52 protein-coding genes and 2 pseudogenes (2 of these 54 running past the window's edge) are annotated in these 57,241 nt (G+C 72.5%); 22 read left to right on the top strand and 32 right to left on the bottom strand.

The features are described from left to right. The 8 genes from ACRAKJ_RS23230 to ACRAKJ_RS23265 all read right to left on the bottom strand — a co-directional run. On the bottom strand, window positions 1-966 hold the 5' portion of the coding sequence (locus tag ACRAKJ_RS23230; protein WP_438925783.1) for a SpoIIE family protein phosphatase. It extends 261 nt beyond the left edge of the window; the window shows 966 of its 1,227 coding nt (coding positions 1-966); it begins with the start codon at window positions 964-966; its stop codon lies off the left edge, out of view. After that, window positions 947-1,393 carry an ATP-binding protein gene (locus ACRAKJ_RS23235; RefSeq protein ID WP_438925784.1) on the bottom strand — a complete coding sequence of 149 codons (447 nt, stop codon included), beginning with the start codon at window positions 1,391-1,393 and terminating at the stop codon, window positions 947-949. The genes ACRAKJ_RS23230 and ACRAKJ_RS23235 overlap by 20 nt, the downstream gene beginning before the upstream one ends. After that, window positions 1,390-1,710: an anti-sigma factor antagonist gene (locus tag ACRAKJ_RS23240; RefSeq protein WP_438925785.1), complete on the bottom strand. Its 321-nt coding sequence runs from the start codon at window positions 1,708-1,710 to the stop codon at window positions 1,390-1,392. Before ACRAKJ_RS23240 ends, ACRAKJ_RS23235 begins: the two co-directional genes overlap by 4 nt. Window positions 1,711-1,716: 6 nt before the next feature. Further along, window positions 1,717-3,768, bottom strand: a complete 2,052-nt coding sequence (gene glgX / locus ACRAKJ_RS23245; RefSeq protein WP_438925786.1) for a glycogen debranching protein GlgX — start codon at window positions 3,766-3,768, stop codon at window positions 1,717-1,719. Window positions 3,769-3,772: 4 nt separating this feature from the next. Beyond that, window positions 3,773-5,599: an AGE family epimerase/isomerase gene (locus tag ACRAKJ_RS23250; protein ID WP_438925787.1), complete on the bottom strand. Its 1,827-nt coding sequence runs from the start codon at window positions 5,597-5,599 to the stop codon at window positions 3,773-3,775. 227 nt (window positions 5,600-5,826) lie between these two features. After that, complete coding sequence (locus ACRAKJ_RS23255; protein ID WP_438925788.1) at window positions 5,827-6,519, bottom strand: DJ-1/PfpI family protein; 693 nt, start codon at window positions 6,517-6,519, stop codon at window positions 5,827-5,829. Between the two features lie 11 nt (window positions 6,520-6,530). Continuing rightward, a complete protein-coding gene (locus ACRAKJ_RS23260; protein ID WP_438925789.1) occupies window positions 6,531-8,141 on the bottom strand; it encodes a thiamine pyrophosphate-dependent enzyme in 1,611 nt (536 codons plus the stop codon). Window positions 8,142-8,177: 36 nt separating this feature from the next. Further along, window positions 8,178-9,002: a type 1 glutamine amidotransferase domain-containing protein gene (locus ACRAKJ_RS23265; protein WP_438925790.1), complete on the bottom strand. Its 825-nt coding sequence runs from the start codon at window positions 9,000-9,002 to the stop codon at window positions 8,178-8,180. Between the two features lie 295 nt (window positions 9,003-9,297). On the opposite strand from ACRAKJ_RS23265, the gene ACRAKJ_RS23270 reads away from it, so the two are divergent. The 6 genes from ACRAKJ_RS23270 to ACRAKJ_RS23295 all read left to right on the top strand — a co-directional run bounded on the left by ACRAKJ_RS23270 (window position 9,298) and on the right by ACRAKJ_RS23295 (window position 17,364). Further along, window positions 9,298-11,298: a maltotransferase domain-containing protein gene (locus ACRAKJ_RS23270; RefSeq protein ID WP_438925791.1), complete on the top strand. Its 2,001-nt coding sequence runs from the start codon at window positions 9,298-9,300 to the stop codon at window positions 11,296-11,298. Further along, a complete protein-coding gene (gene treS / locus ACRAKJ_RS23275) occupies window positions 11,295-12,971 on the top strand; it encodes a maltose alpha-D-glucosyltransferase (protein WP_447008661.1) in 1,677 nt (558 codons plus the stop codon). The genes ACRAKJ_RS23270 and treS overlap by 4 nt, the downstream gene beginning before the upstream one ends. Continuing rightward, entirely contained in the window at window positions 12,968-14,242 is a 1,275-nt protein-coding gene (locus ACRAKJ_RS23280) for a maltokinase N-terminal cap-like domain-containing protein (RefSeq protein WP_438920993.1), read from the top strand. Before treS ends, ACRAKJ_RS23280 begins: the two co-directional genes overlap by 4 nt. Next, window positions 14,239-16,389, top strand: a complete 2,151-nt coding sequence (gene glgB / locus ACRAKJ_RS23285; RefSeq protein ID WP_438920992.1) for a 1,4-alpha-glucan branching protein GlgB — start codon at window positions 14,239-14,241, stop codon at window positions 16,387-16,389. The genes ACRAKJ_RS23280 and glgB overlap by 4 nt, the downstream gene beginning before the upstream one ends. A gap of 149 nt (window positions 16,390-16,538) precedes the next feature. Further along, the gene (locus ACRAKJ_RS23290) at window positions 16,539-16,697 is read left to right on the top strand and encodes a hypothetical protein (RefSeq protein WP_438920991.1); all 159 of its coding nucleotides are present in this window, start codon (window positions 16,539-16,541) and stop codon (window positions 16,695-16,697) included. A 49-nt stretch (window positions 16,698-16,746) separates the two neighbouring features. Beyond that, a complete protein-coding gene (locus ACRAKJ_RS23295; protein ID WP_438920990.1) occupies window positions 16,747-17,364 on the top strand; it encodes an alpha-ketoglutarate-dependent dioxygenase AlkB in 618 nt (205 codons plus the stop codon). Window positions 17,365-17,398: 34 nt separating this feature from the next. Here the strand turns inward: ACRAKJ_RS23295 and ACRAKJ_RS23300 are convergent, their stop codons facing one another. Beyond that, entirely contained in the window at window positions 17,399-18,223 is an 825-nt protein-coding gene (locus ACRAKJ_RS23300) for an ATP-grasp domain-containing protein (RefSeq protein WP_438920989.1), read from the bottom strand. A 129-nt stretch (window positions 18,224-18,352) separates the two neighbouring features. Between ACRAKJ_RS23300 and ACRAKJ_RS23305 the strand changes: the two genes are divergently transcribed. Beyond that, on the top strand, window positions 18,353-19,585 hold the full coding sequence (locus tag ACRAKJ_RS23305; RefSeq protein WP_438920988.1) for an MFS transporter: 1,233 nt from the start codon (window positions 18,353-18,355) through the stop codon (window positions 19,583-19,585). A 38-nt stretch (window positions 19,586-19,623) separates the two neighbouring features. After that, complete coding sequence (locus tag ACRAKJ_RS23310) at window positions 19,624-21,246, top strand: protein kinase domain-containing protein (protein WP_438920987.1); 1,623 nt, start codon at window positions 19,624-19,626, stop codon at window positions 21,244-21,246. Window positions 21,247-21,307: 61 nt separating this feature from the next. Here ACRAKJ_RS23310 and ACRAKJ_RS23315 read toward each other — a convergent pair whose 3' ends face one another. The 5 genes from ACRAKJ_RS23315 to ACRAKJ_RS23335 all read right to left on the bottom strand — a co-directional run bounded on the left by ACRAKJ_RS23315 (window position 21,308) and on the right by ACRAKJ_RS23335 (window position 28,428). Then, entirely contained in the window at window positions 21,308-23,353 is a 2,046-nt protein-coding gene (locus ACRAKJ_RS23315) for a transglutaminase-like domain-containing protein (protein ID WP_438920986.1), read from the bottom strand. A gap of 73 nt (window positions 23,354-23,426) precedes the next feature. Then, entirely contained in the window at window positions 23,427-24,566 is a 1,140-nt protein-coding gene (locus tag ACRAKJ_RS23320) for a DUF58 domain-containing protein (protein WP_438920985.1), read from the bottom strand. Between the two features lie 5 nt (window positions 24,567-24,571). Next, a complete protein-coding gene (locus ACRAKJ_RS23325) occupies window positions 24,572-25,558 on the bottom strand; it encodes an AAA family ATPase (RefSeq protein ID WP_438920984.1) in 987 nt (328 codons plus the stop codon). A gap of 107 nt (window positions 25,559-25,665) precedes the next feature. Next, the gene (locus ACRAKJ_RS23330) at window positions 25,666-27,810 is read right to left on the bottom strand and encodes a hypothetical protein (protein ID WP_438920983.1); all 2,145 of its coding nucleotides are present in this window, start codon (window positions 27,808-27,810) and stop codon (window positions 25,666-25,668) included. 126 nt (window positions 27,811-27,936) lie between these two features. Continuing rightward, a complete protein-coding gene (locus ACRAKJ_RS23335; RefSeq protein WP_438920982.1) occupies window positions 27,937-28,428 on the bottom strand; it encodes a MarR family transcriptional regulator in 492 nt (163 codons plus the stop codon). Between the two features lie 92 nt (window positions 28,429-28,520). Between ACRAKJ_RS23335 and ACRAKJ_RS23340 the strand changes: the two genes are divergently transcribed. Beyond that, window positions 28,521-29,066 (top strand): YceI family protein, encoded by a 546-nt coding sequence (locus tag ACRAKJ_RS23340; protein WP_438920981.1) that lies wholly within the window; start codon window positions 28,521-28,523, stop codon window positions 29,064-29,066. Window positions 29,067-29,320: 254 nt separating this feature from the next. Next, a complete protein-coding gene (locus ACRAKJ_RS23345) occupies window positions 29,321-29,821 on the top strand; it encodes an ATP-binding protein (RefSeq protein ID WP_438920980.1) in 501 nt (166 codons plus the stop codon). 25 nt (window positions 29,822-29,846) lie between these two features. On the opposite strand, the gene ACRAKJ_RS23350 is transcribed toward ACRAKJ_RS23345, so the two are convergent. The 8 genes and pseudogenes from ACRAKJ_RS23350 to ACRAKJ_RS23385 form a co-directional block, all read right to left on the bottom strand. Next, complete coding sequence (locus ACRAKJ_RS23350; protein WP_447009107.1) at window positions 29,847-30,470, bottom strand: cysteine hydrolase family protein; 624 nt, start codon at window positions 30,468-30,470, stop codon at window positions 29,847-29,849. Window positions 30,471-30,611: 141 nt separating this feature from the next. Then, window positions 30,612-30,797 (bottom strand): annotated as a pseudogene (locus tag ACRAKJ_RS23355) (transposase); the annotation flags it as partial. Between the two features lie 107 nt (window positions 30,798-30,904). After that, window positions 30,905-31,360, bottom strand: a complete 456-nt coding sequence (locus ACRAKJ_RS23360; protein WP_438920978.1) for a hypothetical protein — start codon at window positions 31,358-31,360, stop codon at window positions 30,905-30,907. Between the two features lie 178 nt (window positions 31,361-31,538). Then, on the bottom strand, window positions 31,539-31,955 hold the full coding sequence (locus ACRAKJ_RS23365; RefSeq protein ID WP_438920977.1) for a LuxR C-terminal-related transcriptional regulator: 417 nt from the start codon (window positions 31,953-31,955) through the stop codon (window positions 31,539-31,541). Further along, the gene (locus tag ACRAKJ_RS23370) at window positions 31,940-32,110 is read right to left on the bottom strand and encodes a hypothetical protein (RefSeq protein WP_438920976.1); all 171 of its coding nucleotides are present in this window, start codon (window positions 32,108-32,110) and stop codon (window positions 31,940-31,942) included. Before ACRAKJ_RS23370 ends, ACRAKJ_RS23365 begins: the two co-directional genes overlap by 16 nt. Before the next feature lie 40 nt (window positions 32,111-32,150). Continuing rightward, on the bottom strand, window positions 32,151-32,996 hold the full coding sequence (locus tag ACRAKJ_RS23375; protein WP_438920975.1) for a hypothetical protein: 846 nt from the start codon (window positions 32,994-32,996) through the stop codon (window positions 32,151-32,153). A gap of 3 nt (window positions 32,997-32,999) precedes the next feature. Next, entirely contained in the window at window positions 33,000-34,229 is a 1,230-nt protein-coding gene (locus ACRAKJ_RS23380) for an ATP-binding protein (protein ID WP_438920974.1), read from the bottom strand. Window positions 34,230-34,374: 145 nt separating this feature from the next. Further along, entirely contained in the window at window positions 34,375-34,593 is a 219-nt protein-coding gene (locus ACRAKJ_RS23385) for a hypothetical protein (RefSeq protein ID WP_438920973.1), read from the bottom strand. 257 nt (window positions 34,594-34,850) lie between these two features. Between ACRAKJ_RS23385 and ACRAKJ_RS23390 the strand changes: the two genes are divergently transcribed. Both ACRAKJ_RS23390 and ACRAKJ_RS23395 read left to right on the top strand, forming a co-directional pair. Then, entirely contained in the window at window positions 34,851-35,027 is a 177-nt protein-coding gene (locus ACRAKJ_RS23390; RefSeq protein ID WP_438920972.1) for a hypothetical protein, read from the top strand. Window positions 35,028-35,275: 248 nt separating this feature from the next. Then, window positions 35,276-35,857 (top strand): hypothetical protein, encoded by a 582-nt coding sequence (locus ACRAKJ_RS23395; protein WP_438920971.1) that lies wholly within the window; start codon window positions 35,276-35,278, stop codon window positions 35,855-35,857. A gap of 237 nt (window positions 35,858-36,094) precedes the next feature. On the opposite strand, the gene ACRAKJ_RS23400 is transcribed toward ACRAKJ_RS23395, so the two are convergent. The 3 genes from ACRAKJ_RS23400 to ACRAKJ_RS23410 all read right to left on the bottom strand — a co-directional run bounded on the left by ACRAKJ_RS23400 (window position 36,095) and on the right by ACRAKJ_RS23410 (window position 37,312). Then, window positions 36,095-36,931, bottom strand: a complete 837-nt coding sequence (locus tag ACRAKJ_RS23400) for a hypothetical protein (RefSeq protein WP_438920970.1) — start codon at window positions 36,929-36,931, stop codon at window positions 36,095-36,097. Then, window positions 36,928-37,077, bottom strand: coding sequence for a hypothetical protein (locus ACRAKJ_RS23405; protein ID WP_438920969.1), 150 nt, complete (start codon window positions 37,075-37,077; stop codon window positions 36,928-36,930). Before ACRAKJ_RS23405 ends, ACRAKJ_RS23400 begins: the two co-directional genes overlap by 4 nt. A 97-nt stretch (window positions 37,078-37,174) precedes the next feature. Continuing rightward, window positions 37,175-37,312 carry a hypothetical protein gene (locus ACRAKJ_RS23410; RefSeq protein ID WP_438920968.1) on the bottom strand — a complete coding sequence of 46 codons (138 nt, stop codon included), beginning with the start codon at window positions 37,310-37,312 and terminating at the stop codon, window positions 37,175-37,177. 126 nt (window positions 37,313-37,438) lie between these two features. On the opposite strand from ACRAKJ_RS23410, the gene ACRAKJ_RS23415 reads away from it, so the two are divergent. The 3 genes from ACRAKJ_RS23415 (at window position 37,439) to ACRAKJ_RS23425 (ending at window position 39,516) form a co-directional block, all read left to right on the top strand. Continuing rightward, a complete protein-coding gene (locus tag ACRAKJ_RS23415) occupies window positions 37,439-37,765 on the top strand; it encodes a hypothetical protein (protein ID WP_438920967.1) in 327 nt (108 codons plus the stop codon). A 1-nt stretch (window position 37,766) separates the two neighbouring features. Continuing rightward, window positions 37,767-37,967, top strand: a complete 201-nt coding sequence (locus ACRAKJ_RS23420) for a hypothetical protein (protein ID WP_438920966.1) — start codon at window positions 37,767-37,769, stop codon at window positions 37,965-37,967. A gap of 292 nt (window positions 37,968-38,259) precedes the next feature. Next, entirely contained in the window at window positions 38,260-39,516 is a 1,257-nt protein-coding gene (locus ACRAKJ_RS23425; RefSeq protein WP_438920965.1) for an MFS transporter, read from the top strand. An 89-nt stretch (window positions 39,517-39,605) separates the two neighbouring features. On the opposite strand, the gene ACRAKJ_RS23430 is transcribed toward ACRAKJ_RS23425, so the two are convergent. Continuing rightward, window positions 39,606-40,313, bottom strand: coding sequence for an integrase core domain-containing protein (locus tag ACRAKJ_RS23430; RefSeq protein WP_438920996.1), 708 nt, complete (start codon window positions 40,311-40,313; stop codon window positions 39,606-39,608). 325 nt (window positions 40,314-40,638) lie between these two features. Here ACRAKJ_RS23430 and ACRAKJ_RS23435 point away from each other — a divergent pair, with 325 nt between their 5' ends. Together ACRAKJ_RS23435 and ACRAKJ_RS23440 are read left to right on the top strand one after the other, a co-directional pair. After that, a complete protein-coding gene (locus tag ACRAKJ_RS23435) occupies window positions 40,639-41,169 on the top strand; it encodes a hypothetical protein (protein WP_438920964.1) in 531 nt (176 codons plus the stop codon). A 100-nt stretch (window positions 41,170-41,269) separates the two neighbouring features. Continuing rightward, the gene (locus ACRAKJ_RS23440) at window positions 41,270-41,518 is read left to right on the top strand and encodes a transposase (protein WP_438920963.1); all 249 of its coding nucleotides are present in this window, start codon (window positions 41,270-41,272) and stop codon (window positions 41,516-41,518) included. Between the two features lie 92 nt (window positions 41,519-41,610). Here the strand turns inward: ACRAKJ_RS23440 and ACRAKJ_RS23445 are convergent, their stop codons facing one another. After that, entirely contained in the window at window positions 41,611-41,781 is a 171-nt protein-coding gene (locus ACRAKJ_RS23445) for a hypothetical protein (RefSeq protein WP_438920962.1), read from the bottom strand. A gap of 439 nt (window positions 41,782-42,220) precedes the next feature. Between ACRAKJ_RS23445 and ACRAKJ_RS23450 the strand changes: the two genes are divergently transcribed. Then, complete coding sequence (locus tag ACRAKJ_RS23450) at window positions 42,221-42,631, top strand: transposase (RefSeq protein ID WP_447008662.1); 411 nt, start codon at window positions 42,221-42,223, stop codon at window positions 42,629-42,631. A 45-nt stretch (window positions 42,632-42,676) separates the two neighbouring features. Here ACRAKJ_RS23450 and ACRAKJ_RS23455 read toward each other — a convergent pair whose 3' ends face one another. Then, window positions 42,677-42,823 carry a hypothetical protein gene (locus ACRAKJ_RS23455; protein WP_438920960.1) on the bottom strand — a complete coding sequence of 49 codons (147 nt, stop codon included), beginning with the start codon at window positions 42,821-42,823 and terminating at the stop codon, window positions 42,677-42,679. 283 nt (window positions 42,824-43,106) lie between these two features. Between ACRAKJ_RS23455 and ACRAKJ_RS23460 the strand changes: the two genes are divergently transcribed. Next, a complete protein-coding gene (locus tag ACRAKJ_RS23460; RefSeq protein WP_438920959.1) occupies window positions 43,107-47,126 on the top strand; it encodes a Dyp-type peroxidase in 4,020 nt (1,339 codons plus the stop codon). A gap of 209 nt (window positions 47,127-47,335) precedes the next feature. Here ACRAKJ_RS23460 and ACRAKJ_RS23465 read toward each other — a convergent pair whose 3' ends face one another. Continuing rightward, on the bottom strand, window positions 47,336-47,851 hold the full coding sequence (locus tag ACRAKJ_RS23465) for a sigma-70 family RNA polymerase sigma factor (protein ID WP_438920958.1): 516 nt from the start codon (window positions 47,849-47,851) through the stop codon (window positions 47,336-47,338). 123 nt (window positions 47,852-47,974) lie between these two features. Here ACRAKJ_RS23465 and ACRAKJ_RS23470 point away from each other — a divergent pair, with 123 nt between their 5' ends. Then, entirely contained in the window at window positions 47,975-48,781 is an 807-nt protein-coding gene (locus tag ACRAKJ_RS23470; protein ID WP_438920957.1) for a DUF4394 domain-containing protein, read from the top strand. Between the two features lie 120 nt (window positions 48,782-48,901). Here the strand turns inward: ACRAKJ_RS23470 and ACRAKJ_RS23475 are convergent, their stop codons facing one another. From ACRAKJ_RS23475 to ACRAKJ_RS23485, 3 genes and pseudogenes are all read right to left on the bottom strand, one after another. Next, window positions 48,902-50,686, bottom strand: a complete 1,785-nt coding sequence (locus ACRAKJ_RS23475; RefSeq protein ID WP_438920956.1) for an alpha/beta fold hydrolase — start codon at window positions 50,684-50,686, stop codon at window positions 48,902-48,904. A gap of 116 nt (window positions 50,687-50,802) precedes the next feature. After that, a complete protein-coding gene (locus ACRAKJ_RS23480) occupies window positions 50,803-51,771 on the bottom strand; it encodes a helix-turn-helix domain-containing protein (protein ID WP_438920955.1) in 969 nt (322 codons plus the stop codon). Between the two features lie 186 nt (window positions 51,772-51,957). Then, window positions 51,958-52,494, bottom strand: a pseudogene (locus tag ACRAKJ_RS23485) (transposase); the annotation flags it as partial. A 787-nt stretch (window positions 52,495-53,281) separates the two neighbouring features. Between ACRAKJ_RS23485 and ACRAKJ_RS23490 the strand changes: the two are divergent. After that, entirely contained in the window at window positions 53,282-55,072 is a 1,791-nt protein-coding gene (locus ACRAKJ_RS23490) for an amino acid adenylation domain-containing protein (protein WP_438920953.1), read from the top strand. 49 nt (window positions 55,073-55,121) lie between these two features. Beyond that, window positions 55,122-57,241: the 5' end (the start) of an amino acid adenylation domain-containing protein gene (locus ACRAKJ_RS23495; RefSeq protein WP_438920952.1), read on the top strand. Its footprint extends 4,078 nt past the window's final position; the window shows 2,120 of its 6,198 coding nt (coding positions 1-2,120); the start codon lies at window positions 55,122-55,124; its stop codon lies off the right edge, out of view.

Here is a 57,241-nt window from a genome sequence, read left to right on the forward strand (position 1 = left end):
GTGGCCCAGCGCGTGCACCCCGTCGGCGAGCATCCCGAGCGCGGGCCCGGTGGGCGGCAGCTCCGTGCGCGAACCGTCGGCGCGCACCACCACCGGCGGGTTGTGGCCGCAGTTGATGTAGACCAGGTCCCCGGACAGCGGGTCGAGCACGCCGAAGAACACCGTCGCGAAGTAGCCCTGCCGCAGGTGGTTGCGGGCCAGGTAGCGGTTGGTGTCGGCGACCGCCCGCGCCAGCGGTCCGGCGCCGTGGGTCAACCGCGGCGACAGCCCCGGGTCACCCGCCTCGCGCGGCACCGCGTCGTCCTCGGCGCCGTGCCGCAACAGGGTGCGGATGAGCGCCATGAACAGGGCCGCGCCGATGCCCTTGTCGCACACGTCGGCCACGACCAGCCCCAGCCGGTGGCCGTCGAGCAGCTCGAAGCAGTCGTAGAAGTCGCCCGCGACCAGGCGGGCCGGCCGGAAGCGGGCGGCCAGCTCCCACCCGGGCGGCGCGGGCAGGACGTCGGGCAGGAACCCGGCCTGCAGGTCGTTGACCAGGGACAGGTCCTGCTCGTACTCGTGGAACGCGGCCTCGGCGGCGCGCCGGTCCGCCAACGCGGCGAACCGGTCGCGCTCCCCCGTCGACAGCAGCCGCCCGCGCAGCAGCACCGGCGAGTACGGCGGCGCGACGTAGTCGTACCCCGCGCGCACGCAGGCCTCCAGCGCGGCCAGGTCGCCGTCGGCGAACACCACCACCCGGTGCCGCGCGCCCGCGTCGGCGAGCCTGCGGGTCAGCACCCCCACCAGGCGCAGGCCCAGCGACGCCGCGAACAGCACCACGTCGGGCCGCCCGGCCCCGTCCACCTCACCCGGCTCCACCACCTGGACGCGGAAACCCGCCTCCTCCAGCGAGGCCGCCACGACCGGCAGCCCGCGGGCCACCACCAGCACCTCGCGCGTCTGCCGCTCAACAGCTGTCAGTGCCACTTCGACCCTCCCCCGGCAGCCGGCGCACCACCATCGTGCTGCGGTTCCGGCCGTCCACGTACTCGTAGTGGAACTCGTCGAGGGCCGTCAGGGCGAGGTGCACACCCAACCCGCCCGGAGTCCGTTCGGTCGGGTGGGTCCCCAGCACGTCCGACGGGTCGTGGGCGCGCGGGTCGAACGGCGGCGCCCGGTCCTCGGTGCGCACCCACACCCGGTCACCGTCCACCCCGCCGCAGACGCGGACCTCGCCGCGCCCGCCGTAGCCGTGCTCGACGATGTTCGTTGCGATCTCGTCGACGGCCAACCTCAACCGGTGGGCCTGCCCGCGGGTCAGGGAGGCGCGCTCGGCGAGGCCGCGCACCACCTCCGCGACCCGCGGGCCCACCGTGTCCGCGGTCTCCACCGCGGACGACGACTCGGCGGTCATGCCCCCGCCGGCTCCTGCATCACCACGCTGCGGTCGAAACCGGTCAGCCGGATCGTCTCGGCCACCTCCGGCTGCGTCCCGACCAGCACGATCTGCACGCCGCGGCCCAGCCTCTGGTGCGCGTACACCAGGCTGCGCAGTCCCGCGGAGGACAGGTAGGACAGCTCGTCCATCAGCAGCACCAGCCGCTTGAGCGGCTGGGCGGCGACCTCGGCGATCACCCGGTTCAGCTTGCCCGCCGACCGCGCCTCCAACTCGCCGCGCAGCCGGATCGTGGCGATCCCGTCCCACACGTGGCTCTTGGCCTCGAAACCCATCGTCCCTCACACCCCTCTCGTCGGGCGGGCGGTCAGCACCACCACCGAACGCGGCCCCGCCCACAGCCGCGACCGGTCGGCGACCGGTGGTTCCGTGCCGGGCTCGTGCGCCTCGCCCGTCCAGGTGTCGGCGAACAGGCGCCACCCGAAGCCCTCCGGGAGCGCCACCTCCACGCCCTCCCAGTGGGTGTTGGCCGCCACGAACACGTGGTCCTCGCCGCGGCTCACCCGCGCGGCCAGCAGCCTGCTCGACGGCGACCAGTCCGGTTCGCCGCCGTCCGCGCCCTGCCAGGTCACGTCCCGGCCGCCGACGAGGTGGCCCCGGTGGCGCAGCGCCGGGTGGGCCGCGCGGAACGCGAGCACCCGGCGGGTGAACTCGACCAGGTCGTCGTTGCGCCCCACCAGGTCCCAGTCGAACCAGGACAGCTCGCCGTCGTGGCAGTAGGCGTTGTTGTTGCCGCGCTGGGTGCGGCCCGCCTCGTCACCGGCCAGCAGCATCGGCACGCCCTGGCTGGTCGCCAGCAGCAGCAGGGCGTTGCGCACCTGCCGCGCCCGCAGCGCCAGCACGCCGGGGTCGTCGGTGGGCCCCTCGACGCCGCTGTTCCACGAGTTGTTGCCGTTGTCGCCGTCGCGACCGCCCTCGCCGTTGGCCTCGTTGTGCTTGTCGTTGTAGGACACCAGGTCGGCGAGGGTGAAGCCGTCGTGCGCGGTGACGAAGTTGACCGACGCCGCCGGCTCGCGGTCGCCGTAGAGGTCGGGCGACCCGGCGAACCGGGTGGCCACCTCCCCCACCACGCCGTCGTCGCCCTTGAGGAAGCGGCGCAGCGCGTCGCGGTAGCGGCCGTTCCACTCGGCGAAGCGCCGGTGGCCGGGGAAGCTGCCCACCTGGTAGAGGCCGGCGGCGTCCCACGCCTCGGCGATCAGCTTGCAGTCGCGCAGCACCGGGTCGTTGGCCAGCGCCTCCACCAGCGGCGGGTTCGCCAGCACCGCGCCGTCGGAACCGCGCGAGAGGATGGCCGCCAGGTCGAAGCGGAACCCGTCGACGTGGTACTCCGAGGCCCAGTAGCGCAGGCAGTCCAGCACGAAGCCGCGCACCACCGGGTCGTTGCAGTCGACGGTGTTGCCGGTGCCGCTGAAGTTGTAGTACTCCCCGCGCGGCGTGAGCATGTAGAACGTGCGGTTGTCCAGGCCGCGGAACGAGATCGTCGGCCCGTCCTCGTTGCCCTCGGCGGTGTGGTTGAACACCACGTCGAGGAAGACCTCGATGCCCGCCCGGTGCAGCTCCTTCACCAGGGTCTTCAGCTCGTCCACGGGGGACGGACCGGCGGCGAAGGACGCCTTGGGGGCGAAGAAGCCCACGGTGCTGTAGCCCCAGTAGTTGTACCACCAGGTGTCCGTTACCGGGTCGTGGCGCGAGTCGGTGAACTCGTCGAACTCGAACACCGGCATCAGCTCGACGCAGTTCACGCCGAGGCGCTTGAGGTACGGGATCTTCTCGACCAGCCCGGCGTAGGTGCCGGGCGACCGGACCCCGGAGCTCGGGTGCCGGGTGAAGCCGCGCACGTGCAGCTCGTAGACCACCAGGTCCTCGGGCGCGTGGCCGGGCCGGCGGTCGTCCTCCCAGTCGAACTCGTCGCGCACCACGCGCGAGCGCCACCGGGTCGGCGCGTACCTCGGGCCGGGCCGCACGCCCCACTCCTCGGCACCCGCCAGGGCCTTCGCGTACGGGTCGACCAGCACGGCGGTCGGGTCGAACCGGTGCCCGGCGACCGGGTCGAACGGCCCGTCCACGCGGTAGCCGTAGTCGACCTCGTCGGGGTCGACCCCGAACACGGTCATCGCCCACGCGCCGCCCACCCGGAACTCCTCCGGGAACGGCAGCTCCGCCAGCACCTCGGTCGACCCGCGGGCGAACAGCACCAGCGTGACGGCCGTGGCGTGGTTGGACGGCACCGAGAAGGTGACCCCGCCGGGCACGGGGGTGGCGCCGAACGGCAGCTGCCGCCCGGCGCGCACCTCGTACCCGGCGATCCACCGCGTGGCCAGGTCGGCGGTCACCGGACTACCCCTCCGCGGGCGCCAGGTGGGCCCGCACCGTGAGGTCGTGGTCGGAGTCGGGCAGGTTGACCGTCATCGCCACCGGGTCGAAGTCGGCGTGCGGCCGGCCGTCGACCTCCACCCACTCCAGGCGGGCCGCCCCGGCGGGCAGCGCGTCCGGCGCGACCCGCAGCACGCGGTCCTTGAAGCCGTCCGCGCGCGGCTTGAACCACAGCGACAGCGGGCCGCCGCCGAGCAGCAGCCGGCCGTACACGGTGGCCAGGAACGCCAGCTCCGCCGCGTGGTACACGGACATGGAGTGGCTGCCCTTGAGCCGCTCGGTGCCCAGCAGGTACGGGTGGCCGTCCGCCAGCACGTTGAAGTAGACGCCGCCCTCGTCGTGGTCGAGGAAGAACGCGTTGTAGAACGCCTGCGCCTCGCGGCCGTGCCGCAGGAACTCGTCGTCGCCGGTGGTGCCCGCGAGGACCAGGTAGGCCAGGATGGCCTGCTCCTGCTGCCACCACGCCTTGCGGTCGTGCCACACCAGGCGGTGGGTGTCCTGGCCGACGCCCAGCACCCGCTGCACCACGTCGTACCAGCCGCCGCGCTGCCGGTCCGCGCCGTAGGCGGGCAGCGAGCGGGCGATCCGGTCGGCGAGCGTGGTGTAGGAGTCCTTGGCCCGGATGGAGTTCATCCGGATCAGGTTCCAGGCGATCTTGAGGTTGTGGCCGACCACCGCGCGGTCCTGCTGCCAGCCGTGCGTGCGGTCCGGCGTCCAGTCGCCGTGGAAGCGCTCCTGGACGAACGGGCTGGTCGCGTCCGGGAAGTGCTGGACGATCAGGTCGAACGTCTCCTCCAGCATCTTCGCGTGCCGCTCCTCGCCGGTGGCGAGGTAGAGGTTGATCAGGTACGCGGGCGCGTGGTCGCCGATGGAGTTCCAGTTCTTGCGCGACTTGTTCGGGCCCAGCGAGTCGTGGTGCGGGCTGAGCAGGATCGGGTCGACGTGCGAGTAGTAGCCGCCGCGCACCGGGTCCTTGAAGAACCGCTCGAACAGGCGCAGCGTGCCGTCGATGTCGGACGCGATGCGCGGGTCACCGGTGATGCGGTAGGTCTGGGTGGGGCCGACCAGGGCGTAGATCTGCTCGTAGGCCGGGATGGACTGCGCGTCGTCGGTGAACTCCGACGCGAAGGAGCGGAACTGGGCGCCGTCGCGCACGTCGATGCCGTGGTACCAGTAGACGACGTTCTCGTCCCGGTCGACGAACCGCATGTTGTCGCGCAGGTACTCGGTGCCGCGTTCGGCGACGTCCAGGAAGTCCTCGTCGCCGGTGAGCATGTAGGCGCTGGCCATGCCGTAGACCAGGCGCGAGAGGGTGTCGGTCTCCTGCACGTGGTCGTCGGACTTGTCGCCGCCCAGGCGCAGGACCGTGCGGTAGTCGGCGAAGTCGACGGGGCTCTTCGCGCCGAACTGGGCGTGCCGGTAGAAGCGGGCCAGCTCGGCGAGCTGCCGGGGCCACCAGTCGGTCTCCTCGAACCGGTAGCGGTCGCCGGGGCCCACCAGCACGACGCGCTTGGCGTCGAACACCGCGTCGCCGCGCTCCGGGTAGTACAGGCCGTGGACGAAGACGTGCCGGCCGGGCGTGAGCAGGTCGCGCAGCGGCTCCGGCACGCTGACCGGCGGCTCGCCCAGGTTGCGGGTCATCTCCGCGTACGTGTCGCGGGTGATCCTGGCCCGGACCGCGCGGCCGTCGCTGGTGCGCAGGTCCAGCGCGCCCCGGGTGGGGTCGAACGCGACCACGTACCCGGCGACGAGGTCGGAGAACACGAAGTCCATGCGGTTGTCAGCGACCATGGGTCGTCACCTGCACTCCAATCGGTGCCCACCCCCACGGGGCGGGTCTGCTGGGTAAGCCCCGAACGCACGACCCGCACGTCGCGAACGCACGACTCACGGGCCACGAGCGCAGGACTCGCCGAGGTCCGGCCGGGACACCGGCGAGTCCTGCGTTGACGACCCGCGAGTCATGCGCTCGTGCGCGGTGTGTCGTGCGCTCGCGGGCGGCGGGTCGTGCGCTCGGGTCAGGGGCGGGGGTCGGTGGCCGCGTGGCGCGGGCCGGGCGGGGTCAGGCCGATGCCGCGCAACATGCGTTGGCGGCTGCGCATGCTGCCCACCGGGGTGCGCGCCGCGATCAGGTCGATCAACGTGCGCGCGAACAGGTGCGCGGCGTCGGCGCTGCGCCCCGTGACGAGGTCGCCGTCCACCACCACGTCCTGGTCGGTGTACGCGGCGCCCATGTTGCGCACGTCCCCGATCAGGTTGTTGTGGCAGGTGACCCGGCGACCGGCCACGACCTCGGGGATCGGCGCGACCAGCCACATGCCGTGGCAGATGATCCCCTTGAGGACGCCCGGCTCGGCGAACGCCCGGGCGAGGAGGTCCACGGCGGGCGCCCGGCCCGTCGGGGTCTCGCTGTAGCGCAGCCGGTCCGACACCATGCCCGAGGGCACGATGAGGGCGTCGTAGCCGCGCAGGGTGTCGTCGTCCACCGCCTCCAGGTCGCCGCTGACGGTCAGCGGCACCTGGTACTCGTGGCCGGTGAAGGTGATCGACTCCTGGCCCCACAACCGGGTCAGGTACTCGATCGTGGCGCCCTCCTCGGCGAACCTGCGCTCGTAGTAGGCGATTTCCGGTTCGACGTAGTCGGTTTCCATGAAGATCGCGACGGTGCGGCCGGCCAGGCGACCGTTCTCGCGACGCGCGAGTTCCGGCATCTGCGACCCTCCTACTTCGTGACCAGGTCGATCAGGAACGGACCGGTGGCGGTGAGCATCCGCCGCACGGCACCCGCCACCTGGCTCGGCTTCTCCACCCGCACGCCGTCCACGCCCAGGGCGCGGGCCAGCTCGGCGAACCCGATCTCCGGCCGGCCCAGGTCGAACCCGGACGGGTACTCGTGCCGGTCGATGCCGCGTTCGCTCCAGTACTGCTCGATGTTGAGGTCGAGCAGCTCGTAGCGGTGGTTGTTGCAGATGACGAACTTGGCCGCGATCCCCTCGCGGGCCGCCGTCCACAGCGCCTGGATGGTGTACATCGAGCCGCCGTCGCCGGTGAACCCGACGACCTCGGCGTCGGGCCGGGCCATCTTGGCGCCGATGGCGCCGGGGATGCCGATGCCCAGCGACCCGCCGCGGGTGGAGAAGTAGTTGCCCTTCACCCGCGGCGGCAGGTACTTGGTGAGCGCCGGCGAGGAGGTGAGGGCCTCGTCGAAGATCACCAGGTCGCTGCCGCCCTGCTCGGCCAGCTCGGCCGCGAACAGCTCCATCATCGGCGCGTTCTGCCCCGGTCGGGGCCGCCGCCACACCGCCGACGAGCGCGCGGTGGGTCGCCGCCCCGCCGCGAACAGCCGCTCGCCCAGCGCGGCCAGGGTGTGCTTCGGGTCCGCGGCCAGCGCCACGTCCACCGGGTGGTTCTTGGCGATCTCGTAGGTGTCCAGGTCGACGTGCACGATCTTCGCGTCGGCCCGGAACGGGTTGTGCAGCGAGGGGAACACCTCGGGGAACACGTAGGTCCCCACGATCAGCACGGCGTCCGCGTCCGCCACCTGGCGCTCGGAGTTGGCGCCGAACATGTGCCCGAGCTGTCCCTGCCACAGCGGGTGCGTGTTGTCCATGTTCAGCTCGGAGGAGTCCAGGCCCCACACCGGCGCGTCGAGCAGCTCCGCCACGCGGGTCAGCTCGTCCTGCGCACCGGAGACCGACACGCCGTCGCCCATGAGGATCACGGGGTGGTACGCGCCGGTCAGCGCGGCGGTCGCCCTGTCCAGGTCCTCCTGGACAGGGACGACCGCCTGGCTGGGTACGGTGCTGCGCCGCACCTCCTCGGTGTTCTCCGCGTCGAGCACGTCCATCGGCAGCGCGACGAAGACCGGACCGCGCGGGGCGGTCATGGCCGTCTTCACGGCGCGGCGCAGGGTGCGCAGCAGCGACGACGGGTGGGTGACCCGGGTGGCCCACTTGGTCACCGGCCTCGCCATGGCGACGAGGTCGGTGGCCATCTGCGAGTCCATCGCGTCGTACCGCACCCCGGCCTCGCCCGCGATGACCACCAGCGGTGAATGACCGCGCATGGCCTGGTACAGCATGCCGATGCCGTTGCCGAGACCCACGCCGGTGTGCAGCTGGACCAGCGCGGGCCCGGCCGTCGCCCTGGCGTAGCCGTCGGCCATCGCGATGGCGACGGTCTCCTGCAGCGCCAGCACGTACTCGAAGCCCGGCACGCCCTCCAGGATGTCCAGGAACCCCTCTTCCACGGTTCCCGGATTCCCGAACATCCGGGTAAAGCCATCCGCGACGAACTGCTCGAAGATGGCGACCTTTCCCGGCCTTGCGGTCATGACCGTATTCCTTCCCGATTCGCTACAGCTGAGTGGTCACCAACCGAATCGGCGCAGGCCGGATTCGAGGACTTCGACGAGCTTCTCACCGGCCGGGAACGAGTCCGGCGTGGAACGCGCGGTGATGAACGGGTAGTCGACGATCACCGAGACCTCCTTGCCGACGTTGCCGTGGTAGGCACCGTCGGGGCCGGTGGCGTCGCGGAGGATGTACTCCAGGGGGTACGGCGGCGGGCCCATGTTGAAGTCGACGCCGATGAAGCCGGTGCCGTCCTTGTAGTCGTACTCCTTGCAGTGGCCCGTGACGTGCTTGCCCCAGATGATCGACTTGCGGTCCTCCCAGTCGCGGGCGAAGGCCAGCGGCGCGACGCCGTAGCACTCGCCGACGATGGGCTTGTCCGCGCGCAGGAACGCGAGGATCAGCTCGTGCAGGCGCTCGTTGTTGGCCAGGTCCACGATCGGGCCGGAGCCGCCGACGATCACCAGGGCGTCGAACTGCTTGATGTCCTCGTCGAGGTTGCCCAGCTCGCGGTTGTACGCCTCGATGCGGCGCAGGAAGTCCGGCTCGCTGAAGTACGGGCGGTCCGGGATCCACTCGGCGAGGCTGATGGGGTTGTCGAGCCGGGACGACTCGTCCAGCTCCTTCGCCGCCACCGCGACCTCCGGCGTGGTCACCGACCGGCCCAGGGGCGGGTCGATGTAGCCGGGGTCGAGGCTCGGCGGCAGTGCTCGGGCCCGCGCGCCGGTGGGCGTCGCGAAGACCGACTGGTAGCCCCGCTCGTCGAACGTGGCGACCGGGCCGAGGAGTTCCTCGCCCCAGTAGCCGTATTCCGAGAGGACGAACAGAATCTTCTTCGTCATCGTTTCTCCGTCGCTGGTGTCGGCAGATCCGTGGTGAATTGCTGCCGAGGACGAGTTGACCCGATCGGGGCCGGGGCGACAAGCACCGGACGGGGCCGCACGGCCACTCCGTGAAGTAGGACCGGGAGTTAACGGCAAGACCTGCGCGAACGGCCGATGGCGCACTTCGTGACGTCCGCCCCGACCACGGGTGAATGCGCTGGTCAGGAACTTTCCGAACCGATCGAGAAACGGTTATCCGCGTTCTCCGGATGCGGCATCCTTTTGTTCGATCCACCGAGAAAGGACGGGTGTGATGTCCGGCCGAATCTATGTCGAAGATGTGATGCCGGTGGTCGCCGCGGGACGTTATCCCGCGAAGGCCGTCGTGGGTGAGCACGTCCCGGTGACCGCCGCGGTGTGGCGCGAGGGGCACGACGCGGCGGGCGCGACCGTGGTGTGGCGGGGACCCGGCGACCGGGCGGCGCGGCGGACGCGCATGGTCCTGGTCGACCCGGGCGCGGACCGCTGGTCCGCCCCGATCGCCCCCGACCGGCCCGGCCAGTGGACCTTCCGGGTGGACGCGTGGTCCGACCCGTGGGCCACCTGGGAGCACGCGGTGCGGGCCAAGCTCGACGCGGGTCAGGGCGCGGCGGAGCTGGCCAACGACCTCGCCGCCGGCGTGGACCTGCTGCGGCGGGCGGCGCTGGTCAAGCGGCCGAGGGAGGAGCGGGCGGCGCTGCTGGGCGCGGCACGCGCGCTCGACGACCCGGCGCTGCCACCGGGCAGGCGGGTGGCGCCCGCGCTGGCCGCCCCGGTGGCGCGGGCGATGCGCGAGCGCCCGGTGCGCGACCTGGTCAGCCGCGGCGAGACCCACCGGCTGTGGGTGGACCGCGACCGCGCCGCGCACGGTTCCTGGTACGAGTTCTTCCCCCGCTCCACCGGGGGGTGGGACGCGGGGGGAAAGCCGGTGCACGGCACGTTCGCCACCGCCGCCGACGCGCTGGAGCGGATCGCCCGGATGGGGTTCGACGTGGTGTACCTGCCACCGATCCACCCGATCGGGGAGGTGAACCGCAAGGGGCGCGACAACGCCCTGACCGCCGGGCCGGACGACGTGGGCTCGCCGTGGGCGATCGGCTCGCGCGACGGCGGGCACGACGCCGTGCACCCCGACCTGGGGACGCTGGTCGACTTCAAGGCGTTCGTCGACCGGGCCGCCGGGCTGGGCCTGGAGGTGGCGCTGGACCTGGCGCTCCAGTGCGCGCCCGACCACCCGTGGGTGACCGAGCACCCCGAGTGGTTCACCGAGCTGCCCGACGGGACCATCGCGTACGCGGAGAACCCGCCGAAGAAGTACCAGGACATCTACCCGCTGAACTTCGACAACGACCCGCTGGGCCTGCGCGCGGAGATCCTCCGCGTGGTGCGGTTCTGGATCGGCCAGGGCGTGCGGATCTTCCGGGTGGACAACCCGCACACCAAGCCGCCGGACTTCTGGCACTGGCTGATCTGGCAGGTCAAGCACGAGCACCCGGACGTGGTGTTCCTGGCCGAGGCGTTCACCCGGCCCGCCCGCCTGTACGGGTTGGCGCGCCTGGGCTTCGACCAGAGCTACACCTACTTCACGTGGCGGAACACCAAGGCCGAGCTGACCGGTTTCGGGCTGGAGATCGCCGCGCACGGCCACGAGGCCAGGCCGAACCTGTTCGTCACCACCCCCGACATCCTGCCGCGGGAGCTCCAGGCCGGCCTGCCCGCGATGTCCGCGCTGCGCGCCACCCTGGCCGCGACGCTGGCGCCCACGTGGGGCGTGTACTCGGGCTTCGAGCTGCACGAGCACGAGGTGCTGCGCGAGGGCGGCGAGGAGTTCCGCGCCTCGGAGAAGTACGAGCTGCAGCCCCGCGACTTCGAGCGCGCCCTGCGCGAGGGGCGCTCGCTGGAGCCGTGGCTGACCCGCCTCAACGAGCTGCGCCGCGCCCACCCGGCGCTGCGGCAGCTGCGCGAGCTGCGCTTCCACGACGTCGACAACGACGCGCTGATCGCCTACTCCAAGACCGACCCCGCCACCGGCGACACCGTGCTGTGCGTGGTGACCCTCGACCCGGTCACGCCGCAGGAGGGCACGTTGCGCCTCGACCCGGCCGACCTGGGCGTGGGCGAGGCGTTCACCGCGCACGACGAGGTCACCGGCCAGACCTGGCGCTGGGGGCGGGAGAACTACGTCCGGCTCGACCCGGCCACAGCCGTGGCCCACGTCGTCGACATCGGCCGCCCGACCACGGGCGACCCCGCACGTCGCACCGAAGGAGCGTGAGGACCGTGTCGCTCGCGAACGACCCCACCACCGCCGACTGGTTCAAGCGCGCGGTGTTCTACGAGGTGCTGGTCAGCGCGTTCGCCGACTCCAACGGCGACGGCGTCGGCGACCTGGCCGGCCTGGAGTCCAAGCTGGACTACCTGGAGTGGCTCGGCGTGGACTGCGTCTGGCTGCCGCCGTTCTACGCCTCCCCGATGAACGACGGCGGCTACGACATCAGCGACTTCCGGGCCGTGCGGCCGGAGTTCGGGGAGCTGTCCGACTTCGTGCGGCTGCTCGACTCCGCGCACCGGCGCGGCATGAAGGTCATCACCGACCTGGTCATGAACCACACCTCGTCCGCGCACCCGTGGTTCCAGGAGTCGCGCCGCGACCCCACCGGCCCGTACGGCGACTTCTACGTGTGGGGCGACAGCGACCAGCGCTACGACCTGACCCGGATCATCTTCGTCGACACCGAGTCCTCGAACTGGACCTGGGACCCGGAGCGCGGCCAGTTCTACTGGCACCGGTTCTTCTCCCACCAGCCGGACCTGAACTACGACAACCCGGCCGTGCAGAGCGCCATGCTCGACGTCCTGCGCTTCTGGCTGGACCTCGGCATCGACGGGTTCCGGCTCGACGCCGTGCCCTACCTGTTCGAGCGGGACGGCACGAACAACGAGAACCTGCAGGAGACGCACGACTTCCTCAAGCTGGTGCGCAAGGTCGTCGACGACGAGTACCCCGGCCGGGTGCTGCTGGCCGAGGCCAACCAGTGGCCCGCCGACGTGGCGCACTACTTCGGCGACCCGGGCGTGGGCGGCGACGAGTGCCACATGGCGTTCCACTTCCCGCTCATGCCCCGCCTGTTCATGGGCCTGCGCAAGGAGTCGGCGCTGCCCGTCACCGAGATCCTGGAGCGGACGCCGCCCATCCCGTCGGGCGCGCAGTGGGGCATCTTCCTGCGCAACCACGACGAGCTGACCCTGGAGATGGTCACCGACGACGAGCGCGAGTTCATGTACGCCGAGTACGCGCCGGAGCCGCGGATGAGGGCCAACGTGGGCATCCGCCGCCGGCTGGCCCCGCTGCTGGGCAACGACCGGGGGCAGCAGGAGCTGCTCACCGCGATCCTGCTGTCCATGCCCGGCTCGCCCGTCCTGTACTACGGCGACGAGATCGGCATGGGCGACGACATCTGGCTGCCCGACCGCGACGGCGTGCGCACGCCGATGCAGTGGACCCGCGAGCACAACGCCGGGTTCTCCACCGCCGACCCCGAGCGGCTCTACCTGCCGGTCGTCGACGACCCCGTGTACGGCTACCGCGGCGTCAACGTCGAGTCGCAGCTCGGGCTGGAGTCCTCGCCGCTGAACCGGACCCGCCGGCTGCTGGCCGTGCGCCGGGAGCACGAGGCGTTCGGCCTGGGCACCTACGCGGCCGCCGACGTGTCGAACACGGCCGTCCTGGCCTACCTGCGCCACCACGCGGGCGAGACGCTGCTGTGCGTCTTCAACTTCTCCCCCCGGCCGCAGCCCGTCGAGGTGAAGCTGCCCGGCCTCGACGGGCGGGTGCCGGTCGAGCTGACCGGCGGCGCGCGGTTCCCGGCCATCGGCGGCGAGAGCTACCAGCTCACCCTGCCGGCCCACGGCTTCTACTGGTTCCGGCTCGACGGAGGTGCGGCATGACCACCGCGCTCGGGCTCGACGCCCTGGCCGACGCGTTCGCGACCTGGCTGCCCCGGCAGCGCTGGTACGCGGGCGGGGGCCGCTCCCCGGAGCTGGTGCACGTCGAACGGGTCACCACCCTGCTGGAGGGCGACCCCGGTCTGCTGCACGTGCTGCTCACCGCGGACGGCGAGCGCTACCAGGTGCTGCTGGGCGTGCGGGGGGCGCTGCCCGCCGCGCTCGACGACGCCGCGGTCCTCGACACCCCGTCCGGCGCGTTCTACGCGGCCACGCACGACGGCGAGCTGCTGTCGCGGCTGCTGGCGAACTGCACCGGCGACGAGGACGGGCCGGTGTTCGAGGCCGAGCCGGGCGCGCGGGTCGACCTCGACCTGCCCGCCCGCGTGCTGACCGGGGAGCAGAGCAACACGTCCCTGGTGCTCGGCGAGCGCTACGTCCTCAAGCTGTTCCGACGCGTGCAGCCGGGCGCGCACCCCGACGTGGAGGCGCACCGGGCGCTGCACTCGGTGGGCGCGCCGCACGTGGCCCGGATGCTCGGCAGCATCACGCTGCGGGTCGACGGCTCGCACGCCGCGCTGGGCATCCTCCAGGAGTTCCTGCCCGGCGCGCGCGACGGCTGGGACCTGGCCACGGCCGACCGCGACGCCTTCACCCCCGAGGCCGCGCGGCTGGGGCGCGCCGTCGCCGCCGTCCACGGCGCGCTGGCCCGAGCGTTCGGGCCGCGCACCACGGTGGTCGAGACCCTCGACGACACCGCCGACCGGCTGCACCGCCGGTTCGACGCGCTGGCCGGCGGCGTGCCCGAGCTGGCGCCGCACGAGGACGCGGTGCGCGCCGCGTACGACCGGCTGCGGACCCTGCGGGGGCCGTTCCCCCTGCAACGCGTGCACGGCGACCTGCACCTGGGCCAGGTGCTGCGGTCGGGAGGCCGCTGGACGGTCATCGACTTCGAGGGCGAGCCGGGCCGGCCGGCGGCCGAGCGCAGGGCCCCGCGCCACGCGCTCCAGGACGTCGCCGCGATGCTGCGGTCGTTCGACTACGCCGCCCACCACGGCGGCGCGGCCGACCCCGCCTGGGCGGCGCGGGCGCGGGCGGCGTTCTGCGACGGCTACGCCGAGGTGCTCGACGACCCGCGCTCCCGGCCCGAGCTGCTGCACGCGCTGGAGCTGGACAAGGCCGTCTACGAGGTCGCCTACGAGCGCGCCCACCGGCCGGACTGGACGTCGATCCCGCTCGGCGCGGTCACCCGCATCCTGGGGGCGGCGTCGTGACCGGCGTGCTGTCCTCCCCGGAGGAGGTCGACCGGCTGCTGCTGGGCGACCACCACGACCCGCACTCCCTGCTGGGGCCGCACCGCGAGGGCGGCGACACGGTCGTGCGCACCGTGCAGCCGGGCGCGCTCGCCGTCGCGGTGCTCGCCGGCGGGGCGCGCCACCCGCTGCGGGAGGTGTCGCACGGGCTGTTCGCGGGCGTCGTGCCGGGTGAGCCGGCCGACTACCTGCTGGAGGTCGAGCGCCCCGGCGACACCCGCGTCGTCGGGGACCCGTACGCCGCCGAGCCGACCGTGACGCCCGCCGACCTGGAGCTGATCGCCCGCGGCGAGCACCCCCGGCTGTGGGACGTGCTGGGCGCGCACCCCCGCGACGGCGGCGTCTCCTTCGCGGTGTGGGCCCCGCACGCGCGGGGCGTGCGGGTCGCGGGCGACTTCGACTCGTGGGACGGTCGCGGCACGCCGCTGCGGCGGCTCGGGGCGGGTGTGTGGGAGGTGTTCGTGCCGGGCGTGCGCGTGGGCTGCCGCTACAAGTTCCGCGTGCTCGGCGCGGACGGCGCCTGGCACGAGCACGCCGACCCGATGGCGTTCGCCACCGAGGCGCCGCCCGCCACCGCGTCCGTGGTGACCTCGTCGCGGCACGCGTGGCGCGACGGGTCGTGGGTCGCCGCCCGGCGGGCCACCGACTGGCACGCCTCGCCGATCAGCGTCTACGAGGTGCACCTGGGCTCCTGGCGGCCCGGGCTGTCCTACCGGGAGCTGGCGCACGAGCTGGGCGAGCACGTGCTGGAGACCGGGTTCACGCACGTCGAGCTGATGCCCGTCACCGAGCACCCGTTCGGCGGCTCGTGGGGCTACCAGACCACGTCCTACTTCGCGCCGACCGCCCGGTTCGGCGGCCCGGACGACCTGCGCTACCTCGTCGACCACCTGCACTCGCTCGGCATCGGGGTCGTCCTGGACTGGGTGCCGGCGCACTTCCCGCGCGACGCGTGGGCGCTCGCCCGGTTCGACGGGACCCCGCTCTACGAACACCCCGACCCCCGGCGCGGCGAGCACCCGGACTGGGGCACGTACATCTTCGACCTGGGTCGCCCCGAGGTCCGCGGCTTCCTGACCGCCTCGGCCCTGTACTGGCTCACCGAGTTCCACCTCGACGGGCTGCGGGTGGACGCCGTCGCGTCGATGCTGTACCTGGACTACTCGCGACCGGACGGCGAGTGGCTGCCCAACGAGCACGGCGGGCGGGAGAACCTGGAGGCGGTGGAGTTCCTGCGCGGGCTCAACGACGCGGTCACCGCGCGCTGCCCCGGCGTGCTGGTGTTCGCCGAGGAGTCCACGACCTGGCCGGGCGTCACCGCCGACGACGGCCTGCGGTTCGACTACAAGTGGAACATGGGGTGGATGCACGACGCCCTGCGCTACCTGGGCAACGACCCCGTGCACCGGGCGGCGCACCACGGCGGGATCACGCACTCAGTTGACTACGCGTGGGGCGAGCGCTACCTGCTGCCGCTGTCGCACGACGAGGTCGTGCACGGCAAGGGCTCGCTGTGGCAGCGGATGCCCGGCGACGACCGGCTCAAGGCCGCGGGGGTCCGGTCGCTGCTGGCCTACCAGTGGGCGCACCCGGGCAAGAAGCTGCTGTTCATGGGCTGCGAGTTCGGCCAGCCGTGGGAGTGGGACGCGAACGGCTCGCTCGGGTGGTGGCTGCTCGACGACGAGGGCACCGGCGGTGACGGTGACGTGAACCTCCACCGGGGCGTGCGGCGGGCGGTGGCCGACCTCAACGCCGCCTACCGCCGGGAACCGGCGCTGCACACCCTGGACGGCACGCCGGCGGGCTTCTCCTGGATCTCGGCGGACGACGCGGACCACAACGTCGTCGCGTTCGCGCGGCACGGCGCGGACGGCTCGGTGCTGGTGTGCGCGCTGAACTTCGCGGGCGTGGCCCACCGGGGCCACCGCCTCGGCCTGCCGCACGCGGGCGCGTGGCGGGAGGTGCTCAACACCGACGCACCGGAGTACGGGGGCGCGGGCGTGGTGAACGGCGTGGTGCGGGCCGTCGCCGACCCGCTCGGCGGGCTGCCCGCCTCGGCGGAGCTGGACCTGCCGGCCTGCGGGGCGGTGTGGCTGACGCCCGCGTGACGGGCCTCGGGTGACGCGGGGGCGGGCGGCGCGGGCGCCCGCCCCCTCATCCGCATTCCGGCGGGTTGTGCGCCGGAATGCCAACCCTGGACGTATCCCCTGACGTACACGCGTGTAACTTGCGTACAAACGGGGTAGAGGATCTTTCTATGAGCACACCGATCTACGACGAGCTGGCAGCGATGCTGCTGACCGACAAGCCCGCCGAGACCGAGGCCACCGGACCGCCGCAGGCCGAGCCGGCCCAGGAGCAGGCCGCGCCGGCGCGCACGGGCGGCCGCAGGCGCAAGCCCGAACCGGACGCCTGAGCGTACCCGAGGTCGAACACGCGTTCGACCACCGGGTTATGCTGCCCGCATGCAGGTGTCGCTGTTCGACGACGGCGAGCAGGCCCCCGCGCTGCGCCCGCTGACCGGCGTGCGGCGAACGGTCCTGGGTGACGGCGCGTGGGTGGACGTGCTGCCGGGCTGGTTGACCGGCGCGGACGCGGTGTTCCGCCGCCTGGTGGCCGAGGTGCCGTGGCGCGCCGAGCGCAGGCAGATGTACGAGCGCGTGGTCGACGTCCCGCGCCTGCTCTGCTTCTACGACGAGGCCGCTCCCCTGCCCGACCCGGTGCTCACCGAGGCGCGCGCGGCGCTGAGCGGGTTCTACGCCGACGAACTGGGCGAGCCGTTCCGCACCGCCGGCCTGTGCTACTACCGCGACGGCCGCGACAGCGTGTCCTGGCACGGTGACACGATCGGGCGAGGCGCGACCCAGGACACCATGGTGGCGATCGTGTCCGTCGGCGCACCGCGCGCCCTGGCCCTGCGCCCGCGCGGCGGCGGCCCGACCACCCGCTACGCCCTGGGCCACGGCGACCTGATCGTCATGGGCGGCTCGTGCCAGCGCACGTGGGAGCACGCCGTGCCCAAGGCCCCGAAGCCCGTCGGCCCCCGCGTCAGCGTGCAGTTCCGGCCGCGCGGCGTGCGCTGACCGGGAGGCGCGGGGACCTCGGGTCCCCGCACCCTCACAGGACGGCGACGAGGGCGTCCGCGGCGGTGGTGCTCGGGCGGTCGCTGACCTGGCCGTCGCCCAGCTCCACGACCCGCCACTCCCCGTCGGCGCGCCGGGCCAGGTCGACGGTGGCGAACCGCAGGTCGGCGACCAGCGGTCCGACCACGTCGAGGTCCGGCGCGTCGGGCACCTCGTTCGGCGTGTCGGGGTGGGGGCCGACGAGCACGCAGGCCCCGTCGACCCACCAGGTGCGGACCTCGGTGGAGGTGAACCGCTCGAAGCGGCGCAGCACGAACCCGCCGGTGGCGTCGTCGCCGCGCAGTTCGAGGAACCGCTCGGCGACCTTCCAGGCGGCCCCGGCGTCGGCGAGGTCCGGGATGTACGCGGCCTCGTCCCAGTGGTGCTTCTCGGACTTCGTGTAGTCGCGCAGCACGGCCGCGCCGCCGCCGAGGTCGCGGCGGGCCCGGTCGAAGGCGTCGCGGTCGAAGCCGTCCGTCCACACCGACCCCGGCGTGAGCGCGGTGAAGTCGTCGTACCAGCCGGGCAGCTCGTGGGCGCGGCGGTACTGCTCGGGCGTGGTGCGCGCGGTGACGCCCCGGGCGGCGAGGGCGGCGGCGAACGCGGCGTAGTGCCCTGAGCTGAGCATCCAGCCCCGGTAGACGGCGTCGTCGTCGGCCGGCACCCGCGCCACGGCCCGGTCCGCCTCGCCCCGGGCGAGCGCGTCGTGGTCGACGACCGCGACGCGGTGGCCGGCGTCGCGCGCGGCGGCGGCCTCGGGGGCGAAGTGCGGGTCGGGGCGCACCGGCCGCAGCGGGTCGGCGGGGACGAGCAGCATCATGGCCGTCATGGTGATCGTCCGCGCGGCCGAGGGCCAGCGGTTTCGCGGAGGTCGCGCACCTTGCGCAAACCCTCGCGCCCGACGCGCCCGCCGGTTGATCATGGGAGGGGCGACGGGGGGAGGTCCGGGGTGGGCGGGGTTCGGGCACGGGTGGCGGTGGCCTGCGCGACCTTCGCGCTGCTGGGCGTCAACGCGGCCGTGGTGGGCGTGCTGCTGCCGACCCAGCTCGTGGACTACGGCGTGGACCGGTCCACGCTCGGCGTCGTCTTCCTGACCGGCGCGGCCGGGTTCGCGCTGGGCGGTGCCGCCGCCGGGCCGCTGCTGCACCGCTGGGGACCGCGCGCCGCGCTGTGCTCGAACGGCCTGCTGCTGGCGGCCGGCGCGCTGGTCACCGCCCTGCACCCGCCGTTCGCGGTGCTCGTGCTGCTCCAGGTCGTCACGGGCTGGTCGAGCGGGGTGCTGGAGTCGGTCCTCAACGCGGAGCTGGCGGCGCTGCCCAACGCCACGACCCGGCTCAACCGGCTGCACGCGTTCTTCGGCGTGGGCGCGCTGCTCGGCCCGATCGGCGCGACCCGGCTCCTGGAGGTCGCGCCGTGGCCGACCACCTGGCTGGTGCTCGGCCTGGTCACGCTCCCCCTGGCCGCCGGCTACCTGGCCGTGTTCCCCGCCGCACCGCCCGGGGTGGCGGCGCCGGCAGGGTCGGGGCCGGTCGGGTCGGGGCCGGTCGGGTCGGGGCCGGTCGGGTCGGGGCAGGTCGGGTCGGGGGGCCTGTTGGGCGCGGCGCTGCGCCGCCGGGGCGTGCCGGCGGCGACCCTGTTGCTGCTGCTGTACGTCGGGCTGGAGCAGGCCGTCGGCAGCTGGGGGTTCGGCTACCTGGTGGAGGCGCGCGGGCACGCCGACCTGGTCGCCGGCTACGCGGTGAGCGGCTACTGGCTGGGCCTGACCGCCGGTCGGTTCACGATCAGCCCCGTGCTCACCCGCCTCGGCTGGACGGCGGTCGGCCTGATGACCGCGTGCCTGGGCGGGGTGGCGGTGGTCTCCGCCCTGATGTGGCTGACCCCCCTGCCCCCGCTCGTGGGCTTCGCGCTGCTCGGCTTCGCCCTGGGACCGGTGTTCCCGACCGCGATGGCGGTGGTGCCGGTCCTGACCGGCGACCGCCTGGCCCCGACCGCGATGGGCCTGCTGAACGCGGGGTCGTCGATCGGCGGCGGCGTCCTGCCGTGGGGGGCGGGCGCGCTGGCCCAGGGCGCGGGCGTGTGGACGCTGCTGCCGTTCGCGCTCGCGCTGGCCGTGCTGCAACTGGCCGTGTGGTGGCCCCTCGCCCGCCGGGTCCGGGCCGGGACCGCAGGCCCGGCCTCGTGACGCCCGACCGCGTCGCGGGCACGGACTACGATCGGCGCGTGGACCACGGCGACGACCTGATGGCCTGGGCGCCGCAGCCGACCGGGGACGCCGCATACCCCGTGGTCGCGCTGCCCGGGTACAGCGATTTCCGGCTCGTCGCGCACGGCGGTGAGGGCACGGTGTACCGGGCGCGCCAGGACGGGCTGGGCCGGGACGTCGCGGTGAAGGTGCTCGACGTGACCGACCCGGACGCGGTCGGCCGGTTCCGCCGCGAGCTGGAGATCACCGTCCGGCTGGGCCGCCAGCACCCGCACATCGTGACGGTGCTGGACACCGGGGTGGTCTCCGGGCGGCCGTGCATCGTGATGGAGTACTACGACCTCGGGTCGCTGGCCGACCGGCTCGCGCAGCGCGGGCCGCTGCCGGTGCAGGAGGTCGTCGCGGCCGGGATCGCGGTGGCCGACGCGCTGGCGTTCGCGCACGGGCAGGGCATCCTGCACCGGGACGTGAAACCGCAGAACATCCTGGTGCTGCCGACGTCCTACGTGCTGGCCGACTTCGGCATCGCGCGCGGCGCGGACGCGGCGCACACCGCGTCCCTGCACCTGGTCAGCTACCGGCACGCCGCGCCGCAGATGGTGGACGGGCAGCCGCCGGACGCCTCGGACGACCTGTGGTCGCTGGGGTCGACGCTGTTCACGCTGCTGGACGGGCAGCCGCCGTTCACCTCGGACCGGCCCGGCGAGGACACGATGCTCGGCTACCTCGGCCGGGTGCGCGAGGGGCAGCCGCGGTCGCTGCTGCGCCGCGACGTGCCGGTCGAGCTGATCGCGATCATCCTGCGGTGCCTGCGCAAGTCGCGGGACGAGCGGTTCCCGGACGCCCTGGCGCTGCGCGCCGCGCTGGCGGCCGTGCCGACCTGGACACCGCAGTCCACAGTGGACCCCGACCACACGGCGGCGGTGCGGCGGGAGGTGCTCGAGCGCTTCCCGGACGGGCCGACGTCGGTGCCGGACTTCGGCCCGCGCACCGAGGTGGAGACACCCGAACCGGAGCCCGGCCCCGCTGCCGAGCCGGTGCGCACGTGGGCGGAGGACCTGGCGGAGCTGACCGTCCGGCACGAGCCGCGCCCGCGCCCCGTCGTGCCGCCGCCCCCGCCGCCGGTCGTGGAGCTGCCCGAACCGCCCGCCCGGAGGCGCTCACGCGGGCGGTGGGTGGTGGCGGGCGCGGTCGCGGTGGTGGTCGGCGCGGGCGTCGGGGTGGCGCTGAGCCTGCCCGGTGCGTCCGAGCGGGTGGCCGGGCCGACGTCGTCCGCCGCGCCCGCGACGACCACCGCCACCACCACACCCGCGCCCACCACGACGGCGGCGACCGTGCCCGAGGGCGGCGACCCGGCGATCACGCCGGTGCTCAAGCGCCTGGAGGACACCGGGGACCGCATCGAGCTGTTCTGGACCGACCCGAGCGGGGGCGGCGCGCAGTTCGTCGTGGTGGACGTGACCGGTCCGACGGCGAAACCCCTGGTGACGGTGGCGGCCGGCGCGACCTCCCACGTGCTGGAGGGCCTGGAGCCCGACGCGCCGCAGTACTGCTTCCAGGTCCTCGCGATCGGCCTGGCCGACCCGACGACGCAGCGCGCCGCCTCGGCCCGCACGTGCGCCGTCCGCGCCAACCGGTAGCGCCCGACCAGTAGCGCCCAACCAGTAGCGCCCGGCCGGTGGCGCCCGGCCGGTGGCGCGGCTAGCGCCGCCGCAGCGGCCTCGGGTCCACGGCCCAGAACACCCGCCGGTACCAGGGCACCCGGCGGCGGACGTCGCGGCGCACCTCGCGGGCCAGCTCCCAGGCGCGGCCCGCCGACGCGGGGGCGTCGGGCGCGAACGCCGCGTGCTCGGCGAGCCGGGCCAGGTCGAGCGCGGCCGGCGAGCCCAGGTCGCGCGCGACGGCCGGCGCGGTCCGGTCGGGCGGCGGCGTGCGGCCCGCGAGCAGCAGGCCGTCCAGCACGTGCGCCCACGCGCCGGTCGGCCCGGCCCGGCGCAGCCGGCGACCGCGGTCCGCCCTGGCCAGGACGAGCACCAGCAGCAGGAGCACCGGGACCGCGCCGAGCACCGCGTAGCCGGTCCACCGCCGCGACCCCGCCCCGGGGGCGGCCTGCGCCGCCACCGGGCTCGACGGCGTCACCAGCGGCGGGGGCGGGGACAGCGAGGTGCTGGTCGGGCTCGCGGTGACCGAGGCGAGCCGGTCGAGGACCTCGCGCTTCTGCGCCGCGCTCGCGCCGCCCGAGGACACGCCCGACACCGGGTCGAACGGCACCCAGCCCCAGCCCGCGAAGTACATCTCCGGCCACGCGGTGGCATCGCTGCCGCGCACCACCCGCTCCTCCCCCGCCGCCGGCTGGAACCCGACCACCACGCGCGTCGGCAGGCCGACCGAGCGGGCCAGCACCGCGAACGCCGACGCGAACTGCTCGGCGGTGCCCGCGTTCGCCCCCGGCTCGCCGGGCGTGCCGAACAGGAACCGCTCCAGCCGCGCGTACGACGACCCGACGGGCGCCCGCGCGTCCGGCGTCCGGTCCTGCTTGACCACCTGCTCGATCGCCACCGCCCGCTCGTAGGGCGTCCGCGCGGCCCGCACGACCTGCCGCGCGTACTCCGCCAGCGACTCCGGCAACCCGGGCACGGCCAGGTAGCGGCGCGTCCGGGGACCGGTGGGCACGGTGGCGGTCAGCAGGTCGTCGTCGGCCGGCACGTCCACCGCCCCGCGCACCCGGTAGGTCAGGCCCGGCGACAGCTCGGCGGGCAGCACCAGCGAGCCGGAGTCGGGGTCGACCACCGCGTCGGCGAGGGAGACCGCCGTCGGCCGGCCCGCGGTGGGCAGCCAGCTGCCGCGCAGCTCGCCGATGGTCACCTCGACCTCGGCCTCGTCGACCCGCGCGCCCGCGGGCAGGTCGGGTTCCGCGACCGCGCCGATCGGCCCGTACAGCGACGCCGCGCGCCACGCCGCGCCCGAGTAGTCCGACAGCGCCGCCAGCCGGATCGCCCGCTCGGGGCCGCGCACGCGGAACAGCTCGGTGTCGCCCAGGTCGGCCCACGAGGCGAGCTGCGGCAGCGGGTTCGCCACGCCCAGCCCGCTGACCGGCGGTTCGACCAGGTCACGCGGTTCGAACGCCGCGCCGGGCGGCAGCACGAGCGCCAGCAGCGCCACCACGGCCACCGGCACGGCGGGCAGGGCGGTCAGCACCCGGCCGCCCGTCTCCAGCCGGTCGACCAGCAGCCAGCCCAGCGCGACCAGCGCCACGAGCCCCACCGCGACCAGCCCCGCGCGGTCGGCGCGCCCGGCGGTGAGCAGCGCGGTGGCCGTGTAGAGCACCACCGCGCCCACCAGCGGCGCGAGCAGCGACCGGCCGCCGCGCAGCAGGGACAGCACGACCAGCAGCGACACCGCGAACACCAGCAGCGCGCCGGGCGCCAGCAGTTCCGGCGCGGCGGGCGCGGGCCGGGCCGCCGTCAGCAGCCTCGGCACCAGGTCCAGCAGCACGGGCAGCGGGTCGGTCGAGCCCACCGCCGCGGGCGCGGCCACCCGGTACGCGCCGGCCACGGCGAGCGCGACGAGCCCGAACGCCACCAGCCCCGTCGGCAGCCGCCGCCACCGCAGCAGCGGCAGGCACGCGAACGCGGCCAGCGCGGCGCCGGCGAACACCAGCGACGGCGCGAAGCCCTGCCACCCCGCGCCCAGGTGCAGCGCGGCCACCACGAGCAGCGACGCCGACCAGCCCAGCCGCGCGCTCACCGCGACACCACCGCGCCGCAGGCACCTGACAGCACCCCGGCCGGCCGCCGGCGCGACACCACCGACCCGCCCCTCACCGCGACACCACCGCGTTCCAGGCGTCCAGCAGCCCTTCGGCCCGGGGGTGCCGCAGCACGAGCACGGACCCGGTGGCCGAGACCGGGCTCACCGGTTCCGGGTCCACCGCCAGCACGACGCCCACCGACGCCCGTCCCGCCTCCAGCACCAGCGCGGACAGGTCGGCCGCCGCGCCGCACACCACCGCCACCACGTCCAGGTCGCGGATCGGCACGGGCCGCGCCACACCCCCGCCCCCCGCCACGCCCACGTCGGCCAGCGCCGCCAGCACCACCGCCGCGTCCGCGTCCACCGCGCCCGGCGGCAGCTCCAGGTCCACCGCGCCCGAGGAGGTCACCAGCCGCACCGGGTGCCCGTCGGCGACGGCGACCGCGACCAGCGACGCGGCCACCTCGACGGCGTGCTCGAAGTCCCCCGCCGCCGCGTAGCCCGTCGCGCGGTCGTCCAGCACGACGGCCAGGTGCGGGCGCGCCGGGTCGGCGTCCTCCCGGACCATCAGCGTGCCGGTGCGCGCCGACGTCGCCCAGTGCAGCCGCCGCAGGTCGTCGCCCGGCACGTACTCGCGCAGGCCGACCAGGTCGGTGCCGCCGCGCTCGACGCGCTCGTCCGCGCCCACCTGACCGCGCCGCGCGCCGCCGGGCAGGCCGCGCACCGGCAGCACGCGCGGCACGACCCGCACCTCCACCACGTCGCCGACCACGGTCCGGGCCCGCGCCAGGCCCGCCAACCCGCGCCGGTCCAGGGTCAGCGGCCCGACCGCGACCAGGCCCCGGGTGTGCGTCGGGATCGGGTACTCGACCTTCACCTCCTGGCCGGGTGCGAGCAGGGGCAGGTCCACCGGCACCATCTCGCCCGCGACCTCGTCGGTCGCGTCGAACAGCACCGGGAACCGCCTGCTGGTGCCGGTCAGCTCCAGCACGCCGCGGCACGACCCGAGCCGCTGCACGGTGCGCGGGCGCACGGTGCGCCTCGGCTCGACCCGGGCCCGCGAGAGCACCGACACCACGCCGGCCAGCGCCAGCGCGACCAGCGCCGCGCCCAGCCCGACGACCCCCGGGTAGCGCCACCACAGCCCCGCCGCGACCAGCGCCGCCCCGAGCAGGACCGCGCCCAGCCCACGCGCGGTCAGCCGCACGCGGGTCACCGCGCCGCCGGCCTCGGCACCGCCACGCCCGCCAGGACGTCGGCCAGCACCTCCTCGGTGGTGCTGCCGGCCAGCTGCGCCTCGCGGGTGAGCACCAGCCGGTGCGCCAGCACCGGCACGGCCAGCGCCTGCACGTCACCGGGCACCACGAAGTGGCGGCCCTGCGCGGCGGCGTACACCTGCACGCAGCGCACCAGCGCCCGCAGGCCGCGCGTGCTCGCGCCCAGCCGCAGCCGGTCGTCGCGGCGGGTGGCCACCCCGAGGTCGCTGACGTAGTGCAGCAGCGGGTCCGCCACGTGCAGCGTCGCCAGCCTGCGGCCGTGCTCGGCCACCACGTGCGGGTTGCTCACCGCGGGCACCGCGCCGACCTGGCCCGCGCCGCTGCCCGGCCGCAGCACGTCGATCTCGTGCTCCACCGAGGGGTAGCCGATGGAGGTGCGCAGCATGAACCGGTCGAGCTGGGCCTCGGGCAGCCGGTAGGTGCCGTCCAGGTCGATCGGGTTCTGCGTGGCGACCACCAGGAACGGCGAGGGCACCGAGTGCGCGACGCCGTCCACGGTGACCGTGCGCTCCTCCATCACCTCCAGCAGCGCCGACTGGGTCTTCGCCGCCGCCCGGTTGATCTCGTCCGCCAGCACGACGTTCGCGAACACCGGTCCCGGGCGGAAGCGCACCTGGCCGGTCTGCGGGTCGTACACCGACGTGCCGGTCACGTCCGAGGGCAGCAGGTCGGGCGTGAACTGCACGCGTCGCGACAGCCCGCCCAGCGCGCCCGCGACCGCCCTCGCCAGCGTCGTCTTGCCGGTGCCGGGCACGTCCTCCAGCAGCACGTGCCCGCCCGCGAACATCGACACCAGGACGAGGTCGACGATGTCGCGCTTGCCGCGCACGGCCGACTCGACCGCGTCACCGAGGCGCGCGTGCAACGCGCGGAACGCCGCGATCTCGTCCTCGCCGATCGCCGGAACCGCAGTACTGGTCACGCCTCGCCCCTCGCTCGTGCACGTCGTCCCGCCGCGGGCCCGACCTCCGCCCGCTCGCCCTCGGTCCCGCCCGGTCCCGGTCCCGCTCGCCCTCGGTCCCGCTCGGCTCAGTCCCGCTCGTCCTCGCGGCGCCGGTCGCGCAGCCGCAGCAGCCACGCCGTGGCCAGCAGCCCGATCCCGCCGCCCACCAGCTGACCGGGTTCCTGCTGCTCGGAGATGCTCCTCGGCTGGCAGATCCGGCCACCGCACGTCTCCGGCGGCTCGCGGACGGGCGCGACGCGGATCTTGGAGTCCACCGACCCGCTCGGCCCGTACGCCCGCACCACGAGCGAGTTGGAGCCGTAGTCCACGGCGATCGACACCGAGCCGCCCGCGCACGGGACCGGCGCCGTGGCGCCCAGTTCGAGGTTCACCACCTCGCAGGTCCCGGTGTGCGCCGCCCAGTCGGCGGGCGGGGCCGTGGTGACCCGCTTCTCGAAGACGTTCGAGCCCGTGCCGACCGTGCCGATCACCGCGACGTCGGGCGTCGGCAGCGGAGGGGGCGGCGGCGGGGTGGTGGTCGTCGTGGTCACCACGGGCGGCGGGGCCTGCGTCGTGGTCACCACCGGCGGGGGCGCCTGCGTGGTGGTCGTGACCACCGCGGCGGGGCGGACCGCCCAGGACGCCGCACCGGCCTCGCCCGCGCCGAACCGGTTGTAGGCCGACACGGCCACGTCGAGCCGGCCGCCGGCGCAGAACGTCGAGCCCGCGCACGGCAGTGTCAGCTCGGTCGAGGTGCCGGTCACCTGCGCGGTCCGGGTGCCGCCGGAGAACCCGCCGGTCGCCGTCACCGAGTACCCGGTCAGCGGTTCGCCGCCGTCGGGCACCGCGGCCCAGGTCACCGCCACCACGACGGACGTCCCGTTGTTGCTCCGCTGGGTCACCGAGACGGTGGCGGGCGCGCCCGGCGCCTGCCCCGGCACGTCCTGGCTCTGCGTCGTCGCCGGCGCCGTCGTGGTCGTCTCGCCGCCGCCCTGCTGCTGCTGCGGGCCGCCGCGCGGGTTGTCGCGCGTGGGCGGGTCCGGGCGCGGCGGCGGGGGGCTGGGCACGCTCGGCGTCGGCGTGCGGTCGGGGTCGACCACCGGCAGCTCCGGGCTGCGGACCACCACGGTGCGCGTGCTGCCGTCGGTGTCCACGATGACGCCGGAGTCGGCGCCGGGCGTGTTGATGAACAGCCGGCCGTCGTCGAACACCAGCGCCGGGTCGCCGGAACCGCCGGTGCGCACGTCGTCCGCGCCGCGCCCGCCGGAGCGGTCGAGCACCACGACCTTGCCCGAGCCGCGGCACGGCACGTACACGCGGTCGCGGTACACGGCTGGCCTGCCCGGCTTGCGGCAGTCGAAGCGGCCCATGTCGACGCGCACCACCCGGTCGCCGCTGAGCAGCACCACCGCGGCGGCGTCCGGCACCGAGGCGGGCACCAGGCCCGTCGGGCTCGTCTGGGCGGCCAGCACCTCGCCGGAGAGGGAGTCGGTGCTCGCCGTGAGGTCGCGGCCGGTGCCGTCACGCAGCACCACGCCGCCCTCCAGGCCCAGCAGCGTCACGCCGCGCTCGTGCGGCACCAGCGCCGTGCGGGGGCCCGCGCCCGGCACCGGCCGGTCCGACCGCTCCAGGAACCGCTGCTCGTCGGGCGACCACTCCAGCGCGTGCAGGTTCCCGCCGTGGTCCACCGCCCACACCACGCCGTCGTCGTCCACCACCACGTCGGCCAGCGGCTGGCCCGCGAGCCACGGCGCGCCGATATCGGCCAGCGTCACCGGGTCCGCGTTGTGGATCGACCCGGCCGCCCGGTCGACGACGAACACCTGGTCCCAGGCGATCAGCACCTTGGCCGACGGTCCCGCCGGCGCCTGCCGCCGGCCCGAGGCCAGCAGCGTCGCCAGGTCGATCACCGTGATCTGGCCGGTGCGCCGGTCGAGCACGACCAGCGCGTCGTCGGACTGCGCGATCTCCAGCTGGGCGTCCGCGCCGCTGACCTGCAGGCGCGTCTGCGGTTTCCCGGAGCTGGGGTTGACCTGGACGACCTCACCGCGCTGGTCGTCGCCGAGCCACGTCAGCCCGTCGGTCACCTCGACCGCGGTGCGCGAGATGCCGTCGCCCAGTGCGGCGCCGACCAGCAGCAGGAGTCCCAAGGCGGCCGCGGCGGCGCTCGCGGACCCGCGTCGGCCCGCGTCGGCGACGCGGCGGGCGATCGTTCCCGGCTTCCATCCCACGGGGCGGATGCTAACGGTCTGCCGTGACGTTCCGGGGACAACGGCGAATCCTGCTCCGGACGGCCGAACGGACCCGGGCCGGACGCGTCCACATCGGACAGCTCCTCCCCCGCGCCGGGGGCGGGGTCAGAACTCGCCCAGCTCGGCGCGGGCCTTGGCGCACTCCGTGGTCAGGCCGGCGTCGATCGCCCGGCTGATGCCGGCCAGCGCCTCCAGCTGCTCGGGCGTCAGCACGTCGAACAGGTGCTCGCGCACGGCGGCCACGTGCCCCGGGGCGGCGGCGCGCAGCACGGCGAACCCCTCGTCGGTCAGCGCCGCGATCGAGCCGCGCCGGTCCGACGGGCACGCCCGGCGCTCGACCCACCCCTCCTTCTCCAGGCGGGCCACCGCGTGGGAGAGTCGGGAGCGTGACGAGAGGCACACCGAGGCTAGCTCGCTCATCCTCATCGAGCGCTCCGGTGCCTCGGACAGCGCGACCAGGATCTCGTAGTAGGCCATCGGCATGCCGGAGTCGCGCTGCAACTGCCGGTCCAGGTGTTCGGTGAACTTGGTCACGGCGGTCGTGAAGCCACGCCAGACCCGCTGCTCTTCGGCGCTCAACCACCGCACGTCGCTCATGGCACCCATCATACGTCCGTTGTTGAACACTCAACCAGGATGCGCTATGTTCAGTTGAGAGTTCAACCAGACCGACGAAGAAGGACTTCACGATGACCTCGCAGACTGCGATCCCCGGCTACCTCGTGGGCACCTGGGCGATCGACCCGGTGCACTCGGACATCTCGTTCGTGGTCCGCCACCTGGGCGTGTCCAAGGTTCGCGGCCACTTCGGCACCTTCGAGGGCACGATCGTGACCGCCGAGAACCCGCTGGAGTCCACCGTCACCGCCAAGATCGACGCCGCGTCGATCGACACCCGCAACGAGCAGCGCGACGCGCACGTGCGCGGCGAGGACTTCCTGGACGTCGAGAAGTTCCCGGAGCTGACCTTCACCTCCAGCGGCGTGCGCGCCCACGGCGAGGGCTTCCTCGTCGACGGCGAGCTGTCGTTCCACGGCGTGACCAAGGCCGTGACCCTGGAGCTGGAGCTCAACGGCTTCGGCGACGGCATGTCCGAGGGCGCCAAGGTCGCCGGCTTCTCCGCCTCCACCGAGATCAGCCGCAAGGACTTCGGCATCACCGGCGGCCCCGCGGGCGCCGTGGTCGGCGACAAGATCACGATCCTGCTGGAGATCGAGGCCGCCAAGCAGGGCTGAGCCCCGCTCGCGAAGACCCCCCGCGAAGGCCCCGCCGGTGCTCCGGTGGGGCCTTCGCGCGATCCGGGTGAACCGAACCCGGCCCGCGGCCGTACTAGCCCGTGACACCGGGTTCCCCCCCGGCCGGGCACCGGTGCCGGAAGCCGCTCGCGGACACGGTCTGCTCACGGTCTGCGGACCGCGTGGGTGACGTGGACGCAGGCATGGCACCATCTGGCGCAACACGCGCCGGACGCAGTCGAGGAGGGACCGGTGTGAACGCCAAGACCGAGCAGGTCGATGACCTTCGACTCGTCGCACTACCGACCGCGGTGAACGTCGCGGACATGTTCGTGCGCTTCTCGCTCGGCGAGTGGCGGCTGCGGGGCATGCAGGACGAGGCCGCCCAGACCGCGCGCCGGCTCGTGGGCGCCGCCGTCGACGTCGCCGACCACCGCGCCCCGGGTTTCCTGCTGGTGCGGCTCCGGCTGACCGGCACCTACCTCGTGGTCGAGGTCGAGGGCAACCGCGTCGCCGTGCCGCCGGAGCTGGCGGGCACCCGCGCGGGCCTCGTCGACCTCACCGCGGGCGGCCACCTGGCCTGGTGCGAGCTGCCGCTCCCCTCGGGCATGAACGCCTCGTCGGTGCCGCTGCCGCGCCGCGAACCGCGCCGCTCCCCCGCCGCGGAGAAGCTGGGCGACGAGCCGGACGTGGACCCCGAGGTGATCCAGCGCATCCTCTACGGCCTGGGCGGCGCCCAGGGCCGCCCCGAGTAGCCCGTCGCCACCGCCGCCGGACGGGTCACCGCCCTCGTCCGAGGGCGGTGACGACGTCGTCGGCGGTCACCGGAACGGAGAACATCGGGAAGTCGAACCGCAGCGCGTTGTCGTGCTCCTCCCGGGAGGTGGCGGCGACGCAGTCGGTGAGCGTGACGACCCGGTAGCCGTTCTCGTAGCCGCTGCGCATGGTCGACTCGACGCAGCAGTTGGTGAGGAACCCGCCGAGCACGATGGTGGTGATCCCCTTGCTGCGCAGCACGAAGTCCAGGTTCGTGCTGGCGAACGTGTCGAGGCCCCGCTTGCCCTCCACGACGATGTCGTTCCCGCGCGGGGCGAGGTCGTCGACGATCGCGGCGCCCCAGCTGCCCTTGACGAACGCCTTGCCGTCCACGACGCCCTTGAGGATGCCGTAGGGGTGCGCGGAGATCTCGTGGTAGCCCTCGGCGAACGAGATGGGCGCGTGCATCACCGTCGCACCCGCCGCCCGCGCGGCCTCGACCAGCGCGACGGTCCGGGGCAGCATCCCCGTGCTCTCCATGACACCGCTGACCGCGTCGTGCAGCACCCCGCCCTCGCTGGTGAAGTCGTTCTGGTACTCGATCAGCACGAGGGCGGTCGTCTTCGGGTCCAGCACCAGCTCGGTCATCCGCAGCTCCCTGCTCGGCGTGGGTCGCGGACCCGATTCAACGGGTCCAGGGCCGGCGCGGCAATGCGGCGACCGGGTTCCACCCGGTCGAGGACCCGGTGCCCGGCGACGCGGCGGCCGTCCCGACGCGCCGACCTCCTCCCAGGCGGCGAACCGCTTGCGGACCGTCTGCCACGGCGGGAAGTCCGCGGGCAGCGCCCGCCACTCGACGCCGTTGTCGACCACGTGGCCGATCGCGTCCACGATCACGCGACGGCAGTGCTTCTGTCGGCGGGATACCGCCTCGCCCGCTGAACGGGCTGGTGGGAGGCCGCCGGACGACAGCACGGGGCACCCGCGGTGGAGCGGCCACGGCGTCGACCCGTCCGGCGTTGCCCGCCGTTCGCCGGAAGCCCTTCACCGCACCGGTCCGCGGGGCGCCTTGACCGGTGGGGCTAGTGCAGACCGGCGATGCAGTAGTCCGCGGTGCGGTAGCAGGTGCGTGTCACGAGGTTGACGTCGTTCTCGTCGGTCATGTAGATCCAGATGTTGTCGGCCCCGCCGACGACGTTCGCGTCCAGGGTGAAGGGCGCCGACCCGGACCTGTTGCACCAGAGGCTGGTGCTCTGGAAGTCCAGTGTGGTGCTGCCGATGAACGACCGCACGTAGACCCGCCGGCAGTTGCTGGCTTTGAACGCCCCGGTGATGCCGACCGACCGGTTGTACCAGGTGACCGTGCCGTTGTAGTAGCTCACCGTGTACGGGAGCGTGAAGGTGCTGGTGGGGTAGTCGGCCGCGGTGGCGGGTGCGACCGCGAAGACCATCCCGGCAACCGACGCCACCGCGGCCAGGATCGCGCCGAACCTCCCCGTGCGGCTCTTCGTCGTCGTTGCGCGTTTCAGTCTCGTCATGACAACCACTCCCGGTTCTCCGGACCACGGGCGAACAGTGCCCAGTGACTGTGAGTCGTCGCCTGCTCGCAAATCGTTACATCGAGAGTCGCCCCATCGACGGGGCGACCCGAGCCGACGGCGGGGCGAACGCGCTGCCCCCCGGTCTCGTCGGCCTGGCTCGGTCACTCGCGGTCGGTCACTCGCGGTCGGTCACCAGGTGGTCTTCGACCGCCCGCCGGCGGAGTTCGAGCTTGGACCGCGTGTACCGTCCGGCCTTGGTGTACTTCTCGCGCACGCGGTCGATGTAGCACTTCGCCGTGTGGACGCTGATCCCCATCTGTCGGGCGACCGATTTCATGGGCAGGTCGGCCGCGTAGAGCGTGAGGGCGCGGATCTCCTGCCGGCTGAGGTCGGGATGGGTCGCGTCGTCGCCGACGATGAGCATCCTCGCCAGAGCCGGCGTGATGTGGAAGGTCCCCGCCGCCGCGGCCTTGACCGCGTCGATGATCTCTTCGGCGGTGGCGTCCTTCGACACGTGGCCCAGCGCCCCCGCGCCGATGCTCTGCTTCACGTGCCAGGGCTGGGACAGCACGCTGATCACGACGGTCCGCACTCCCGATGACCGTCCGACCACGTGCCCACGACGACCGCCACCGACACCTCGGGATCGGCGTCGCACAGCCAGTTGTGGAGGCTGTGGCGCACGATGGGGTCGTTGTCCAGGATCGCGAGCCGGATCGGCTCCGCTCGGCCGTGGACGACTCCCATCGCGCCATCGTCGCACCAGCGTCGGCAGATCATCACTGCTTCACCCGTTCGTGTGACGCTCGGAGGCGGATGCCGTGCTGTCCCCGCGGCTCGGCCGCCGCGTTTCGACGAACAGGACGTCGGGTGGTGCGAGCCGGACCTCACCGCCCAGGTCTGCGGCGGCGGCCCGGACGGACGGGTCGCTCGCCGCGGCGAGCGCCGCGGGGCCCGCGGCCGTCACGACGACGGCCACGACGGCGGACCCGCCGACCGTGATCCGCACCGAGCGCCAACCGGTGAAACCGCGCAGGAGGCCGACGAGCGCGATGAGGTACGTGGTGTCGTCGCGGCCGAGTCCTTCCAGTGATCCGACGACCTCGACCGGTGTGCTGTCGCGTGAGGTCGTCAACTCCTCCCCGACGGCGACCCCGTCGATCCGCGCGCCGGGATCGGCGACGGTCACGGCGGCGGCACCGATCCCCGCGTGGCCGACCGCGGCGATCACCACCTCGCGGGCCGGGCGGTAGGGCGAGAGCGCGAGCAGCGTCGTCGCCACCGCGCCCCAGTTCCACGCGGCCGGTCCGTACCTCTCCGCGGGAGGCAGCACCGCCATGACGAGCAGGTCCACCCCGTAGAGCACGGCGACGCAGCCCGCCATGAAGACCGCCGGCGAGGTTCCGCCCCTCCGCGTGCCCACGGCGACCCCGCCCACCACCACCGCGGGCACCAACGCCCATGCCGCGACCGCCACCCAGGGGTTCGTGCAGGTGGCCCACCAGGTCACCAGCTGCAGCGCGGAGAACACGGCGCTGACCGTGCCCACAGCCAGCGCGATCCGTCCCGCGTTGGGCACGACCGTCATCCCCGCCAGGACCCGGCCCTTCGCCGCGTGAACGCCCTCCGCCACCGGTTACCGCCCGGGTCCGGTGTCCCGCGGCACGGTGAGCAGCACGGTGGTCCCCTCGCCGACCCGGGAGAAGACCGCCGCGGTCCCCCCGACGTCGTGCAGCCGGCCGCGCACCGATTCCGCCAGGCCCAGGCGGTCCGGGGCCACGGCCGCCGGATCGAAGCCCCGGCCTTCGTCGACGACGGCGCAGTGCACCTCCGACCGGCCGAGCTGCACGCTGACGGTGGCGACCGAGACCCCGGAGTGCTCCGCCACGTTGGTCAGGCACTCGTCGAGGGCGGTGGACAGCGCGGCCACGACCTCCGCCCTCACGCCGTCCAGTGCGAGCGCGGCGGCGTCGCCGAACACCTCGACCCCCAGCGACCTCACCGCCCACGTGCGCCGCACCTCCGACCACAGACCCCGGTCGGCGTCGACCGCGACTTCGACGGACGGCGTCGAAGGTGCCTCCAGGCGCGCCGCCAGCGCATCGGCGTCCCGGCGGCAGGACTGACGGACGACGTCGGCCGGCAGACCGCCGCCGCCGTGCGCGAGAACGGTCAACGTGGACAGGACCGTGTCGTGCAACGTCCTGTTGTGCCGCATCCGCGCGAGCCACCTGGCGTCCGCGACCGCGCGAGCGGCCAGCGACGTCTCCGCGGCCGTCATCAGGCGCTCGGTCAACTTCGCCCCGCGGCGCACCATGACCGACGCGGTGATGCCCAGCGCCGCGGTGAAGACCGCTCCGGTGAACACCACCCCGAGGTCGACCGCCCGCCCCGCTGGCCACAGCAGCAACGCCCAGCCGGCCACGCCGACGACCAGCGCGAGCACACCCCACCAGGGCCCGACCGAGATCGACAGGCCCATGACCGACCCGCTCACGAGCACGGCGATCACCAGCTGCGCGTTGTGCGCGCCCAGGTCCGGTGCGACACCGACGACGAACGCGGTCGTGACCGGCAGCAGGACGACGATCGTCGCGGCGACCCCGGTCCGCCCGTACCGGCAGCCGAGGTGCAGCAGCACGCCGTGCGCCGACGCCACCGCGACGACCACCGCCGCGGAAGCCGACCACCTGTCCCACAGCCCCGCCGCCAACGCCGCGACGGTGGTCGTCTCGTACAGGGCCGCGACCCTCGCTCCCATGGGGCGCAGCGCCAGTCGACTTCCGAGTTCGACCGCCTCCTGGAACACCGCCGCGTCGGGCGCGGTGTCGTGGGCGCGGTGCGAGGTGTTCGACACCCTGTTCATCGTCCTCCCGGACCCGGCCCGGGTCGATGACCGCCGTGCCCCCTCTTCGGGGGGCAGGCGCGCGGGGCCCCGCAGGTCGACGAACCGGGCCGCACCTGCCCCCCGGACGAGCGGCACGACCCGCCGGTCACACCGGCGTGACCCTTCAGCCACGCCCGTCGCGAGGACGGGCCGAGGAGGGCCGGATGAACGAGAACCCGTACGGGGGACGCGGCGCGATCGCCGTGTGCGCCGTTCTGCTGTCCGTGCTCGGGATGCTGGGCACGACCACGTCCGCAGGAGCCGTCACCGGCCACCACACCAGCGGCAACGACGTGCGCGTCCGGGCCGGCGCGAGCACGGCCACCGCGCAGGTCGACATCATCTCCGCCGCCCCCGACCTCCACCACAGCCCAGGCCGTCAACACCCGTTCCGCGCCGTCGTTCAACGCCACGCTGCCGGGTCAGGTCCCGGCGGGCACGGCGATCACCGTCCGGTGCCGGAACCACGGCACGTTCGTCAACGGCAGCGGCATCCGGGACGAGGTCGGCGCGGAGTTCATCTCCGACTTCCACGTCAACGGGACACCGTTCAACGCCTTCGACAGCAGGCTGCCCCGTTGCGGCCTGAGCTACCAGCCGGTGGACTGCGCCAAGGTGCTGCTCATCGGTGCGCGTGGCTCGGCCGGGGAGTTCGGTCCGGAGGACCTCGGTCCGTCCTCGCCACCCCCGCCCGTCCAGGGGACCCGCAACCTGCTCGCCGAACGGGGCGTCGGCCTGGACGTCGAAGGGGTGATCCACCCGGCCCACAGCCCGTGACCGATCGGGGCCGAGGGCTGGGACGCCTGGTACGCCGGGGTCGACCAGCGATCGCGGGACTGCTGCCGGACCGAGTTCATCTGCACCGCCTCCAGTCCGGACATCGACTCCCACCTCCGCTACCAGCGGCCGAACCCGCAGACGACGTGGGGCGCGGACTTCCTCGCGGCCCGCGCCACGGCCTGATCACCCACCTCGCCCGGGTGCCCCACCCAGGACGCCTGGGCCACCGTTCACGGAGCACCGCCATGAGCCGACCCCTGGTGCCGAGGCAAGGCGAGCGCACGATCGTCGCCGTGGACGTGGAGGGGTCCACGACGAGGTCCGACGACGAGAAGGCGCACATCCGGGTGGCGATGTACGACCTGTTCCAGCAGGCCCTGTCCGCCGCCGGTGTCGCGGGCGGCGACCACGACCCGTTGATCGACCGGGGCGACGGCATCCTGGCCCTGATCCGCCGACGACCGCTGCCGGAACTGGTTCACCCGTTGTCCCGGACCCTCACCGCCGCGCTCACCGACCACAACCGCCGTTGGCGCGACCGGCGCTTCCGGCTCCGGCTCGTCGTCCACACGGGCCTGGTGCGCTACGACAGGAGGGGGTGCTTCGGCCGCGCGCTGGACGTGGCCTTCCGCCTGCTCGACAGCGAGGACGTCAAAGCCGGCCTCCGCCGCACGACCGCCCCGCTGATCTTCGTGATCTCTGAGGCGGTACCCGGTGCGCCGCCGATGCCCCTGTGCACCACCACGGTCCTGGTGGGCAGCACGACAACCCGCGGAGGAATCCACGTGCCTGCTCTCGTGCCGTCACCGCGTTCGGCGGCCCGTTGACGGCGAGTTCCCGCCGTGCGGGACGGCGTTCGCTCTGCAAGCCCGCCAACCCGGGACGATGACAGGCCGCTCCATCGTGGAGCGCGACGTCAGGTCAGGCCGGAGCCGCGCCATACGTCGAAGAGGCTCCCGCGCAGGTGACCGCCCTCCCCCGCCCTCGGCGGCGATCCGCGGGACCGAACCGCAGGACGGGTTCTCGGTCTGACCGGTACACCGGTCAGACCGGTCGACATCGCATCAGCCGGTGCAGAACGGGTCATCATCCACCCGGACGTACACGGCACGCACGTACTGCCCGGGGGCGGCGCTCTCGCCGATCTCGAACGCACCGACCAGCGCGCCCTGCGACGTCCGGACCTCGTACCCGCTGCCGTCCACGCCGACCTGCTGGAAGACCCGGTCGGCCACCGCCCGGAGCCTCCGCTCGACGTCGTCACCACCGCCGCTGCCGGCAGGAAGTGCCGACAGCAGCACCACCTCGCAGAAGTCCTCGGCGCTGCCGAGCACGCTCGACGACGTGATCGCGACGGTCGACGCGCGCAACTCCGACACGTACGACCGGCACACGTCCAGCGCGGCGCTCGGGTCGCGCACCGGCACTCGCAGGTGCACCCGCGAGATGACGTCGTCGTCCTCGCGCGGGGTGAAGTCGTCGCGGGTCACGTACGCCGGGCGCTGCCCGACGGTCTTGCCGCCGCCGAGGTCGGCTGAAACCTGGAACAGGGTGTAACCGTCACACGGCACGTCGTCAAACCCGTAGTGACCGGAGAGAACCCCGCTGTCCGATTCGTAGAAGTCGAAGAACTCCTCGTTCAGCCCGTACGCGGCCAACACCGGCCGCACCGCTGCCAGCACGGCCTGCCGATCGGTTTCGCCGGCCTGCTTCGTGCGGGTGTGGTCGACCCAGGCGTTGAAGCCCTTCCGGCCGCCCTCCGGGTCTGCCCGCTTGATCTCCAACGTCGCCGCCGCGAACCGGTCGACCAGCGACCGGGGTACGGTCGAGGCCGTCGTGAAGTCGGGCACTTCGACGTTCAGCCCGATCTTCACGACGACGTCGGTCTCGCGAAACCTCATCCGTGCGTTACCCGCCCCTCCGGCGACATGTCCGCGTGACCGCCGTCCTCGGCGAAGCAGTTCATGTCGTCGTCCCTGATCCGGACATCCCACTCCTGCTCGTTCGGGTTCCACTTCCAGCCGTTGCCGTACGCGTCCTCGAACATACCGTTCCGCCTGGGCTTCTCCGAGCCGTAGCTTCGCGAGAGAGGTGCGGGGCCAGGTGCCCGAACACCTTCTCGATCTGTCGGATCGCCTTGGTGATCAGTTCGGAATGATTTTTCGCAGGCAGGTGATCGAGCAGGCGAGGCTGAGGATGGCCTGGCGGACGTCGGCTCGACGTTCGGTGCGGACGCGGAACCGGCGGAAGCCTTTCCGCACCGCGTACAGGATGCCCTCCAACGCCGCCCGGTCGTCGGCACGCCTGCGACCCCGGTGCCGAAAGCGCCTGGGACGCACCGGGACCACCTGGCCGTTGGCAAGGGCGGAAGCCTGTCCACCGTGATCACGGCCGGGCTATTCTCCGGTGTGGACCCGCTCACCTTGGACTACGAGGACCTGCACCTGCGCGTGGACCGGGGGGTGTTCGAGCTGTTCGACCTGGCCCTCGCCGAACACACGTTCCGGGTTCCGCTGCGCTGGCTCGGGGCTGTGGTGCACTACAAGAAACCGGACAAGCCCGGCCGGTTGGTCTTCGGCGTCGTTCGCGATCCGAACGCCGCTCTCTACGGCACCGACCGGTCCGCCTTCAGGTACACCAACACGCAGTCGACCGAGGTGCCGGCCGGCGACGAGCCGTTGTTCCGCGAGTACTTCACCCGGGTGGCCGCGCTCGCCGAGCGGCGGGTGGTCTGACGTGGAACCGAAGGTCTTCGAGCACGACGGCGTGCACCTGCGGGTCGACCACGTCGAGCAGCTCGACGAACCGATCCGCGCCGGCACGACGGGTTCCCGACACCTGCTCACGACCGTCGAGGTCCCGACGACCGACGAGCCCCTCCACCGCGCCTTCTTCACCGAGTCGGCCCACCTGTCCGACCGTCCGATCGGCTCGTAGTCCCGCACCACGGGGAGCGGCCATGCGTAGGCGGAAGACCGGGCCCGGGTGGCGCTCGCCGCCGGGTCGGTCGTCACGGCCGTCATCCTCGCCGCGGCCGACAGGAGCCTTCACGATGCTCCCTGCCGCATGTGAACTGCTCGACTGCGTCAGGACTACAACGCAATTCGCGCACGCTGATCGATCAACGACGGCGTGGTCGTCGCGGCGGGTACGGCTCAGAACGACAACCAGCGCGGTGACCAATGCGGGATTCGTCTGTTTCGAAAGCCCAACCGAAGGAATTCCCGAAGTGCCCACGAAGAAATCTGACGACGTCAAGGTGAGACTGGGAAGTCGCTTCCACAGGCTCTTCGGCGCCACGCTCGTGTCGGCCATCGGTACCGGCATGCACGCCGCCGCGCTGCCCCTGCTGGCCCTGCAGAGCACCAGCAGTCCGATGGCGTTGAGCTTCGTCGTCATGGCCGCCGAGGTTCCCTGGGTGCTGCTCTCGCTGCACGCCGGTGTCGTGGTGGACCGACTGGATCGCCGACGGGTGATGGTGTGGGCGGACCTGGGCCGGTTCGCCGTCCTGGTCGTCCTCGCGATGCTGATCGGGACCGCGCGGGTGGACCTGCTGTGGCTGGTGCTCGCGGCGTTCCTGCTGGGTGTCGGCCAGGTCTTCTTCGACCTCGCCGCCCAGTCGGCCATTCCCGACTTCGTGTCGCGGGATCCGCGGAACCTGGCGACGGCCAACGGGCGGATCTTCGCAGCGGAGAGCAACGGTGAGGACTTCGTGGGGCCTCCCGTCGGCTCCGCCCTGTTCGGCGTGTGGAACTTCCTGCCGTTCGCCGGCAACGCTCTCTCGTTCGTCGCCAGCGGCCTGTTGATCCTCTCGATCCGACCGGACGCCAAGCCGGAGGAGAAGCCCGAAGCTCCGCGCAGGAGCGTGCGGAGCGACATCGTCGAGGGCGTTCGGTGGTTGTTCCGGAACCGGACCCTGCGGGCGCTGGCCACGGTCTCCTGCCTCGGCAACGTCGCCGCCACCGCTCAGTTCGCGATGCTCGCGCTGCTGGCCAAGGAGGTTCTCGGACTTCCGGACTTCGGCTTCGGTCTGCTGCTGACGGCCACCGCGGTCGGCGCGACGTTCGGGGGGCTGGCCGCCGCGGCCGCCAGCAGGCGATTCGGCCCCGGCACGGTGATGCTCGCGGGCAAAACCGGCGTGGGCGCGGCCATTCTGGTTCTGGGGCTTGTCGCCGATCCGTGGGTCGCGGCCGCGATGATGATGGCGACCGGTGCGTTGATGACCGCGGAGAAAGTCGTTGTGAGTACGTTGCGTCAGCAGATCGTGCCCGACGAACTCCTGGGGAGGGTGCTCTCGTCGAGCAGACTGGTGGTGATGATCGGCGGACCGGTCGGTGCGGCGCTCGGCGGGGTTCTCGCCAGCGTGTTCACCGTTCAGGTCTCGTACGTCGCCGCCGGCGCTTTCCTCATCCTGGTGGCGCTGGCCTTCTACCCCGTGCTGAACAACCGGGCCCTGGCACGCGCTACCGATGAACCAGCCGGGTAAACGCGAAAATCCGCGGTGTCCGCCGCCACAGCTCAAGGTATTGAACCGAAAGTGCATGTTCGCCTTTTTCTCGACCGCAATGTTGCAGGTCAGCGTCGAAACCGAAAAACTGGGCAACGGAGAACGCCGCGGTTCCCCCGGCGGCCTCCGGCAGGTAACGGACACCCTCGCCGGTGGAGGGTTGTCGCGATGTGACGGGGTGGTCGGGGTTGCCGGCGGGGAGTTCGCAGACAAAGCAGGCACCACGGGCGAGACCGAGGGGCCCTGCTCCCGGACGCTGGACACGGGGTTATGCGGCATGGGTCATGCGCAGCCGGTGTCGGGGTGAGGCTGTCCTCGTAGTCGATCGGGGATCTCTGACCGAGGTGGGGGTGACGGCGTTGGGTGTTGTAGCGGTGTGCTCGGTCAAACACCGCCAGGCGTGCTTCCCTTTTGCTGTCCCAACTCCGGGCGCCTTGGAGGGTTTCGCGTTTGAAGGAGGCGTTGAGGCTTTCGGCGGCGTTGTCCGTGGCGCGCGCCGTCCGGTCGGGTTCGGTGGCCTTCCAGTGGTACCGCCTTGCGCAGGACGTCGCGCTCTTCCTCCAGCTCCCGGATCTGCCTGCGCAGCGCTGTGGCCGAGGTGCCACCGAACCTCGCGCCCTACGACTTCGACCACGTCCGACCCGCGTCTTCACCTGCGCCGAAGCCGCCACGCCAAGCTGACCAAGGCGATGCGCGCGGAGGTCGCCGCAGAGTCGGCGGACCGCACGGTGCTCGCCGCGTCGGTGCGCCGAGCGCGCCGGCTGTCGCGCGAGCATCGACTGGCGACGCCCGGCACCACGACGACCAACGGCGGCTGTTTTTTGGAGCGAAACAATTCGGCGTGGCCGGTTCACGCCGACTTTCCACACTCACAGGACCGATCCGTGAACGGTCTGCCGATCCGTGGAGGCATACAGGTGACACAACGGTCGCCAAGGACGAAAGTTGCGGTTCCACCGTGCCCGGTACCCACGGAAAGTGTCATGTCGATTTCACCCGACCGCCGCATCGCCCTGAGGTTACAGTGGCCATCAGTTCGCGTTCCGGACGCAGAGGGGTGCTTCGATGACTGCGGATAAAATCGGGAAATCGTTGTCCCGGGTGCGGCGATCCGTCGCGGGTGCCGTCGCCGCGGCACTGGTGGCGGTCGGGGCGGTGGCCGTCGCGCCAGTGGCCCAGGCCGCGGACGTCGAACTGCTGTCCTGCGTGGGAGCTGGTGCGAACACCTACCAGCCGGGGGTGACGATGCAGCCGCGAACCGTCGCGATCACCTCGAGCGCGAACTACGGCTCGTGCGTGTCCAGCGGATCGCCGGCGATCACCTCGGGCGGGTACGGGATCGTCGCGAACGGCCTGGTGTCCTGCCTGGCCGGTGGCGTCTCCATCACGGTCACGATCACCTGGAACACCGGCGAGACCACCACCGTGGCCGCGGTCGGGCTCGTGGTGCTGCGCCCCGGCAACGAGGTCGTCGTGGTCTACCAGGGCACGGTGACCGCGGGCAGGTTCACCGGAGCCGCCGTGGTCATGACCGCGGCGCTGGTCAACGGCACGCCGACGCAGTGCCTGACCCCCGAGGGCGTCACCTCCACCAGCGGCCCCGCCGCCATCACCATCACCCAACTCGCCTGAGCGCGGACATCGTCTCGCTCCCGACCGATCACAGAACCAAGGCTGTCCCCTTGAACCGGACACCCTGATCCCGGACGGCGGTCCGGGGAGGGACGCCCTCGTGCCAGGCAAGTCGAAGTACCCCGAGCAGTTCCGCGGGGACGCCGTCGCGCTGGGCCGCTCCTCGGGCCGGCCGTTGCGTCAGGTCGCCCGCGAGCTGGGCGTCGACCACGAGACCCCGCGCAGCTGGGTGCGCACCGCCGAACAGGCCCAGGCCGCTGCGCCGGCGGGCGGCGTGTCGGCCGAGGAACGTCGTCACTCTTTCGCTCCCGGTCGGCGTCGAGCCGGAAGAACTCGAAGTTCAGGGTGATCAGGTTGAGGTGGGCCGAGGGGATGGTCATCCGGATGGCGACGTGGTCGGCCAGGTGCAGTTCCCGCGCGACTCCATCGAGCAGCTCGCGGTCACGGCGGTGAGTCCTCGTGCAGGCGACCGGTGAACACGGGCACGTACTCCATCGCCCACTGCTCGCGGCAGATCCCCTGCCGGAGCACGAAGGTGGCGCAGTAGACGTTGCCGGCCGCGTTGGTGTCGTTGAAGGTGACGCGGCGCCGGATCTCGTAGGTGTCGCTCACCTTCGGCTCCTCCGTGGCAGCGCGACGGTGTCGACAACCGGCATGTCCACCCCGGTGACGTGGACCAAGGGGCGTCCGTCTGGATCGACCGCGGTGCTGCCTCCGCCGCCACCGTCGCCGGAGCCGTCACCGTCGCGGCCACCGCGCTCGTCTGGCGCTTCCTGCCCCACACCGCCCGCCGGCCGAGAACACCGGTGCACCACGACGACAGCGCACCGGACGGCCCTGTTCCCGGCCCGGTGGGTCCCGTCCCAGGGACTTCGCCGACGCACCTCAGGACTCCGCCGCCTCCAGCCACTGGGCCTCGACGCCCTCCGACTTCGCAGGCTAGCGCGTGTTTCAGAGGTGAGGTGAGCGGCGGCGTGTCGGTGGCCGGAACGTGGCGAGGTCTCCGGTAAGCGGTGTAACGACCAAGCAGAACCGCAGTACCGGAGACCTCGTGGCCGGCGTAGCGGCAGCGGGACGGGCCGACCTGACCGACGCGCAGTGGGCGGTGCTGCACCCCTTGTTGCCTGTCGGTGCCAGGCCGGGCCGTCCGCCGAAGTGGAGCAAGCGGCAGTTGAGCGACGGCACCCGGTGGCGGGTGCGGGTCGGTGCCCCGTGGCGTGACGTCCCGCCCGGGTACGGGCCCTGGCAGACCGTCTACGGGGTGTTCCGGCGCCGGCAGCGGGCCGGGGTCCGGCGGCGGACCCCGGCAGCGTTGCAGGCCCGCGCCGACGCCGGCGGTCGATCGTTGTCGCTGCTGGTCACCGCCGGACAAGGCCTACAGCTCCAAGGCCAACCGCGCCTACCTGCGACACCGCGGGACCAAGGCGACCATCGACCAGCTCTGCGACCAGGCCATCATTGACATCGCCGCCATCAACACCTGGCTACGCCACATCTGAAACACGACCTAGGGGCTGGTCATCGGCCGCGACAGCTCCGCGAACTTCATGCCGGTGAACACCGCCGACGACTTGTCCCGGATGTCACCGCCCCCGTCCTCGGTCGCGTCCGGCCCGGCCGATCCGGCTTCCCGAAAGCCGTCCCGCGGAATCACCGGATTCGACAGACGGAGCCGGGGCCCGCCATCCCGCCTCGACGTGGCGGCCCATCCAAGACCAAGGAAGCTGCACCCGCGGGTGCATTCGGGCAACCCGAAGAACGAACATCGAGTACGTCCGGTGACCGCGATGACGACGTCGCGCCGGCCGTCTTCCCCGAAGGGGCCACGGCATTCCCCTGTCGGGTCACACGCCCGACGACAGCGGCGCGGGCCTGCCGATCCCTGCCAGCATCGACCAGTGGTCGACGCGGTGTCGATCCCGGGCACTGGAGGAATCTTGACGCTGCAAGAGTCGCACACCACGACATCGACCGATATCGGCGCCCACCAGGTGATGGACCTGTTCGCCGCCGCCGACGGCCCTGTCGGGCACGACGTGTGGGAACACGTGCAGCGCGGTCTGATCTACCCGTCCCCGTACGCGGTGTTCGCGACGTTCTGGCGCGCCGAGGACGACCTCGCTCCCACGCTGTCCCAACTGTCGGGGATTCTCGAGGAACTGCGCGACGAGATCCACGCGCACTTCGGCAGTGCCCACACCACCGTCGTGACCGGCGTCGGCTTCCGCCTGTGGCACGAGTGGTGCCGCGATGAAGGGATGAAGCCACCCGAGGGGATGCGGATGCGCTACCCCTCCGGTGAGCGGGGAGCGGACGAGGGGTTCGCGCCGTCGAAGGTGTTCGAGCGCTCGAACGGCACCTTCGTGGACTCCGGCGCGGACCTGTGGTTCCACATCAAGTCCACGAACCAGGACCACTGCCCCCTGGTGTTCGAACGGCTCGACGCGATGCTGGCCGCGACCGGCCGCATCGACCCCACCAGGACCGTCCACCAACAGGCCGCCACCAAGTCGGTGCGCAAGGACCTGCGGGGCGGCAAGGTCGTGGGGTGCCGGTTCTCCGAGAACCTCAACAACCCCACCAGCCCGGTCAGCTTCCAGAAGCACACCCTGGTCGGCCTGGACGACCCGGACTACCTCGGCGCGTCGTTCGTGCTGGCGCAGCGCTTCACCATCAACTGGTCGAACCTGCTGAACATGAACCCCGACCAGATCGAGGACCTGGTCGGCCGCACCGCCGACGACGTCATCATCCCGTCGCGCGACGACCGCAGCCACATCAGCCGCTCCCGCGCGCAGGACGAAGCCGGTGACACCACCCCGCTGCTGCGGCTGAGCCTGCCCTACGGCACCTCCCCCGCCCTGGACGACGACGACCTGCTGACCAAGGGCGCCAGCCGCCGTGACGAGCGCGGCATCTACTTCGCCGGCTTCGCGAACTCGATCGCGACGCTGGAGAAGATCATGGACCAGCAGATCGGGCGGACCGACGGCTTCATGGCCGACCGGCTGCTGTCCAACGTGCGCTCGGACCTCGGCGGGTTCTACTTCATCCCGAGCCAGCTCAACCTGCGGCTGGACCGCACACCGGTGCCGGACCTGGCGCGGTCGTGGGACAAGTTCCCCGGCGTGGACTGGGAGCGGCTGGACCGGCACTTCGACCGCCGCTCGGACAACGGCTACATGTACTACAACCACCACGACTACATGCACCGCATGTCCACGATCCCCGCTGACCAGCGCGAGCACTGCAGGCCGCCCTCGGGGCGGGTGCTGCGGCTGCTGGAGAGCACGTTCTCCCGGTGGCAGGACGGCTGGTACTTCGACCGCGCCCAGCAGGAGCTCCGGCACCTGTCGGCCTACGTCGAGCGGTACGCCGGGGTCGAGCAGGCCCGCAAGGTGATGGCCCTGCCGGTGGTGGAGCGCATGGGCTGGGCCATCAAGATCGGCCTGGGCAAGGTGTTCGCCGGGCACGACTACGGGTTCCGCGGCCGGCGGCGCGAGAACGGCAGGACCGTCAACGGCGCCGACACCTACCACATCGACCCGGCCGAGCTGATCGTCGGCGGGATGCCCAACCTGGGGCTGGGCCAGGGCAAGTACGTCATCGACTACACCCGCGAGGACGAGCAGCTGCAGAACTTCTTCCGCGGCCTGAGCGCGGCCTCCGGCGTCGGCCACGTCGTCCCGGACTACCAGCGCCTGCTGGACAAGGGCCTGGACGGGCTGATCACGGAGGTGACGGCCAAGCTCGACACCACCGACGACGAGGGCAAGCGGCAGTTCTACCGCGCGGTCGTGCTGGCCCTGGAGGGCGTCAGCGACCACTGCCTGTCCTTCGCCGACCTGGCCGCCCAGCTCGCCCACGACACCAAGCCGTCCCAGCGGGCCGAGCTGGAGAACCTGCTGGCCATCCACGGCCGGATGCGCAAGCTGGCCCACCAGCCGCCCGACACGCTCCTCGAAGCCGCCCAGCTGATCTTCACCCTGCACTCCTGCCTGCACCTGGTGGGCGAGCCGACCGCCATCGGCCGACTCGACCAGCTCCTGGAGCCCTTCCGCGAGCGCGACGACCGGCTCGGCCTGATCACCGCCGAGCAGGCCCAGGAGATCATCGACTGCTTCTGGGTCAAGCTCGGCGAGAAGGTCCTGTGGAACCGGACGTTCGTGGAGGACCACCAGCCCTTCGGCAACATGGCGATGGGCGGGTTCAGCGGCAACTACCCCCAGGGCGGCGCCAACAACCAGTGGGTCCAGCAGGTCACGATCGGCGGGACGCTGGCCGACGGGGCGCCCGGCGAGGGCACACCGGCCTACAACGACACGACGATGCTGTGCCTGCTCGCGGCCCGCAGGCTGCCGCTCAACGCGCCGTGCCTGTCGTTGCGCGTGCGCCCGGACATGCCCCGCAAGTACGCCGAGGAGGCAGCGCGGGCGCTGCTCAGCGGCGGCGCGCACCCCATCCTGCTCAACGACGCCAAGATCATCCCGGGGCTGGTGCGCAGCGGCGAGCGCATCGGTGACGGCGAGGGCCGCACCGAGTTCACCCCCGTGCGGGAGAAGGCCGGCCAACGCTGGCGCAGCGAGGTGCCCCTCGACGTGGCCCGCGACTACGCCTGCGACGGCTGCTACGAACCCCAGTTCGTCGGGAAGAACTGGTTCACCCTCGGCCAGGTCAACATGCTGCACGCGCTGGAAGCCACCCTCAACCAGGGCAAGTCCTGGCTGACCGCCGGACCGATGTACTTCCGGGGGCAGAAGGTGTCGTTCACCTCCCCCGAGCCCGCCGAGATCACGTCCTTCGAGCAGCTGCTGGAGCTGTACTTCAAGCACGTGCGCTGGATGTACGCCAAGCAGGTCGACGGCCAGCTGGCGGCGTTCGGGCAGATGAGCGACGTGTGCCCCTCGCCCCTGATGTCCTGCTTCATCGACGACTGCATCGAGACCGGGCTGGACTACTACGCCGGCGGCGCCCGCTACAACGTGATCGCGCCCGGTCTGATCGCCCTGCCCAACGCCATCAACTCGCTCCTGGCGATCAAGCACCTGGTGTACGAGCCCACCACCGCCGCCACCTCGCTGCCCGAGCTGGTCGAGGCCCTGCTGTGCGACTGGGGCGAGTCGATGGCCGAGCCCTTCACCAACTCGACGGTGGGCGCCGGCCGCATCGCCGCCCACGCGGAGCGCTTCCGCGACCTGCGCAGGGCCGCGCTGGCACTGCCCCGCTACGGCCGGGGCGTGAAGGACGTCGACGACTTCGGCAACCGGTTCCTGAGCCGGGTCTGCGACACCGTGGTCTCCGTCCTCACCCGGCCCGCTCCCCCCACCGCCCGCACCATGGTCGAACTGGCCAAGCGCATCGGCACCCCCGAGCACCCCTTCGGCATCCAGCTCCAACCCGGCGTCGGCACCTTCGAGAACTACCTGGAGTTCGGCGCGGCCACCGGCGCCTCCCCCGACGGACGACGGCGCGGTGAAACACTGACCTCCGACCTCAGCCCCGCCCCCAGCCCCGCCGACCTGCCCGTCGACCACCAGGAGAAGGGCATCATCGCCTCGCTGCGCGGTTTCGCCGGCGACGGCGCGAAAGCCCTGTGGGACGCCGCCCCCACGGACTTCAACATCCGCGAGGACTTCCCCCACGAAGCCCTCGTGCAGGTCATCGAGCAGTTCGCCCGCGGCACCGGCTCCAACCTGCTCACCATCACCTGCGCCGACCCCGAGACCATGACCGCCGCGCGCCGCGATCCCGAGCAGTACGACCTGCTGCGCGTGCGCATGGGCGGCTGGAGCGAGTACTTCATCAGCATGTTCCCCGACCACCAGCACCAACACCAGCGCCGCCCGATCAGCACTGCCGACACCCCGTTCCCGACGGTGCCGCACGGCCCGTCACCCGCGACCGGGTCACCGCGGGACACGGCGGACACCTCACCGATCCCGGCCACATCGGGCTGACGACCGCGGTGACACCCTCCCCCTCGATGGCTGACGTCGGCGGGGGTGGCCGCCGCGTGGTCGTGGGGTGACGCGGTCACGGCGGAGCCGCGAGCGCACTGCGAGGCGCTGCTCGCCGAGCACGGGGACGACGTGCGACGCGACGACCTGGCAGCCGAGGCGCGGGACGACACGACGGCGGGCCTGCCGCGCGCGGGACGGGAACCGGCTCACGGCCGCACCCCCATCCCCTCCAGGACCAGGCGCAGCGCCTTGAGGCCGAAGAACACCCGGCTGCGCAGCGTGGCCTGCGGGACGGCCAGCTCGGCTGCCACCTCGCGGTAGGACCGACCACGCAGGTAGGTCTCGACCAGCGCGGTCCGGTGGTTCGCGCTGATCCGGGTCAGCGCCTCCTCCACCAGCCACCGGTCCACGACCGCGTCCGCGAACCCCGCGTCGACCGGTTCCGGCGGGTGCTCCGGTGCGGTCGGGCGGGCCCGGCGCACGTGGTCGAGCACGGCGTTGCGCGCGATGGCGAACAGCCACACCCGCAGGCTCGCCCGGTCCGGGTCGAACCGCCCCGCGGCCCGCCACGCCCGCAGGAACACGTCCTGCACCACCTCCTGCGCCGTGCCGTCGTCGCCGAGCAGCCGGTGGGCGTAGCGGTGCAGCTCCGGGCCGTGCGCGGCGTACGCCGCACGCACCCCGTCCTCGGCACCCAGGTCGAACCGCAGGCGTTCGACCACCCCCGCACCGCCCTCCGCTCGCTGGACGTACGCGCCAGGAGGCCGGGCAGTTCGAGCCGACGTTCAACACAACCGCTTCCAGGCACGTACACACGGGCGATCCACCCACCCCAGGAGGACCCCATGCGCTCCACCCGCACCGCGGCGCTGGTCGCGGCCGCCGCCCTCACGGCCGTCGTCGTCGCACCCGGCACCGCGAACGCCACCGGCGGCCAGACCGCCGACGTGCACCTGCTCACCCAGGACGGCACCCTCACCACGGGCTCGTCGACGCTGCCCCTGCTCGGCCACCGCGTCCGCGTGCGGGGTCTCGACCGGCACGACCGCCTCGTCGGCATCGACGTGCGGCCCGCCACCGGCTCGCTCTACGGCATGGGCGGGTCCGGCCGCCTCTACACCGTCGACCCGCGCACCGGCCAGGCCACCGGCATCGGCACCCCCGCCACCCTGGACGGTCGCGCGGTCGGCTTCGACTTCAACCCCACCGTGGACCGCATCCGCCTGGTCACCTCCACCGGGCAGAACCTGCGGCTGAACCCCGACACTGGCGCGGTGGCCGCCGTGGACGGCACCCTGGCCTACCCGGACGCGCGCACGGCACCGAAGATCGCCGCCGCCGGCTACACCAACAGCGTCGCCGGCGCCACCAGCACGACCCTCTACGCCATCGACTCCGCGCGCGGCACCCTGGTCACCCAGGGCACGAGGGCGGGCGCCACACCGGTCGTGTCGCCCAACACCGGCCAGTTGTTCACCGTGGGCCGCCTCGGCGTCCGCATCGACACGGGCAACGGCTTCGACATCGCACCCGACGGCACCGCTCTCGTCGCCTCCGGCCCGGCGATCCACCGAGTGGACCTGGAGACCGGGCGCGCACGCCTGGTGGGCCTGGCGCCGGGCGACGTGATCGGCCTGGCCTTCCGCGCCTGAGCGACCGGAACGAGGGTGCCCGCGACCGGGCTCAGGGCACGACGCCACGACCGGCGGGGTGGCGGGACGGTCTGCACGTCCCACCACCCCGGTTCGTCGGCCGGCGGGCCGACGAACCCGTCAGGCCGTCGTCCCCGGCTCCAGCGCCTGCTGCGCGAGCAGGCGCTTGACCATCTTGGCCGCCCGGCGCATGTCGTCGGTGACCGTCTCGATCTTGATCGCGCCCTTCGGGCCGATCGTGCCGCCGACCTCGAAGGCCGTCGCCTCACCCGGAAGCGGCAGGGCCTGGCAGGCGGTGAACCGGTCGTTCGGCATGAGACCGACGTGGAAGTAGGCGTGCACCGGGGCGTCCACGCAGGACGCCAGGTACGGGAAGACGCCGTGCGTGCCCTCGTTGTCCACGCTGATCATCTTCGCGCCCGGCAGGTGCTTGGCCGTGGCGAGCGCGCCTTCGTAGGCGGTGGCCGCGTCCATCTCGCTCTGCAGCACCAACACCCGCGGGAACGTGCGGGAGTCCGGCTTGGGCATCCGGTTGTCGGTCCGGAAGAACATGCACGCCGGGACGTTCTGCATGAACGGCCCGATCAGCGGCGCCTCCCGCAGCAGCTTCGCGGCGGACTTCTCCCAGTAGTCGCGGCTCTGGTTCCACTGGCCGTCCTGGCAGCGGATCAGCTCGAAGGTGTAGTCGACCTCGAAGGTGCTGACGTCGGTGGTCGCGGGCAGCCGGGCGGGGCCCTTCGCGATGGCGCCCAACGCGCCCTCACGGGCCTGGAGCAGCACGTCGCGCAGGTCGGCGGCCAGGGCGGGGCGGGCGAGCTGCTCGTCGACGAACCGCCGCACCACCTGCTCGGCCGCCGGCTCCTGCCCGCTGCTCGCGACGGTGTTCACCGCCGCGCCGGCGATCTCGTAGGTCGACGTGTCGTACAGCGCGGGCAGGATGAACCAGGCGAACATGATCTGGCCCGTGAACGTGCGGGTGCCGCCCGCCTCCTCCCACGCCCGGCGGATCGCCATCGGGTCGGTGCCCAGGCCGTAGAGGTCGTCGCGGCGCGCCACGTAGGGCAGCAGCTGCTCCTGGAACGCCCGGTCCCGCGTGTAGGGCTGGAGGTCCCAGGTGCGCTGCAACGACTTCTCGCTGACGTCGGTGGACGAGTCGAGCAGCATCCGGTGCACCTTGCCGGGGAAGGTGGCCGCGTACCAGGTGCCCAGCCAGGTGCCGTACGAGTAGCCGATGTAGCTCGTCTTCCGCTCGCCGAGCAGGACGCGGATGAAGTCCATGTCGTAGGCGGTCTGCTCGGTGGTGATGAACTCCGTGCCGGGCGTGTCCTCGCAGCCCCGCACGTACGCCTCGGTCTGCTCGTCGGTGGAGTTGACGACCTCGCTGTCGACGGTGACGGTGCACGGCACCCGCGTGCTGTCGCCGACGCCGCGCGGGTCGAAGCCGACGAAGTCGTACTGGTCCGCCAGGGCGGGCGCCATGGTGGCCATGGCCGCGCCCCAGTGCAGCCCGGCGCCGCCGGGGCCGCCGGGGTTGACCAGGGCGATGCCCTGGCGGGCGGTGCCGGCGGTGGCGGTCTTCGACACGCGCACCTGGAACGTGTGGCCGTCGGCGGGGTCGTGCCAGTCCCTCGGCACGGTGATGGTCGCGCAGGCGAGCCCCGGCACGGCCTGGAACCGGTCGTTCTGCTCGGGGGTGAGGTCGGTGAACGCGCACGGTCCCCAGGCGACCTGCTGGTGGCGCAGCACGCCGGCGAGGGTGGCGGTGTCCGGTTCCGCGGGCGGGCGGGGTGCGGCCGTCGCAGGGGTGGTGGCGGTGGCGGCCAGGGCCACGGCCGCGAGCAGCGACGCTCCCAGGACCGCTGCGGATCGCCGGTTGCGGCGCGGTCCGCGCAGGGGTGAAGGCATGGTCGTGTCCTCTCGGAGCAACGGTCGGGAACGCTCCCGGTGGTTCCACCCTCGCCCGGCGACGGTCCTCGCGGCAGGGGGTGGCGGTGTCGGGAACCGGACATGACCGGGACCCGTCAAAGCCAGCCGCGCCGGGTCGCCTGCACGCCCAGCTGGAAGCGGGTGCGGGCACCGAGCAGCTCCTGGAGCCTGCTGACGCGGCGGTGCACCGTCCGCTCGCTCACGCCCAGGTCACGGGCGATGGCCTCGTCGGTCATGCCCGCGGTGAGCAGCACGAGCAGGCGCTGGGCCTGCGCGTCCGGTCCCGCGGGGTCGGCGGTCGCGGTGGCGGGCAGCGGCGCGGCGAGCCGCCAGAACACCTCGAAGACCTCGGACAGCACCTCCAGCAGCCGCGACGGGTGCACGAGCAGCGCGTCGGCCTCGCGTTCGGCCGGGCGCGGCAGCATCACCAGGCCGCGGTCGTCGTCGGCCAGCAGCAGCTTCAGCGGCACGTCGGGGAAGACCCGCGCCTCCTCGCCGGCCACCGCGGCCTTGCCGACCGCTGCCAGCAGCACGTCGTCGTGCAACAGGCTCGCGTCGTACACCGCCCGGTAGCGCAGCCCCCGGCGCATCGCGTCGAGCTGCACCTGCTCCGGTGCGGCCGGCGAGTCGTGCAGGTACGGGCCCCGGTCCAGGCCGCGCACCCGCTCGCGGGCGCCTTGCTGGAGCGTGCGGAACAGCGCACGGGCGGCGCGCCTGCCCTCGACCACCTCCACGAAGCCCGCTCCGGGCCCCCGGCACGCGGCGTACAGCCGGGCAAGCGCGTCCCCCGTCTGCCTGGCCTGCGCGGCGGCGAGCTCCCGCCGGGTGGCCCAGGTCTCCAGCGCGGTCCGGGGCGGGCGGACGTGCAGCACACCGTCCTCGTCGCGGTGCACGAGCCCGAGACCGACGAAGTGCTGAACCCAGCGCGCCGCCCGCGGCCCGGCACCGGCGAGGAAGCCCTGTTCGGGCACGGGCGCGACCGTGAGCAGCTCGCCGTACGCGGCCTCGGCCTCCGGCGGCAGGTCGAACGCATCTGACGGGAACACCTCGACAGGAGCTGCCATGCCGTCACGCTAACGACGCAGTGCTAACGGCACGTGATACTTCTACTACGATCACCGCCCTCGGAGGGCGAACCCGGCAGCCGCGGTGTCGCGGCCGGTTCCGGGCCGGTAAGACCGGCACCACCTGTACGTAGCTGTTTCCGAGCTACTGGTGTCGGGCGAGTCGGCGGCTGGTGATGCGGATCATCGCCCAGCGGACCATGACCTCGTGGTGGTGGCACAAGCGTTCGTGGTCTCGGGCGCGGCGGCGGTGCCCGCCGTCGGCCCACACCAACGTGGCCCGTTTCCCGGCGGTGTCGCGCAGGCGCCGCAGGCCGCGGGCGGCGACCCGGTCCTGCGTCGAGGCAGGCGTCACCGACACGGCCAACAGCAGGCCCATGCTGTCCACGACGATGTGGCGCTTGCGGCCCGCGACCTTCTTCCCGCCGTCTCCCAGGCGGCGAAACGCTTGTAAACCGTCTGCCACGGCGGGAAGTCCACCGGCAGGGCCCGCCACTTGATGCCGTTGTCGACCACGTGCAGGATCGCGTCCACGATCACCCGGCGGCAGTGCTTCTCCCACCGCCCGCCCCGACCGGCCGGGCACGCCGGATCGGGCAACAGCGGATCGAGCTCGGCCCACTGCGCGTCGGTGACATCGGTGGGACACCGCGCCGTCCGTCGGATGGGCTGACGGGAGGCCACCAGACGGCAGCAGAGGGCACCCCTGGTGGACCTGTCCACGGGGATCGGGCACGACAACAACGGAACTCCTGGCAGAGCGGCGCTTCGACAACGTCCGATCTACCAGGAGTTCCCCTGTCCGGGCACCAAAGAGCCATCACCTGCCCAAGCTCGGAAACGGCCACTCGCCGGGAGCCTCGCCCGCCAGGCTCTCCACTGCCCAGCCTGCGCCGTGACCCACCACCACGACACGCCTGGTCCGCTCCTCGACCGCCTGCCCATCGCCCTGACTGCACGGCCTTGAGTGAAGGCCCCGTGACCGGGCGATTTAACGCAGGTTGGGCGGATCCTGAACCCTGTGGTGTGACAGTGGGTGCACGGCCGGCCCGAGCCGGGGCGGTCGGAGGATCACAGGCCGCGACCGGCGAAGAACGTCGGCGGTGCCGGGCGGCGGGAACGACTACCGCCGAGCACCCGCGACATCGCCGAACCGGAAGGACCTGTCGTGGCGAAATTCTTGCGAACAGCGAGGAGCCCGGCTTCCTTCCTGGCGGAAGTTCGTTGAAAGCAGTCGACCAGAGCTGACCCAGGTCGAAATCGGGCGGATCCGGAAAATCAATCCGGATCCGGCGGGAGGGACCGAAGTTCCAGGATCCGGACGAACACCCGACTCCAGTCCGCAGTGGACGTGGTGACGCCATCACGCACTGCCACAAGTTCGGCAGCGCGCTTCGTGGCCACACGAATCTTTGGAGGAGAAATTTCTACAACGCCGCGCACGACCCTGCCGACTGGGCAGTCCTGCGCCACAGGCGGCGCCTCCCCGCCCGGCAACCCCGCCGTGGGAATGGTCGACCTCGTCGCGAACTGGGTCCGACGACGACCGGACTCCCAAGCCGTGCGGGAGCCGCTGGGCGGAGCAGTTCTCACCTACCGTGAACTCTGGGAGAAGTCCGCGTGGCTGTCCGCGCACCTGGCCGGCGCCGGGGTGCGAAAAGGGGATCTCGTCGCCGTCAGCCTGCCGCGCTCCGCCGACCTGGTCGTGGCCCTGCTCGGCATCCTTCGCGCCGGAGCGGCGTACCTGCCGCTGGACACCTTCGCGCCGAGCGACCGCATCCGCGGAATCCTCCAGGACTCGGGCGTGAAAAATGTCGTCTGCGCCGAATCGGACGACCGTGCCGGATCATGGCCCGTGCGATCCCTGGGCATCCCCGACCGGCTACCCGCCGGGCAGGTGCCGACCGGGTCGGCCGCAGGTGACGACACCATCTACGTCACCTACACGTCCGGATCCACAGGACGTCCAAAAGGGGTGGTCATCCCCCACCGGGGTGTGGTCCGACTGGTCGTGTCGCCGAACTTCTGCACGATCGAACCGGGCGATCGGATCGCGAGCACCTGCAACCCCGCGTTCGACGGGACCACCTGGGAGATCTGGGGCGCCCTGGCCTCAGGGGCGACCGTGGTGCCGTTCCCCCAGCTCACCAGCATGACCATGGACGACTGGCTCCGTCTTCTCGGCGACGAGGCCATCACGTCGATGCTCCTGACCACCTCGCTGTTCCACTCCGTGGCCCGGGAGCGGCCGGATGCGTTCCACACGGTGAAGAACCTGCTGGTCGGAGGCGAACAACTCGACGTCGCGACGGTGCGCAGGGTCCTCGAAACGCGGCCTCCCGCTCGCCTGGTCAACTGCTACGGCCCGACCGAGGGTTCGGCGATAGCGTCCTTTTTCGAGTGCACTGCGGAGAGCCTCGCAGGCGTTGGCCGGGTGCCCATCGGGTACGCGCTGCAGGAAACCGACCTGCTCGTCCTCGACGAGCACTTGCGGGAGGTTCCGCAGGGTGGCGTCGGTGAGCTCTGCCTGGGTGGGCCGGGAGTCGCTTCGGGTTACCTCGGCGCTCCCGATCTCACCGCCGATCGGTTCGTCATCGAGCCGACCAGGGGTGCCCGGGTGTACCGGACCGGCGACTTGGTCAAGAGGCTGTCGACCGGCGCGCTCGAGATGGTCGGCCGCCGGGACCGCCAGGTCAAGCTCCGCGGGTTCCGCATCGAGCTCGAAGAGGTGGAACGGGTCATCGTCGAGTCCGGCGTGGTCGACGCCGCGTTCGTGGAAAAGGTGGGAGATGGTCCGGCCGCGACACTGGTCGGTTTCGTCCTGCCGCGCACGGCCGACACCACGGCCGATGCGCAGGAAGTGCTTTCAACCCTTCCCGCCTTGCTCGCCCGCGACCTTCCGGCGTACATGGTGCCGGCGCGTTGGGTCCTCCTGCCGGAATTGCCGCTGGGCGCAACGGGGAAGGCCGACCGGGGGGCGATGCTGCAGCTCCTCGACCTCGACTCGGCCGATTCGGGGACCAGGCGGCCGGAAGAGCCCTCGGATCCTGTGCACGCGGGCATCCTGACCATCCTGCGGGACTTGCTCGAAACTGCCGAAGTGCCGTCCGGGGCGAACTTCGTCCAGTTGGGCGGGAACTCGATCCTGGCCGTGCGTGTCGCGCACCGGATCCGCGCCACGTGGGACCTGCCGGTCGAGCCCGCGGACGTTCTCGCCGCCGAGACCGTGGGCGACCTGATCGGTCGACTGAAGGACGGGGACAGCTTGAGCAGCACGCCGCGATCCCTGCCGAAATTCTGAAGATCCGCAAATCCAGGTCCAACGCGACCGCTCACATGGGGGACTCGGGATGAGTACGCTCATCGATCCACAGCGAACACCGGCAACCGAGGCCAGGAGTGTTCCGCTCACCTATACCCAGGAAGCCGTGTGGTTGGCGGACCGCGCCTCGCGATCGAGCGGCCCCGCGTACAACGAGCTCATGGCCTTCCGCCTGACCGGGGACGTGCAGGTGGACGTGCTCGGCCACGCGCTGAACCGGCTGGTCCGGCGTCACGAGGCACTTCGCACGGCCGTGGTGGAGACGACGAGCGGCTTGCGGGCGGTCGTCCGTGCCGATGTGCGGGATTTTTTCGAGGTCGTCGATCTCCGGGGTCACGGCACCGAGGCCCTCTCGCAGGCCCGGGAGCTGATCGCGGAAAATTACGCACGGCCGTTCGACCTCGCCGAGGGCGAGGTGCTGCGGGCTCTCGTCGTACTCGTCGACGACGGGGCGGTGGTCGGGTTGACCATCCACCACATCGCCACCGACGGCTGGAGTTTTTCGGTCGTTGTCGACGAACTCGGCCAGGACTACCGGGCGATGGTCGGGTCGGGGGAGTTCGCGTCCCCGGAGGAGCCGGCGGTCACCTACACCGACTACGCGGTGGCGCTGCGGCGGGATTTCGAGCAGGGTGTCTTCACGGCAAGGATCGACCAGCAGCGCGACCTTCTCCTGGACGGACCGGAACTTCTCCGGCTGCCCCTCGACCACCCGCGGCCGCCTCAGCAGACGTTCGCAGGCTCGACCTGTTCGGTCCACGTACCGAAGTCCGATGTCGCAGCACTGTTGGCGAAGTGTCGCGCATCTTACCGGAGCACCGAGTTCACCGTGTTCCTCGCGGCATACGCGGTTCTGCTCAACCGCTACACGGGTCAGGACTCCTTGAGCATCGGCAGCACGTTGCTCAACCGGGACGACGAGGACCTCCTGAACGTTGTCGGGTGCTTCGTCAACACGACCGCGTTGGTACTGGGGATCGAGGACCGCATGACGTTCCCCGCTCTCCTCGACCGCGTCGCGGACGTCACGCACAAAACTCTGCGCAATGGTGCCGCCCCCTACCCGAAGGTGCTGGAGAGCCTGGACGTCAAGCGCGACCCCAGCTACCACCCGGTTTTCCAGACCATGTTCACAATGCTGGGCGGACAAGCGCTCCTCGACCTCGGCAGTGGCACGACCTGCTCACTCTTCCCGGTCACCCGCAGAGCCGCCAAGTACGACGTCCTCTTCTACGTCCGAGAGCACGACGACACCTACGAGTTCGAGGTCGAGTTCAACACGGACCTCTTCGAGCAGGACACCATCCGACGGATGCTGGGGCACTACACCCATCTGCTCGGTGAGCTGGCGATGAACACCGAGAGCGAGGTCTCCCGCCTCGGCCTTCTCCCGCTCGACGAACGGCAGGAGATCCTGCTCCGGTCACGAGGCGATCAGGTCGACTACCCGCAGTCGACAGTCGTCGATGCGTTCGAAGCCCGAGCTGCCCGGACTCCGGACGCGGTCGCCGTGGAGTTCCTCGATGCGACGATGACGTACGACGAGCTGAACAGACTCGCCAATCAGGTCGCCCGATCGCTGCGCGCACGCGACCAGTCGGGTGCTTCGCCGTTCGTCGGGGTCTACATGGAGCGCTCGTCGGAGATGGTTGTTGCGCTGGTCGCCATCGTCAAGGCGGGCTTGGCGTATGTCCCCATCGATCCCGAGTACCCGGCCGACCGGACGCGGTACATGATCGAGAACGCGAATCTCGGATTGATCATGACCCAGGAGCGGTACCGTCGAGAACTGGCGGGGGGCGAGTACGAGGTAGCCGTGCTGTCCGTGACGGAAGCGCGTGCCGAGGAGGACACCGACCTCACCCGTCGGCTCTCGCCGGACTTCCCCGTGTACATGATCTACACCTCCGGGTCGACCGGGCGCCCGAAAGGCGTCGTCAACCGGCACGTGTCGCTGTTCAACCGGCTGTGCTGGATGCAGTCGGAATATCGGCTGGACGCGACCGACCGTGTCCTGCAAAAAACGCCCTTCAGCTTCGACGTCTCGGTGTGGGAGTTCTTCTGGCCACTCATGTCCGGGGCCCGGATCGTCGTCGCCGAACCCGGTGGACACCGTGACGCCGACTACCTCAAGCGCCTGATCAGGGA

This window comes from Saccharothrix sp. DSM 118769, from assembly GCF_052936295.1.

What these genes read in the sequence shown, in the direction of transcription:
- ACRAKJ_RS23235 (WP_438925784.1), bottom strand. Translation starts at nt 1,393, where the DNA reads ATGACCGCCGAGTCGTCGTCCGCGGTGGAGACCGCGGACACGGTGGGC.
- ACRAKJ_RS23240 (WP_438925785.1), bottom strand. Translation starts at nt 1,710, where the DNA reads ATGGGTTTCGAGGCCAAGAGCCACGTGTGGGACGGGATCGCCACGATC.
- ACRAKJ_RS23250 (WP_438925787.1), bottom strand. Translation starts at nt 5,599, where the DNA reads ATGGTCGCTGACAACCGCATGGACTTCGTGTTCTCCGACCTCGTCGCC.
- ACRAKJ_RS23255 (WP_438925788.1), bottom strand. Translation starts at nt 6,519, where the DNA reads ATGCCGGAACTCGCGCGTCGCGAGAACGGTCGCCTGGCCGGCCGCACC.
- ACRAKJ_RS23260 (WP_438925789.1), bottom strand. Translation starts at nt 8,141, where the DNA reads ATGACCGCAAGGCCGGGAAAGGTCGCCATCTTCGAGCAGTTCGTCGCG.
- ACRAKJ_RS23265 (WP_438925790.1), bottom strand. Translation starts at nt 9,002, where the DNA reads ATGACGAAGAAGATTCTGTTCGTCCTCTCGGAATACGGCTACTGGGGC.
- ACRAKJ_RS23270 (WP_438925791.1), top strand. Translation starts at nt 9,298, where the DNA reads ATGTCCGGCCGAATCTATGTCGAAGATGTGATGCCGGTGGTCGCCGCG.
- ACRAKJ_RS23280 (WP_438920993.1), top strand. Translation starts at nt 12,968, where the DNA reads ATGACCACCGCGCTCGGGCTCGACGCCCTGGCCGACGCGTTCGCGACC.
- ACRAKJ_RS23290 (WP_438920991.1), top strand. Translation starts at nt 16,539, where the DNA reads ATGAGCACACCGATCTACGACGAGCTGGCAGCGATGCTGCTGACCGAC.
- ACRAKJ_RS23295 (WP_438920990.1), top strand. Translation starts at nt 16,747, where the DNA reads ATGCAGGTGTCGCTGTTCGACGACGGCGAGCAGGCCCCCGCGCTGCGC.
- ACRAKJ_RS23300 (WP_438920989.1), bottom strand. Translation starts at nt 18,223, where the DNA reads ATGATGCTGCTCGTCCCCGCCGACCCGCTGCGGCCGGTGCGCCCCGAC.
- ACRAKJ_RS23335 (WP_438920982.1), bottom strand. Translation starts at nt 28,428, where the DNA reads ATGAGCGACGTGCGGTGGTTGAGCGCCGAAGAGCAGCGGGTCTGGCGT.
- ACRAKJ_RS23340 (WP_438920981.1), top strand. Translation starts at nt 28,521, where the DNA reads ATGACCTCGCAGACTGCGATCCCCGGCTACCTCGTGGGCACCTGGGCG.
- ACRAKJ_RS23350 (WP_447009107.1), bottom strand. Translation starts at nt 30,470, where the DNA reads ATGACCGAGCTGGTGCTGGACCCGAAGACGACCGCCCTCGTGCTGATC.
- ACRAKJ_RS23360 (WP_438920978.1), bottom strand. Translation starts at nt 31,360, where the DNA reads ATGACGAGACTGAAACGCGCAACGACGACGAAGAGCCGCACGGGGAGG.
- ACRAKJ_RS23370 (WP_438920976.1), bottom strand. Translation starts at nt 32,110, where the DNA reads ATGGGAGTCGTCCACGGCCGAGCGGAGCCGATCCGGCTCGCGATCCTG.
- ACRAKJ_RS23380 (WP_438920974.1), bottom strand. Translation starts at nt 34,229, where the DNA reads ATGAACAGGGTGTCGAACACCTCGCACCGCGCCCACGACACCGCGCCC.
- ACRAKJ_RS23385 (WP_438920973.1), bottom strand. Translation starts at nt 34,593, where the DNA reads ATGATGTCGACCTGCGCGGTGGCCGTGCTCGCGCCGGCCCGGACGCGC.
- ACRAKJ_RS23395 (WP_438920971.1), top strand. Translation starts at nt 35,276, where the DNA reads ATGAGCCGACCCCTGGTGCCGAGGCAAGGCGAGCGCACGATCGTCGCC.
- ACRAKJ_RS23400 (WP_438920970.1), bottom strand. Translation starts at nt 36,931, where the DNA reads ATGAGGTTTCGCGAGACCGACGTCGTCGTGAAGATCGGGCTGAACGTC.
- ACRAKJ_RS23405 (WP_438920969.1), bottom strand. Translation starts at nt 37,077, where the DNA reads ATGTTCGAGGACGCGTACGGCAACGGCTGGAAGTGGAACCCGAACGAG.
- ACRAKJ_RS23430 (WP_438920996.1), bottom strand. Translation starts at nt 40,313, where the DNA reads ATGCTCGCGCGACAGCCGGCGCGCTCGGCGCACCGACGCGGCGAGCAC.
- ACRAKJ_RS23470 (WP_438920957.1), top strand. Translation starts at nt 47,975, where the DNA reads ATGCGCTCCACCCGCACCGCGGCGCTGGTCGCGGCCGCCGCCCTCACG.
- ACRAKJ_RS23475 (WP_438920956.1), bottom strand. Translation starts at nt 50,686, where the DNA reads ATGCCTTCACCCCTGCGCGGACCGCGCCGCAACCGGCGATCCGCAGCG.
- ACRAKJ_RS23480 (WP_438920955.1), bottom strand. Translation starts at nt 51,771, where the DNA reads ATGGCAGCTCCTGTCGAGGTGTTCCCGTCAGATGCGTTCGACCTGCCG.
- ACRAKJ_RS23490 (WP_438920953.1), top strand. Translation starts at nt 53,282, where the DNA reads ATGGTCGACCTCGTCGCGAACTGGGTCCGACGACGACCGGACTCCCAA.